General features: G+C 45.5%; 46 protein-coding genes and 1 pseudogene (1 of these 47 running past the window's edge). 6 read left to right on the top strand and 41 right to left on the bottom strand.

Annotated features, from left to right (window positions below):
* The 11 genes from ABNS49_RS08440 to mraZ form a co-directional block, all read right to left on the bottom strand.
* The coding region (locus ABNS49_RS08440; RefSeq protein WP_348688170.1) for a glycosyltransferase at positions 1-1,448 on the bottom strand (1,448 nt) is incomplete at its 3' end.
* Between the two features lie 9 nt (positions 1,449-1,457).
* Positions 1,458-2,246 (bottom strand): ABC transporter permease, encoded by a 789-nt coding sequence (locus ABNS49_RS08435; RefSeq protein ID WP_289183654.1) that lies wholly within the window; start codon positions 2,244-2,246, stop codon positions 1,458-1,460.
* Between the two features lie 11 nt (positions 2,247-2,257).
* Positions 2,258-3,385: an ABC transporter ATP-binding protein gene (locus tag ABNS49_RS08430; RefSeq protein WP_288342505.1), complete on the bottom strand. Its 1,128-nt coding sequence runs from the start codon at positions 3,383-3,385 to the stop codon at positions 2,258-2,260.
* A 71-nt stretch (positions 3,386-3,456) separates the two neighbouring features.
* On the bottom strand, positions 3,457-5,229 hold the full coding sequence (locus ABNS49_RS08425; protein ID WP_348688169.1) for an LCP family protein: 1,773 nt from the start codon (positions 5,227-5,229) through the stop codon (positions 3,457-3,459).
* A gap of 140 nt (positions 5,230-5,369) precedes the next feature.
* A complete protein-coding gene (locus ABNS49_RS08420; protein ID WP_135979432.1) occupies positions 5,370-5,714 on the bottom strand; it encodes a hypothetical protein in 345 nt (114 codons plus the stop codon).
* 5 nt (positions 5,715-5,719) lie between these two features.
* The gene (ftsZ, locus tag ABNS49_RS08415; protein ID WP_135979433.1) at positions 5,720-6,835 is read right to left on the bottom strand and encodes a cell division protein FtsZ; all 1,116 of its coding nucleotides are present in this window, start codon (positions 6,833-6,835) and stop codon (positions 5,720-5,722) included.
* 20 nt (positions 6,836-6,855) lie between these two features.
* Complete coding sequence (locus tag ABNS49_RS08410; RefSeq protein WP_288342699.1) at positions 6,856-8,109, bottom strand: hypothetical protein; 1,254 nt, start codon at positions 8,107-8,109, stop codon at positions 6,856-6,858.
* 120 nt (positions 8,110-8,229) lie between these two features.
* Positions 8,230-10,416 carry a penicillin-binding protein gene (locus ABNS49_RS08405; protein ID WP_135979435.1) on the bottom strand — a complete coding sequence of 729 codons (2,187 nt, stop codon included), beginning with the start codon at positions 10,414-10,416 and terminating at the stop codon, positions 8,230-8,232.
* Between the two features lie 152 nt (positions 10,417-10,568).
* Entirely contained in the window at positions 10,569-10,880 is a 312-nt protein-coding gene (locus ABNS49_RS08400) for a hypothetical protein (protein WP_135979436.1), read from the bottom strand.
* Positions 10,867-11,799: a 16S rRNA (cytosine(1402)-N(4))-methyltransferase RsmH gene (rsmH, locus tag ABNS49_RS08395; RefSeq protein WP_135979437.1), complete on the bottom strand. Its 933-nt coding sequence runs from the start codon at positions 11,797-11,799 to the stop codon at positions 10,867-10,869. The genes ABNS49_RS08400 and rsmH overlap by 14 nt, the downstream gene beginning before the upstream one ends.
* Positions 11,800-11,802: 3 nt before the next feature.
* Positions 11,803-12,237 carry a division/cell wall cluster transcriptional repressor MraZ gene (gene mraZ / locus ABNS49_RS08390; protein WP_135979438.1) on the bottom strand — a complete coding sequence of 145 codons (435 nt, stop codon included), beginning with the start codon at positions 12,235-12,237 and terminating at the stop codon, positions 11,803-11,805.
* Between the two features lie 278 nt (positions 12,238-12,515).
* Here mraZ and ABNS49_RS08385 point away from each other — a divergent pair, with 278 nt between their 5' ends.
* The gene (locus ABNS49_RS08385) at positions 12,516-14,048 is read left to right on the top strand and encodes an L-lactate permease (RefSeq protein WP_277820738.1); all 1,533 of its coding nucleotides are present in this window, start codon (positions 12,516-12,518) and stop codon (positions 14,046-14,048) included.
* Positions 14,049-14,129: 81 nt separating this feature from the next.
* Here the strand turns inward: ABNS49_RS08385 and ABNS49_RS08380 are convergent, their stop codons facing one another.
* Positions 14,130-14,888, bottom strand: coding sequence for a copper homeostasis protein CutC (locus tag ABNS49_RS08380; RefSeq protein WP_277820739.1), 759 nt, complete (start codon positions 14,886-14,888; stop codon positions 14,130-14,132).
* A gap of 113 nt (positions 14,889-15,001) precedes the next feature.
* Here ABNS49_RS08380 and ABNS49_RS08375 point away from each other — a divergent pair, with 113 nt between their 5' ends.
* Positions 15,002-15,553 carry a chromate transporter gene (locus ABNS49_RS08375; protein WP_135979514.1) on the top strand — a complete coding sequence of 184 codons (552 nt, stop codon included), beginning with the start codon at positions 15,002-15,004 and terminating at the stop codon, positions 15,551-15,553.
* Complete coding sequence (locus tag ABNS49_RS08370) at positions 15,550-16,122, top strand: chromate transporter (RefSeq protein WP_288342712.1); 573 nt, start codon at positions 15,550-15,552, stop codon at positions 16,120-16,122. The genes ABNS49_RS08375 and ABNS49_RS08370 overlap by 4 nt, the downstream gene beginning before the upstream one ends.
* Positions 16,123-16,161: 39 nt before the next feature.
* On the opposite strand, the gene ABNS49_RS08365 is transcribed toward ABNS49_RS08370, so the two are convergent.
* Together ABNS49_RS08365 and ABNS49_RS08360 are read right to left on the bottom strand one after the other, a co-directional pair.
* On the bottom strand, positions 16,162-16,440 hold the full coding sequence (locus tag ABNS49_RS08365; RefSeq protein ID WP_135979440.1) for a rhodanese-like domain-containing protein: 279 nt from the start codon (positions 16,438-16,440) through the stop codon (positions 16,162-16,164).
* Between the two features lie 17 nt (positions 16,441-16,457).
* Entirely contained in the window at positions 16,458-16,880 is a 423-nt protein-coding gene (locus ABNS49_RS08360) for a helix-turn-helix transcriptional regulator (protein ID WP_135979441.1), read from the bottom strand.
* Positions 16,881-17,007: 127 nt separating this feature from the next.
* On the opposite strand from ABNS49_RS08360, the gene ABNS49_RS08355 reads away from it, so the two are divergent.
* Complete coding sequence (locus ABNS49_RS08355) at positions 17,008-17,346, top strand: hypothetical protein (RefSeq protein WP_135979442.1); 339 nt, start codon at positions 17,008-17,010, stop codon at positions 17,344-17,346.
* Between the two features lie 31 nt (positions 17,347-17,377).
* Here ABNS49_RS08355 and ABNS49_RS08350 read toward each other — a convergent pair whose 3' ends face one another.
* The 25 genes and pseudogenes from ABNS49_RS08350 to ABNS49_RS08230 all read right to left on the bottom strand — a co-directional run bounded on the left by ABNS49_RS08350 (position 17,378) and on the right by ABNS49_RS08230 (position 41,500).
* On the bottom strand, positions 17,378-17,767 hold the full coding sequence (locus ABNS49_RS08350; protein ID WP_135979443.1) for a (deoxy)nucleoside triphosphate pyrophosphohydrolase: 390 nt from the start codon (positions 17,765-17,767) through the stop codon (positions 17,378-17,380).
* A 4-nt stretch (positions 17,768-17,771) separates the two neighbouring features.
* Positions 17,772-20,672, bottom strand: coding sequence for a DEAD/DEAH box helicase (locus tag ABNS49_RS08345; protein ID WP_135979444.1), 2,901 nt, complete (start codon positions 20,670-20,672; stop codon positions 17,772-17,774).
* A gap of 76 nt (positions 20,673-20,748) precedes the next feature.
* Positions 20,749-20,886, bottom strand: a complete 138-nt coding sequence (locus ABNS49_RS08340) for a hypothetical protein (RefSeq protein WP_338400912.1) — start codon at positions 20,884-20,886, stop codon at positions 20,749-20,751.
* Positions 20,887-20,913: 27 nt separating this feature from the next.
* A complete protein-coding gene (locus ABNS49_RS08335) occupies positions 20,914-21,708 on the bottom strand; it encodes a hypothetical protein (protein WP_135979446.1) in 795 nt (264 codons plus the stop codon).
* Positions 21,709-21,980: 272 nt separating this feature from the next.
* The gene (gene nadA / locus ABNS49_RS08330; RefSeq protein WP_135979447.1) at positions 21,981-22,898 is read right to left on the bottom strand and encodes a quinolinate synthase NadA; all 918 of its coding nucleotides are present in this window, start codon (positions 22,896-22,898) and stop codon (positions 21,981-21,983) included.
* A complete protein-coding gene (locus ABNS49_RS08325; RefSeq protein ID WP_135979448.1) occupies positions 22,895-23,449 on the bottom strand; it encodes a transcription repressor NadR in 555 nt (184 codons plus the stop codon). Before ABNS49_RS08325 ends, nadA begins: the two co-directional genes overlap by 4 nt.
* Positions 23,446-24,312 (bottom strand): carboxylating nicotinate-nucleotide diphosphorylase, encoded by an 867-nt coding sequence (gene nadC / locus ABNS49_RS08320; RefSeq protein ID WP_348688168.1) that lies wholly within the window; start codon positions 24,310-24,312, stop codon positions 23,446-23,448. Before nadC ends, ABNS49_RS08325 begins: the two co-directional genes overlap by 4 nt.
* A complete protein-coding gene (locus ABNS49_RS08315) occupies positions 24,305-25,594 on the bottom strand; it encodes an L-aspartate oxidase (RefSeq protein WP_135979450.1) in 1,290 nt (429 codons plus the stop codon). The genes nadC and ABNS49_RS08315 overlap by 8 nt, the downstream gene beginning before the upstream one ends.
* A gap of 124 nt (positions 25,595-25,718) precedes the next feature.
* On the bottom strand, positions 25,719-26,003 hold the full coding sequence (locus ABNS49_RS08310; protein ID WP_135979451.1) for a DUF1905 domain-containing protein: 285 nt from the start codon (positions 26,001-26,003) through the stop codon (positions 25,719-25,721).
* Complete coding sequence (locus ABNS49_RS08305) at positions 25,984-26,721, bottom strand: HAD hydrolase family protein (protein ID WP_277820740.1); 738 nt, start codon at positions 26,719-26,721, stop codon at positions 25,984-25,986. The genes ABNS49_RS08310 and ABNS49_RS08305 overlap by 20 nt, the downstream gene beginning before the upstream one ends.
* A gap of 90 nt (positions 26,722-26,811) precedes the next feature.
* Entirely contained in the window at positions 26,812-27,024 is a 213-nt protein-coding gene (locus tag ABNS49_RS08300; protein WP_135979452.1) for a hypothetical protein, read from the bottom strand.
* A 22-nt stretch (positions 27,025-27,046) separates the two neighbouring features.
* The gene (locus ABNS49_RS08295) at positions 27,047-27,286 is read right to left on the bottom strand and encodes a hypothetical protein (RefSeq protein WP_135979453.1); all 240 of its coding nucleotides are present in this window, start codon (positions 27,284-27,286) and stop codon (positions 27,047-27,049) included.
* A gap of 506 nt (positions 27,287-27,792) precedes the next feature.
* The gene (locus tag ABNS49_RS08290; protein ID WP_168353516.1) at positions 27,793-28,356 is read right to left on the bottom strand and encodes a DJ-1/PfpI family protein; all 564 of its coding nucleotides are present in this window, start codon (positions 28,354-28,356) and stop codon (positions 27,793-27,795) included.
* 516 nt (positions 28,357-28,872) lie between these two features.
* A pseudogene (locus ABNS49_RS08285) lies at positions 28,873-29,022 on the bottom strand (cell filamentation protein Fic); the annotation flags it as partial.
* A gap of 400 nt (positions 29,023-29,422) precedes the next feature.
* On the bottom strand, positions 29,423-29,713 hold the full coding sequence (locus ABNS49_RS08280; protein WP_168353517.1) for a serine/threonine-protein kinase: 291 nt from the start codon (positions 29,711-29,713) through the stop codon (positions 29,423-29,425).
* Positions 29,700-33,425: a hypothetical protein gene (locus ABNS49_RS08275; protein ID WP_135979456.1), complete on the bottom strand. Its 3,726-nt coding sequence runs from the start codon at positions 33,423-33,425 to the stop codon at positions 29,700-29,702. The genes ABNS49_RS08280 and ABNS49_RS08275 overlap by 14 nt, the downstream gene beginning before the upstream one ends.
* A gap of 118 nt (positions 33,426-33,543) precedes the next feature.
* On the bottom strand, positions 33,544-33,735 hold the full coding sequence (locus ABNS49_RS08270; RefSeq protein ID WP_277820742.1) for a hypothetical protein: 192 nt from the start codon (positions 33,733-33,735) through the stop codon (positions 33,544-33,546).
* Entirely contained in the window at positions 33,732-34,040 is a 309-nt protein-coding gene (locus tag ABNS49_RS08265; RefSeq protein WP_277820743.1) for a hypothetical protein, read from the bottom strand. Before ABNS49_RS08265 ends, ABNS49_RS08270 begins: the two co-directional genes overlap by 4 nt.
* Before the next feature lie 412 nt (positions 34,041-34,452).
* Positions 34,453-34,842 carry a DUF4238 domain-containing protein gene (locus ABNS49_RS08260; protein ID WP_135979457.1) on the bottom strand — a complete coding sequence of 130 codons (390 nt, stop codon included), beginning with the start codon at positions 34,840-34,842 and terminating at the stop codon, positions 34,453-34,455.
* 148 nt (positions 34,843-34,990) lie between these two features.
* On the bottom strand, positions 34,991-36,301 hold the full coding sequence (gene rlmD / locus ABNS49_RS08255) for a 23S rRNA (uracil(1939)-C(5))-methyltransferase RlmD (RefSeq protein WP_135979458.1): 1,311 nt from the start codon (positions 36,299-36,301) through the stop codon (positions 34,991-34,993).
* Positions 36,298-37,065: a methyltransferase domain-containing protein gene (locus ABNS49_RS08250; protein WP_289197461.1), complete on the bottom strand. Its 768-nt coding sequence runs from the start codon at positions 37,063-37,065 to the stop codon at positions 36,298-36,300. The genes rlmD and ABNS49_RS08250 overlap by 4 nt, the downstream gene beginning before the upstream one ends.
* 57 nt (positions 37,066-37,122) lie before the next feature.
* Positions 37,123-37,308, bottom strand: a complete 186-nt coding sequence (locus ABNS49_RS08245) for a chemotaxis protein (protein WP_135979460.1) — start codon at positions 37,306-37,308, stop codon at positions 37,123-37,125.
* Between the two features lie 96 nt (positions 37,309-37,404).
* A complete protein-coding gene (thiI, locus tag ABNS49_RS08240) occupies positions 37,405-38,610 on the bottom strand; it encodes a tRNA uracil 4-sulfurtransferase ThiI (RefSeq protein WP_135979461.1) in 1,206 nt (401 codons plus the stop codon).
* The gene (locus tag ABNS49_RS08235) at positions 38,594-39,724 is read right to left on the bottom strand and encodes a cysteine desulfurase family protein (protein WP_135979462.1); all 1,131 of its coding nucleotides are present in this window, start codon (positions 39,722-39,724) and stop codon (positions 38,594-38,596) included. The genes thiI and ABNS49_RS08235 overlap by 17 nt, the downstream gene beginning before the upstream one ends.
* 3 nt (positions 39,725-39,727) lie before the next feature.
* Entirely contained in the window at positions 39,728-41,500 is a 1,773-nt protein-coding gene (locus ABNS49_RS08230) for a septation ring formation regulator EzrA (RefSeq protein ID WP_135979463.1), read from the bottom strand.
* Positions 41,501-41,809: 309 nt separating this feature from the next.
* On the opposite strand from ABNS49_RS08230, the gene rpsD reads away from it, so the two are divergent.
* Positions 41,810-42,418 (top strand): 30S ribosomal protein S4, encoded by a 609-nt coding sequence (gene rpsD / locus ABNS49_RS08225; RefSeq protein WP_135979464.1) that lies wholly within the window; start codon positions 41,810-41,812, stop codon positions 42,416-42,418.
* 53 nt (positions 42,419-42,471) lie between these two features.
* Complete coding sequence (locus tag ABNS49_RS08220) at positions 42,472-42,828, top strand: hypothetical protein (RefSeq protein WP_135979465.1); 357 nt, start codon at positions 42,472-42,474, stop codon at positions 42,826-42,828.
* A gap of 35 nt (positions 42,829-42,863) precedes the next feature.
* Here ABNS49_RS08220 and ABNS49_RS08215 read toward each other — a convergent pair whose 3' ends face one another.
* Together ABNS49_RS08215 and ABNS49_RS08210 are read right to left on the bottom strand one after the other, a co-directional pair.
* Positions 42,864-43,673 (bottom strand): endonuclease/exonuclease/phosphatase family protein, encoded by an 810-nt coding sequence (locus ABNS49_RS08215; RefSeq protein ID WP_135979466.1) that lies wholly within the window; start codon positions 43,671-43,673, stop codon positions 42,864-42,866.
* Between the two features lies 1 nt (position 43,674).
* Positions 43,675-44,093 carry the 3' end of a PTS transporter subunit IIBC gene (locus ABNS49_RS08210; protein ID WP_135979467.1) on the bottom strand. The gene runs 1,693 nt beyond the window's last position, so 419 of the gene's 2,112 nt are visible here — the last part of the coding sequence; its start codon lies beyond the right edge, outside the window; it ends in the stop codon at positions 43,675-43,677.

Genomic DNA, 44,093 nt, shown 5'->3' with positions numbered 1-44,093 from the left:
AGATGGTAGATTTTATTCGTTTGCTCAAAAACCCGGAACATAAAATCATAATCCTGCGCGCCGTCATACTCTTTTTTCATTCCGCCAATTCGCTTTACAATATCCATATTCACAACAAAAAAGTGAGTAATGTAGTTATGAGAACGAAAAAGGTCGATATTAAAATCCGGTTTAAAATTTGGATCCGCAAAAACGCCTTTCGAATCATCGTATTTGTCTTCGTCTGTGTAAACCACATCATATTTCTGGTTCTGGAGAACATTCACCACTTCGTACAAAGCGTTATACTCCAGAAAGTCATCATGGTCATACAACCCTAAATAATCGCCAGTCGCCATTCCCAAAGCCGCGTTCATATTTCCTGAAATCCCGTAGTTTTTGTCCAATCGTTTTAACTTGATCCGTTTATCGTTTCCATAATGAGAAGCGATATACTTTGCCACCTTTTCATTCGAACTTCCATCCGCGATACAAAGTTCCCAGTTGCTGTAGGATTGATTCAATACGGAATCTATCATTTCCTTTAAATACGATTCTTTTGTGTTATACGTCGCTACAATCAAGCTAATTTTCGGCGTGTAGGAAAACTCGACTCGTTTTTGTTCCTCCAGCTGCTGGGCCGTGATCCGCTGCCGTTCAAACCAAACCGGATAAGGAGAAAAAGAACCTGGCCCAAGCGAAAGACGCTTCATAAACCCACGGACGCCATTGTTTTTTAAATATTCATACGCGTTGTAAATCCGTTGAGGATTTGCCGCCTTCAAATAAGAAATCCAAAGGTTATCTCTTTTTTTCAATTCCCGCTTGATTGGAACCGTACGAGTCGAAGTGTCGCCTACAATTTTTAATTGGTAAACACCGTCTTTTGTCACTGGAAAATTGATTCGAAAGCCACACATGCTCTGGCTTGAATCAATCATCTTTAACTGGACTAAATCTCTGCGCGTCTCGATCCGAACCGTGGAAGGAACTTCCACATTTTTTTCATCCACAATCGAATAGGAAAATTGGGAATTGGCCTCATCCAGCGCCCATCCCACGAGAACAGCCATATTTTCATCTTTCATTTCAGAATAATCGTCAATCGAATATTCGATGACTTCCTTATCAAGAAAACGGCTAATATCCCGTCCATTCAACTTTAAAATGGTTTCCTCACGACCTTCTACGGCCGCTTTGATTTCCAGACTCTCTAAATACGCATTGGAATTCGCTTTTACCATGAATCCAACATGAGGATCTACCTGAAATTTTGGAAAACTGCCCGCTACATCATAGCGGGTAATGGGTAAAATTTCACAAGGTACTTCCTGTCCGTTGATATACAATCGAATGGAACGATCCGCCTCTTTCTCATGAAAGCACCATCCATTGATTTGAATCAATGTTCCCTCTTTTTGTTTCCGAAGCCGCAATCCATCAATGGATGAATGAAATTCTTTTTTCATGAAGTCCTCCTATAACTGTTCCGCAAAACCTTTTTCCAGCTTTTTAAAAATCAAATAGCCAATCCAAGTCGTTACAACACCCAACAAAAAGACAAGCGCCAATGGTTTCCAATCAAACCATTGATGATACATAAACGCGTCCCGGTAAGCATTAATAATCGTAGTCATTGGATTCAAAGAAATTAGCTGATATAAAATGCCTGCCGAACTAAACTGCTTCAACTGATAAATAATTGGCGTTCCATACATCAGCATATTCAAAATAAATTGAACGATATTTTCAATATCCTGAATATAGGCATTCAACGCGCTTAAAATAAAAACAATGCCCAACGCGAGCGTCGCCTCTACGATCGCGATGACGGGTACAAGCACGATTTGGATTGAAACACCCACCCCGGTTCCTAAAAGGAACACAATAATGATAATACAGGAAATAAAGAAATTGACCAATCCGCTTGCCACCGTTGAAATCGGAAGAATCTCCCGAGGAAAATACACTTTTTTTATAATTCCCGCATTCGACTTAATAATAGTAGTTCCCGCGCCAACCGTTGTCATAAAGAAACTCCATGGAATCAATCCGGTAATCAAATAAATCAAGTAATTTTCGCCATCCATGGCCCCTCTTCCCATTAAATAGGGAAAAACGATCCAATATACCACCACTTGTAAAAGCGGATTGATGAAAGACCACAAAATTCCTAAAACAGAACCTTTATAACGCCCGCGGATATCTTTTTTTATATTTGTTTTTAATAACTCGCGATACGCGTACAAATTTTTAAATAGTTTCAAAATAGACCTCCCTACTCAATCGTAAAGACAATTTCTTTTTCCGCTAAAATTGTTTCATTCAACCTGTTGAATACTTTTAATTTATGGGAACCTGGATCATACTGATGCAGCGGGATGCTGACTTGCCATCCCAACGTGTTTTTATCAATGAATCCAAGATACGTTTCCGCATAGGCGTCATAGACATCCTGACGTGGAGTTCGAACGACATCTTTGATCGGCTCGCCATCCAGTGTGATCATCAGCTGCGCATCGTCGCTATTTGACAATTCCCATCCCGCGCAAAACAAAGTTTGCTCATTTTTTGAAAACGTCGAGAAGTCTCTTGGCCGGTCGACAAACACGATTCCTTTCACTTTTTCTTTTCCGGATTCGATAGCTTTCCGCCTCTCGTTGTGATGATCCTTCTCCACCTGCTTCAAATACTCGTCAATCACATACGTCGGATCGCCATCCAGCTTAAACTCGCCCTTGTAAATCCAAATCGCGCGGTCGCACAATTTTTTCACGACATCCAGACTATGCGTAACAATCACGATTGTTTTATCGCTGTTTTTTAACTCCTCCAGCTTGTCAAAACATTTATCTTGAAAATGCTGATCACCAACCGCCAAAATCTCGTCAATCAACAAAATTTCCGCATCTACGTTGATCGCGACCGAAAAAGCGAGCCGCATATACATTCCTGACGAATACGTTCGAATCGGATTGTCGATGTTTTCACCCAATTCGGAAAATTCAATGATCTGGTCGATGCGCTGGTCAATTTCCTGATGCGTGAGTCCGAAAATCGACGCGTTGAAATAAATGTTTTCACGACCTGTAAAATCCGGATGGAAACCCGCTCCCAGTTCCAAAAGCGAGGTTAGTTTTCCATCGGTTTCGATTGTGCCTTGATTTGGATAAATAATTTTTGTCATCAACTTTAATAAAGTCGATTTGCCGCTTCCATTCGTTCCAATCAAAGCGACCGTCTCTCCTTTTTTTATATCCAGGCTAATATCTTTCAATACTTCTTTAATTTCATAATTTCCACTCTTCCAAAATATGAGCCGCTCCTTCAAAGTATTCGCCCGATCGTATTCAACTTTGAAGTGCTTCGACATCTTCCGCACTTCAATCGCGTTTTCCTGGTTCATACATCACCTCGTCATAATTTCTTTCATCTTTCTATTATAAAACAAAAGAGTGCCCTATGGACACTCCCAATTTATTCATCTTCCATTGCCCAGTTCGGATTGTAGTAGTCAGCCATGTTGTCCTCTTCCACATTGTCGTTGACCGGCTGCTCATAAGACGAATCTCCATACACGTCCTCCGGTTCCATTAAATCGTCAGACCGGTAAGGCGTATACGCGTCGGCATCCGGATCCGGCGCGTATGGATCGACATTCAAATCGTTCTCTTCGTCCGTGATTTCCTCTTCGTCGTCATTGGTCTGCATCGAACCGGCCGGCGCCGTTTCGCCCGTGTCCTCCACAGTATCGGCCGAGTCGCCTTTTAGCACCGCTTGCAGCTTCTCGCGGGCCACCTCTAAAGAATACTCGTCCGGAATCGTGACATACGCCGCCGTTCCCAGCTCCGCGCAATACTCCGTCGAACCCTCGCCCCGCAATGAGTAGCTTTCAAATTTCCAGTGCGGATTCATCGTCAGCTGGTAGCGCATCAAATCCTTGATTTGACTCGAAGGCATATCAGTCTCGAAAGCGCCGCCCACCGCATCCACAAACCTGCCGTAGTTCAGCAAAATCGTCGGGCTCGTAATCTTATCCAAAATCGCGCGCAACACGATTTGCTGGTTGCGCACCCGCTGGTTGTCCCCATCCAAATAGGCGTGGCGTTCTCTGGCAAAAGCAAGCGCCCGCTCTCCCTCCAAATGGTTTCTTCCTTCTTTTACGCCTTCCAGCGTTTCATTGGCGTAAAACGTTTTGACAGCCAATCCTTTTTCGACGTCGATATCAATTCCATTGAGCGCGTCAACCAAATTAACCAGTGAAGAAAAATTGACCCGAACCGTGTAATTGATATTGATTCCCAGCGCTTTTTCCAGCGTCGCTTCCGTCGTTTCGATTCCATGAAGCCCCGTATGCGTCAGCTTATCCATTTCGCCTTCCGCGCATCCCATCGCGCTTGGGCAAGCCATCTCCAAATAGTAATCCCGCGAAATACTCGTCATTAAAACGACACCGCTTTTCGGATTCACCGTCACGAGCATGTTCACGTCGCTGCGCGAGTTTTCTCCTAGCGAACCGTACGTGTCGTTTCCGCTAATCAGGACGGTAAACGGCTCTTTCGTCACATTGACCTGATCTTGCGAATCCGCTTTGATTTCCGGCTTCGGCGTATAGTAAACCTCTTGATAAATCGTTTTGGTTTCCGTCGTTACGAAGGTGTACGGCTCCACATCGTGAACGATTCCCAGAAAGCCATCGTTCATAATCATCGCGTCGATCTCTCCGTTGTACAGCGCCGCCGTCATATCGACCATTGAAGGATACTCGCTTTCATTGACCGTTACACCTGCCTTTTGAAGAGCGGTTTCAATCAACCGGGTTCCTTGCGCGTCCTGCGCCGGGCATATGCCCACCGTTTTTCCTTTCAATTCCTGAATATCCTGAATGGAAGAACCGGCCATAACGCGAATCGTCGCCGTGTTGGCTGTCTTGTCCGCCAAATCGTCAATTTTCGCGAACATTTCATCCGTCTTGTAAATGTAGTAGTTTCCCGCGCCATACGCAATCGTGAAAATCAAAACCAGAACGGTGATGAAAAAGCGCATTCCCGTCTTCCAGGCCTTAAAATACGTCAGCAAAAACAACAGGAGCGCAATCACGATCACGACTCCAATCACAGGGAGCAAATACGATACCGGGAGAATATTCAATTTGTAAATCTGGAAAGAAAGCAGCAGCGAAAACACCACCAAAAAAGGCGCCAGTAGTTTCGCAAACAGCCCTTTCCGTAATTTTCGTTTCTTTTTCATAAGTACGGTTCCCTTCAGCTTCAAAATTTTATCATAAGTTTGGAAGTGTTCCCTTTATTTTTTATAATTTCACATATTGTTTTTTGAAAGCACAGAAAAAGAACGAGAGGCACCTCTCGTTCCTCAGATTTTCACTCACTTCATGGATCGCGTTTTCCATACCGCGCATTCATTCGGTCGATGGATTGATTGATATCTTCGGCCAAGACGGAAATCACATCGGTTTCTTCATCTGTAAACAAATTAAAATAGTATCGTTTCCATTTTTTCGTCTTCGTATCGAAGACGACCAGTGTATCGGGAATGGAGGAAAACACGCAGTTCTCGATCGCGAGCTCATTTTGGAACACGAGCCCGGTTCGTTGATTTCTCTGGATTTCCTTTTCCTTTCCGGAAACGATGCCGGATCCGATATTTCGCTCCTGAAAAAAGTCGCGCAGCGCCTTTGTTTCCAGTAGCTCCTCACCGAATAAAGCGATTTTCATTTGGCTTAGCGATTAAAGAAGAAATTCGGGATTTGATCGTCCTGATTCGTTTCCTCGACGGCTGTCGTCACTACCCCCGGATTGACCGGCGTTTGGATGGCAGGCTGTGTAAACAGCGCCTGCGAGGACTGAGCTAGTTGAACTTGCGGATTTTCGCTTCTTTTCTTTCTTGTTTTTTGTGTCTGCTCTTCAAAGCCGGTCGCAATCACCGTCACGATGACCGCGTCGCCCAGCTGCTCGTTAATGGCGATACCGAAAATGCAGTCCACATCGCCGCCAGCGGCATCCTGAATGACCGCCACCGCGTTTTGCGCGTCGTACAGCGAAACTTTGTCGCCGCCTGTAATGTTGATAATCGCGCTCTTCGCTCCGCTGATATTAGCTTCCAGCAAAGGCGACTGAATGGCTTTTTCCGCAGCGACAACCGCTTTGTCTTCGCCTTCAGCCATACCGATTCCAATCAGCGCGCGTCCCTGGTTTTGCATCACGCTGCGAACATCGGCAAAGTCAAGGTTGATTAACGCAGGAACCGCGATCAAATCGGAAATCGTCTGCACGCCTTGACGCAATACATTGTCCGCCGCCTGGAACGCTTCCTCGATCGGCTTTCTTCCAATTACTTCCAGAAGATTGTCGTTGGATACGATAATTAAAGAATCCACATACTTTTTCAGTTCGTCGATTCCTTCCGCCGCGTTGTTGGCCCGGCGGCGTCCCTCGAACGTGAACGGACGGGTAACGACGCCAACCGTCAACGCGCCTTCCTCTTTGGCCACTTTCGCCACGAGAGGCGCCGCGCCGGTTCCGGTTCCGCCGCCCATTCCGGCTGTGATGAACACCATGTCGGCGCCATTCACCGCGTCGCGCAGCTCGCTTTCCGATTCCTCGGCCGCCTTGCGTCCGTATTCAGGATTTCCTCCGGCACCCAAGCCTTTGGTCGTTTCTTTTCCCAAAACGATTTTATTGTCCGTCGGCGAGTTTTTCATCACCTGAACATCCGTATTGCAGATGTAAAATTCCACTCCTTTGACACCGTCCGCGACCATGCGGTTTACCGCATTGCTTCCGCCGCCGCCGACGCCAAATACTTTAATATTCGCTACTTGATTGAATTCTGGCATATTTTCCGGTTCCTCCTGTTTTAATCCTTATCCGCTAATATAACGCTTTTCATCTTCTTCGTGAAGCCCCCATCGCCATCTTTCGATTTCTGATTGATGGAGTCGATACTCGCTTCCAGTTCGTTGTTGTTGACAGAGATCCTTTCGTCATTGCGGATCCTGTTCGTATCCTGCCACACAAAGGCGGCACCCAGATCGGCCACGAACGAGCCGTCTCTTGCGCCAATCGTTGAAGTTTCATAAACGATCGTTTCCGCGCAAAACGAATCCGCCAGCTCTTTCAAAACAGCGATGTTGCTGCCTTTTCCCGTCATGACGAATCGCGTTTTCCCATTGCGCACAATCGGCTCGCAAGCGGTATTGATTTCCGCGATATACTCTTTCAAGCGGGGAAGCGTCACTTTCGCCAATTCCTCGGCGCTGATCTCGACGCGGTCGTCTTCCTTTTGCTCGATATAGACGATGACGTCGCTGTTTTCCTCTTCCCGACTTGAAAATATATTTTGCAGAAGCCGATAGCCAATCTCGTCGGAGAGATTGTACTTTTCCTTTAATGGTTCAATGATCCAGTTGAAGCCTTTGTCGATCTGGGCGACCGACATCAGCTTTTCATTCATAAACAAACCAAGTGAAGTGTGCTGCGCCTCGATCGAAAGCTGAACGATTGCCCGGTCCTCGCTTTGCTGCAAGGCTGCGGTTTCCTGTCCACTCGCGTAGACGTCAAGACACAAGTCGAGAATTTCCAGATTTGCCAGTTCAATGCACTTTGCAAATTCATAAATCGTCTGCTTGTCGCCATACAGCAAGTCGACGTTCATATAAAAATCGGTGCATTCTTCGCCTTTCGGCATCTTTTTCGATTCATTTCCATTTACGATATATGTAATTCGATTCGGATTCACATACTCGACATCGTCGCCCATCCTTTTCTGGATCGCCTTTTGATATCCCTGCTGAATATGAAACTGCCGGATCGTTTTGGTTCCGTCCTCAATCTGCACATGGACTTTTTGAGAATTTCTTTTCACATTGATTGATGGAATGATCAAAATAACCCGTTCGATACGATATCCAAGGGCCGCTTGCGCGCTCTTGGTCGCTTCGCGAACCGCTGTCACGACCATGGATTCATCGAGGATCTTTCCATTCTGAATGCCCGAACAAGCAACGCGCTCGACTCTCAGAACATTCGATCTCGATTCAAAGATCTCCATGACGACGAGCCGGACTTCCTGATCAGCAAGCTCAATCGCTGCATAAACTTTTTTACTCATTCGACATCTCCTTCATGCACTTCGCGTCTATTATAACCTATTCGCTTCCGTTTTTTAAGGCGATTTTTTCAATTCCTTTTATATCGTAACAAATTCTTTGAAAAATAGGTGCCCGCTTGCCTATTCAAGTGTCACCTGCACATCGGAATTCGTGTCGATCTGCGTGCCCGCCGGAATGTTTTGCGCCACCACTTTTCCATAACCCGATGTCTGGATCCCGATTCCGGTCAGCTGCCAAAACGCCGTGATGTCCTTGCGTGTCCATCCCGTCATATCCGGCATCGTGATCGTATTGCCATTCGTCAGCAGGAACACGCGGTCGTACGAGTACACCGTCTGCCCCTCTTTCGCGAACTGGTCGATGACCGTGTTTCCATCGCCAATCATGACGAGTTTCACGTTTTTGTCTTTCATCTTTTCGTTGGCGTACTCAATCGAGTGGTTGATGAGCGCCGGCATCGTATACGTCGCCCACGTGTCCCCTTCCTGCGGGGCCGAAGCCTGCGCCGTCCCGTTGACCGCGTTGGCGATCAGCGCCGCCTGCATAATCGTTTTAAACGGCTCGGCCGAATAGCCTAAATAATTGGTCGACTGCATGCCCCAGTACACCATGATTTTCGGGTCGTTTCCTGGCGCCGCCGCCATGACCGAAGACGTATAGTTGTTTTCGTCGTACTTGTGCGTTTCTTCATTGAAAATCTCGCCCGTTCCGGTTTTGGCGATTATGTCCACCCCGTCGATTTTAAAGCGGTCACCAGTCGCGCCATCCGCCATGACGCCCGCCATCAGCTCCCGGACCTTCGCCGCCGTTTCCGCGGAAATCGGTTCCGAAACCACTTCCGGCTCGAATTTTTCCACGATCTGGTTCGTGTGCGGATTCATGATTTCCTCCACGACGTAAGGCTTCATCATCTTTCCATCGTTGAAAATCGCCGAATAAGCCTGCACGAGCTGCAAAATCGTCAAAGCTGAAGCCTGTCCGAATCCGGTTGATAAATAATCGGAAGCCGACGTAATGTTCTTTACCCCGGTTGTTTCCGGCACGAACGGAATGTCGACATACTGGTAAAATCCAAATTTATCCAGGTAATTGCTGAACTGGTCGTAATTCACGTAATTGGCGAGCAGCTCGCAAATCGCGATGTTGGACGAGAACGCAAGACCTTGCTCGAACGTGATCACGCCAAAGTTTTCTCCCAGCGCGTCGTTGATAACCGGATACCCCGTATCGGTTCCGTTGGCGACCCGGATAATTTTCCCGGCTCCGTCCTGCGTAAACGTAAAGGATCCCGCCGTATACGATTTTCCTGCCGGATACACCCCGGTGTCGATGGCGGTCGCGTACACAAACGGCTTCATGACCGATCCGGGTTCAAGGTTCATCTCGGTCATATCGTTCATATAGTTGGAAATTTCCTTTGGATTGTTTTGGTCAAACGTTGGGTAGTTTCCCCAGGCCAGGATCTTTCCCGTTTCGACTTCCACAACGATGGCCCACGCCTTGGTGGCGTTGTTGGCTTTGATCGTTTCTTGAAGCTGCGCCTCGACGATCGACTGCAAATTGCTGTCAATCGTCAAAATAACGTCGTCGCCGTCAATCGCTTCCTTGTAGACGTTCAACGTGCCCGGAAGCAAGCTTCCGTCCACCATTTGCTGATACTGGATCTTTCCGTCTTCGCCAGACAAGTACTCGTCAAGCGTTTGTTCCAGTCCCATTTTCCCCGCGATTTTCTGCTCATCTTCATCAAACGCGGCAAACCCGACCAAACTGGACGCGATGGGAGAGGACGGATATTCCCGTTTGGTAGCTTCGACGAATCCAATGCCTGGAATATTCGCCTTCCGGATTTTTTCCATGACTTCCTTATCCAATCGTTTCGTGCCTGTTCCAAGCTCAGTTTGATTGAGCTCGTTTTGAATGGCTTTTTTCAAAATCGAACTCACTTGTTTTTCATCAATGTCCGGCAGCAGCTTTTTCAAGGCTTTGGCCGTTTTCGAAGGATTGGACACGTAATCCGGATCGCCGTTTTCATCGACGAGCGAATCGTCCAAATACGCCACGACCGTGTAGGCGGCGATTTCCTGGGCGATGATGTTTCCGTTTCGATCATAAATCTTTCCTCGCCCGGCTTCGACGGTCGTGTTGACAATCGAGCTTCGGATTTGAGAATTCAGAACATCCTGCTGGGACCAAATATGGCGATGCGTCGCCATTGTGTATATAATATTCGCGATCATGACGGTCGAGACGAGCAGCATCACGACCAGAAACGCGCGGATTTTTTGATTGGTTTGTTTGACGCTCATATCTTTCTTTCTCCTTCTCTATCGTCGCTGGCGCAGCCTTTCCGTTTGAAAGGCCTTATTTTCGTTTTCCAGTATAGCATACAAGCCCGCGATTTCGCTTCCTCCGATTGGAATTCCCGGACTCAAAATAAAAACCGCGCATGGCGGTCTTATTACTCATTGTCCCCAATGATATAAATGTTGTTCTGGTTATCCTGCACTTGATTTTCCAGCATACCCAGCATTTGTTTTTTGTCCTGCATTGTCCGAACCGTCGCCTGCAGTTCTTCGACTTCGTTTTGTTTTGCGATATTCTCAGCCGCGATTTGCTGCTCCGTGTTCGACAGCGTGATATTATAAGCGCTGACGCAGACCTTTGTGACAAAATAGAAAGCCAGCGACACAACGAAGACGATGATTGAAACTCGCTCGAATGTCCAGCGGATCCTTCTCTTTTTCCTATTCTTTTTTTTACTCGTCTTCATTGCGTTCGATTCCCCTTAGCTTTGCGCTATGAGAGCGCGGATTGATTGTAAGTTCTTCAACAGAAGCCGTGACCGGCTTGCGATTCAATAAACGATATTCTAATTTTTCTACCCCGATTTGTGGAATCCTTTTATCCACTTTTTTTGCGACGGCTACCGAACGAAAAGCGTTTTTCACGATTCGATCCTCCAGGGAGTGAAACGTGATCACAACCATTCTGCCGCGCGGTGCCAACCGTTTCAACCCCTCAATCAAAACGGTTTTTAATTGCGCGAGCTCGTGATTGACCTCGATTCGAATAGCCTGAAATACACGTTTGGCCGGATGCCCTTTTTTTCGAAGCACGGCGTTGGGAAGCGCTCGTTTGATCACTTCCACCAGTTGAAATGTCGTTTCAATCGGCGCCTTTTCCCGTTCCATGACGATCTGTTTCGCTATTTTATAGGAAAACGGCTCTTCGCCATAGGTTGAAAACACTTCGGTCAACGCCTCCAATGGGTATGTATTCACGACTTCGTAAGCGGTGAGCGGCGCTTCCTGATCCATTCGCATGTCCAGTCTGGCGTCTTCACGATAACTGAATCCTCGTTTTCCATCGTCGAATTGCGGCGACGAGACACCAAGATCCATTAAAATTCCATCTACTTGTTTTATATGGTACGCATCCAAAACCGATCCGAGTTTTTCAAACGGCGCGTGCACGCACGTGAAGTTCGTTCCGATTTTTTCCAGACGCGGCCGGCTTTCCTCGATTGCCTGCCTGTCCATGTCGAAGCAATACAAATGTCCTTCGGGACACCGTTTCAGGATCTCGCTGCTGTGACCGCCGCGCCCCAACGTGCAATCGACATAAATACCATTTTTTTTCACATCGAGCATCTCGATGGCTTCATTCAACAATACGCTTACATGTTCCATAAATTACAATTCCATAAAATCCGAAAGGCTCTCAGCGATTTCCTCGAAGCTTCCTTCCTCTTCTTCTTCCATGCGTTCCCATTTGTGCTTCGCCCAAATCTCGATGTGATTGGCGACGCCGACGATCATACATTCCTTTTCCAGCTCAGCAAGCGAAACCAAATTGGCCGGGATCAAGATCCGTCCCTGTCCATCCAGGTCGCATTCCGACGCTTTCGAAAGCATCAGGCGCTGATATTTCCGGGCATCTTTTTTTGTTGTGGGTAACATTGAAAGTTTTTCGTACACGATTTGCCATTGGTCCAGCGTGTACACATACAAGCAGCCATCCAGTCCACGGTTCACGACAACCCGCTCGCCAAGCTCCTCGCGAAACTTAGCTGGCATGATCAATCGCCCCTTACGATCGATGTTGTGCGCAAATTCTCCCATGAACACGTGCCATCACCCCACTCTCTGACACTTTTTACCACTTTGTACCACTATAATACATCAATAAGAATCTTTCATCAAACTATTTTGAAAAAACTTTACACGATGAAAGAAAATGTAATCTTGCCCCATAAAAAAAGCCAAAATCGAGTCATATGGCTTGAATTTCACAAGGGATTCTGTTTCGGTTTGCTTCGAAAAAAAACGCGAAAGCCGATAGAAAAACAACGCCTCGCGTATCAATTTCATGTATAATATTTTCGGACAGAAAGGAAACCAAATTCATGATGAATGCTCTACTTTTTTTATTGGGCCTATGTCCGATCCTGTGGCTGATCGTGGCATTGACCTTGCTGAAGTGGCCGACCTGGAAAGCGGCTTGCGGCTCGATGATTGTCGCGTTCGCGCTCGCCATGCTCGTCTGGAAACTGCCGCTTATGGAAACGTTGACCGCAGGACTTGAAGGAATTCTCATGGCCTTGTGGCCTATCGTCGTTGTCATCATCGCCGCCGTATTCACCTATAATTTAACGGTACGAACCGGCGCGATGGAAACCATCAAGCAAATGATGACTTCCGTCACCAGCGACAAGCGTCTTCTCGTTTTGCTCGTCGCGTGGTGCTTCGGCGGTTTTATGGAAGGAATGGCGGGGTTTGGAACCGCGATCGCGATTCCGGCCAGTATGCTCGTCGGACTTGGCTTCCCGGCTTTATTTTCCTGCCTGGTGTGCCTGCTTGCCAACGGGGTGCCGACACCATTTGGAAGTATCGGGATTCCAACCGTCACCTTGGCCAATCTGGTTGGGTTGGAAAACGCTCCGCTCTCGTTTACGGAAACGCTCCAGCTCACCCCATTCATGATTCTCGTTCCGTTTCTCATCGTTATCGTCACTGGAAAAGGACTTAAGGCGCTAAAAGGGATTTGGCCCATCGTTTTGATGTCGGGCTTGTCCTTTGTCCTTCCGCAAATGGCCGTCGCCTACTTTGTCGGCGCGGAACTTGCCGTCGTCGTAGGCTCCGTCTGCTCGATTGCCGTCACCGTTTTGCTTTCGATCAAGGTAAAACCGGCGCCGGAATACAAAATGGAGCTGGAAAAAGGAAAACCGCTGACTTTGAAGAAGGCGCTGCAAGCCTGGTCGCCGTTTATTTGCATTTTTGTGCTTTTGCTGGCGACAAGCAAACTGCTCCCGCCAATCAACAACTATTTGGAACAGTTTTCTTCGACCGTCTACGTGTATAGCGGCGAAAATCCAAACGCTTTAAAATTCACCTGGGTCAACACGGCGGGCGTCTGGATCTTCTTATCCGGCATCATTGGCGGTTTGATTCAAAAAGCGAACTGGAACACCTTCCGTTCCGTCTTTGTCGACACCCTCAAGCAAATGATGCCAACGATTCTAACAATGTGTTTTGTGCTCGCGTGCGCGAAAATCATGGGCTACGCGGGAATGATCACGTCCATTTCCGCCTTCGCGATCATGGTCACCGGATCGTTCTATCCGTTTTTCGCGCCATGGCTTGGCGCGCTGGGAACCTTCGTCACAGGTTCGGGAACGAGTTCGGGCGTGCTCTTTGGCGCGGTGCAAATGAACGCGTCCGAGGCGCTCCATCTGGATCCGTATTGGATCGTTTCGCTCAACTCGCTTGGTGTCGCGGCCGGCAAAATGCTTTCCCCGCAAAGCATCGCGATCGCGCTGGGCGCCGTGGATGGAAACGGACAGGACTCGAAACTTCTTTCTATGATCCTGCCGTATGGAGCCGCTTTCCTGCTGCTCATGTCCATGTTCGCTTATATCGGCACGATGTTTCTCGCTTAACTTTTCCCATCGCGCCCAAGGCTCGTTTCGACGGGCCTTTTTTCTTTTTGAAGCTGAAAAAAACCGCTTTCGCGGCTCTTTTCACAAATAAATATTATGAATGCGGTCAATCAGCTTTTGTAGCTTGCGGGTGCTGACGATTTCGTAATCCATGGAGTGCTCCTGCGGATATATGGAAAAATCGACCCGGCCAAGCTTTGTCGTTGGATCAAACCGGTACGACCGGCAGGAAGAATGGATTTGCCGCACCCCTGTGTAGCGTAAAAAAGGCTCAATGTTTTGATCGTTGATTCCCCCGCCCGGCAAAATCTCGATTTTTGTTCCGTAGCGTTTTTGAAGCTGGCGAATCAGCTCCATGCCTTGAATGGCGGTTTCTTCCATTCCCGAGGTGAGCAAGCGGTCCACGCCGCACTCGATCAACGTTTCGATGGATTGATAGGGATCAATGCTGACATCATACGCCCTATGGAAAACAGCGGTTTTTCCATAGGCGTGAATCAGGTCGACCATCTTTTTCACTTCCTCTTTTTGAATGGTTCCATTGGCTTCCAGCATGCCAAAAGCGATGCCGTCGGCGCCGGCTTCCAGCAGCGCCCTGGCCTCCTCAAACATGATTTCGAGTTCTGGTGTGTCGTAGCAAAATCCGCTTCCACGCGGACGCACCATGCAGATTACTTCTAGTTTTGTGTGGGTTTTTACTTTTCTGAGCGTGGCGGCCGTACATGTCAATCCTCCCAGCGCCATCGCGGAATTCAACTCCACGCGTTTGATTCCTGCCGCATCCGCTGTCAGACAATCTTCAAATCCCCCAGCACAAACTTCGATCAATGTGGATTTCATACTTTAATTATACCATCGTCAAAAGCAATCCGCCACGTAAATTTGAAAGCGCTTTCCTTGCTGAAAATTCAGTCTTTATTTTGTATAATGGGAAAAAGGAAAGGATGAAAATCATGAATGTGTATTTGGATATGTTTGTGACGTTCGCCAAAATCGGCGCGTTCACATTTGGCGGCGGCTACGCCATGCTGCCCATGCTACAAAGCGAAGTCGTCGAGAAAAAAAGATGGGCCACCGATGACGAGCTGTTGGATTATTTCGCGGTCGGGCAATGTACGCCTGGCGTCATCGCCGTCAACACGGCCAGCTTTATCGGCTACTATAAAAAAGGAATTCCGGGAGCGATCGTGGCGACGGCCGGCGTCATCGCGCCAAGCCTCGTCATCATTTTGCTCATCGCCTCTTTGCTGACAAATTTTGCGGAGTACCCGATCGTTCAGCACGCGTTATCGGGCATCCGGATCGCGGTTTGCGTTTTGATTTTCCAGGCCGTCATCAAAATGTTTCGTTCCGGCGTGAAAGACGGGTTTGGGATCCTCGTGTTTGGCGCGGCGCTCGTATGCTCTTATTTTTCCGTGCTGCCAACGATTGTGATCGTTTTGATGGCTGGCGTTTGCGGGGTGCTCATGCAGCTTTGGAATATGCGGAAGGCGGTGAAAAAATGAATTTTTCTTTGCTTTGGACATTGTTCATCGAGTTTTTCAAAACCGGTTTGTTCGCGTTGGGCGGCGGGCTTGCCACGATTCCGTTTTTATACGAAATGATGGATACGTATCATTGGTTCACGACAAACGATTTAATGAATATGATTGCCGTTTCCGAATCAACACCGGGCGCGATGGGCGTCAACATGGCGACGTATGTCGGCTATCAGGCGATGGGAAACAGCTTGATTGGCGGTATTGTCACGACGATTGGTCTGGTGACGCCGAGCGTGATCGTCATTTGCGTGGTGGCCAAATTTTTAAAGGCGTTTAAGGAAAGCCACTGGGTGCAGGATATTTTTTATGGCTTGCGTCCTGCGGTGACCGCGATGATCGCGACGGCGGGTCTTGGCGTGTTCGTGGCGATGGTTTTCCCGAATCAAGATTTGTCTTTTGGGTCGCTTTCGATTTCATGGATCCACCTTGGGTTCTTCGCGCTCCTTTTTCTTGGTACGACGTTTTATAAAAAGATGCACCCCATTGTCATGATTGTTTTGTGCGCGTGCATCGGCATTCTCTTTTCCCTTTAAAAAAGAAGCCAGCTTGGCTTCTTTTGCTTTTATGTTCTCTCAGCGCGCGAGTTTTCCATTCCAGTCTTCGATACCACCGATATTTTCAACGTGATAGCCGCGCTCCTTCAAAATCGTCTGCGCCAGCTGCGCCCGGCGTCCGCTCAAACAATACAATTCGTATTGTCGATCGGGATCCAGCCGAACTTTTGAACACTCGTTCAGCGGAATGTTGATCGCGCCGGGAATGTGGCCGCTATCGTACTCTTCCGGCGTCCGTACGTCAATGATCGTGTCGTCTCTTAATTTTGCTTCTTCGACGAGATGGTCGATATCCATGTCGGTTCCTTCTTTCCTTACAGGGTCATGTTCTGTTTTTCAAACAATTCGTACGCCTCTTCTAGCGTAATATGGAATTTTGATAAGCGAGCCACTTGTTCGTTGGCTCCATGCTCGCTTTCGCCAGGAAGCTGATAATCGGTAAAAATCAAATCCTGGCTGTTGACTCCATAATATACAGCACATTCCGCTTCCGGTCCTAAACGATTCATATCGTTTTCCAGATCGCCTAAAATAGATTCTGACGGATAGTCAATCGTTGGTTCGGCGTTTAGCTGCCCTAGGACGATATTCCAAACTTCTTTCGTCGCTTCCCCGTCTTTCAGCAGCCGTTCCACTGTTTCTTTGGATAGTCCGGTTTGCTCACAAAGATCGGATTTTGTCATTCCGTTTTCTTTCAAGATTTGTTCAACCCACTTGCCTGTTCTTTGTTGTGCCATACACAATCCTCCCTAGCAAATCATAGCAAAAAATCCCCTCGACCCGCTATTTTGATGCTTGAATCCCTCTCAAAATCAGGTACAATTAAATAGAAGGAAAACAAGATTAGAAAGAAGGTATTTGAATATGGTTATTGTATTATCGACACCCCTTGTCAAGATGTTGAAGAAGACAGCTCTCTCCGTTCCAAACGTGTACGAGATCAAAACAGTGAAACAAAACTGCTTCCTCTACGTAAACAACGACGAGAGCCAGGCGGACAACATCGCGCTCATTAAAGGTGCCATCAAGAAAAAACACGGCGATGGATTCGTCTACAAAGTGTATGGCGTGTTCAACGGTAAAGTGGATCTCTCCCAAAACAAAACGGACGAGGAAAAAATGAAGGACGACTACTTCACAAAAGGTAAAAAAGACATTACCGACGAGGAAGTGGCGGAGTTCAAAGCGAAAAACAATTTGTAAAAAATGAGGGCGACGAACATCGCCCTTCATTTTATAAAATTTCTTTCAAATCATTTACGATTTCTATATCCGCGGGAAGCCAGTCTACCGTATCCAGTTCGTTTTTTAAAAGCCATCGAGCCCCCTCATGTTCCACAAGTACGATCTTTCCAGATTGGATCGTGCATAAAAAACAATCCATATGCAAAATAAATGCAGGATATTCATAATCGACTCGCTGAAAAAAGCGATCAATAGAAATCTCAATTTTTAATTCCTCTTGAATTTCTCGGATAAGGGCTTGTTCCTTTGTTTCGCCGGATTCAACCTTTCCTCCTGGAAATTCCCAACCACCTTCAAATTCTCCATACCCGCGTTGCGTCGCTAAGATTCGATTGTCTTTTACGATGATTGCCGCAACGACTTCGATTTCTTTTTTCATTTTCTTACCTCGTCAAATAATCGTATATATCTTGGCGTACCGGCGTTTCCAATTCGTACTCGATTTCCACCGCGTTTTCTTTACCTACTTGGATTTCTTCCGTTTGCCCAGTCGCAAAGATTTTCCCCAAATAATAAAACTCTTTGGATTGCTTGTCATCTTTATTTTTACGAACAAACAAATACATTTCAATACCTAGCTCTTTGGCTTGAAGCGCTTTCTGTACATCTTCACTTTCAAGTGTCCGTTTCGATTTTGAAATCGCCCGAAGAATCGTTGGAGAGAGGAAGCGATCCTCATATTTGATGGTATCCGCAATGGATTCATCTTTTTGATAGTTAATAAAAACAGGATATGTTTTTGTCTTAGAATCATATTTATAGCCACCAATGTTTAAAGCAACTTCGCCTTTTTCCCAGTCCAATAAACGACATACATCTTCATACGTATACTTCTCATACAGCACAAATGGAGAATGGTCCACATGACTTGAAAATTGATCTTTATATCGCTGAATGCCAAACTTTACGACTTCTTTTAAGCTGGATACAAAATACTCATTTTGTAAAAAATCAGAAAATCTTTCACTGATTTCATAGTCTCCATTTTTTTCTTGAATCAAAATACAATTTGCATACGTCGCCTTCCCGGTTCCAGACGCAAACTGATTCGTGAATAAATTGATCAAGTTTGTTTTTGTATACGGTCCAACCTGGATCGCGTATTCCTTTTCCAAACGTTCCTCCAGTTTTGAAAAGATTCGCTTTTCCTTGTTCAACAAGATTTCTATCAACAACAATTCATGGATCCGCTTTCCAGACGCAAATTTTTTAGAAACATATTCCAAATTTTTCAATTCTAGTTTGGATAGCCTGGGAAGATGCGTTTTTTCATACTTCATTAAAAAAGCTGGATAAGATCCACTATAATCAATGATTTTCAATGGATCAATGGATCCAAATTCATCAAATTCAATAAGCGTTGGTGTGCGTCCTAACTTCCATCGAAGCTGCTGATAACTTTCTTTCAATAATTTGAGCGTCTGCAAATTTGCTTGATCAATAGAACGAAAGATTTTTTCTCGCGCCACTTCATCAAAATGGATCGTCGAACAGCCTGGAATCATTCGTTCGCCTTCCATCACAAAGCGGCGCAGCGTATCTTTATTGTATGTGCGATCCGAAGAAAGAGCGACAGGTATCATATAGTTTGTCTGGTAATTGCCGATAAAGTCTAAAATAACGACAAATTCTTTTTCAAGATCTTTCCGCAATCCCCGGCCAATTTGTTGGACATAAATAATGGGACTTTGTGTTGGACGCAGCAAGATCACTTGGTTGACACTCGGAATGTCGATCCCCTCATTAAAAATTTCCACCGTGAAGATATAATCTAACCGGCCTTCGGATCCTGGCTGACTCAATCGCGCAATACATTTTTCTCGATATTCTTGCGAATCTCCCCCAGTCAAGCACACCGTATGAAACCCTCTTTTATTAAACTCATGGGAAAGTAATCGCGCTTCTTCAATACGGCTGACGAATACCAATCCTTTGACACGCTCGCCACTGTAACCATAAAATTTTGCCTGTTCAATGATGTGCGCTACGCGCTGGTTTAAATTGATTCTGCGAAATTCTTCAAAATCGTATTGCTCCTCTTCAACCGAAAGATCCTGAATGCCAAAATAATGAAAAGGACAAAGCAAATCAGCTTCTAATGCTTGGTTAAGACGAATTTCATAGGCTATGTTATGATCAAACAACGCATAAATATCAAAATTATCACTTCTTTCTGGCGTTGCACTCATACCTAACCAAAGTTTCGGTTGAAAATATGAAAATATTTTTTGATAACTCATGGCTCCAGCGCGATGCACTTCATCAATAATGATCGCATCAAACTGCTCAGGATCAAATTGGGTGCGATTCTCCTCTTTTGCCATCATTTGCATGGTTGTAAAAAGATAATCCGCATTTTCCTTTTCTTTCGATGTATAAAGGCCCATTGTCCTTTTGTTGCCAAACACGAGTCGAAAACTACGCTGGGCTTGTTTCGCAATCAACTCGCGATGCACAATAAAAAGAACTTTTTTATAGCCGAGTGCTCTCATCGCAAATGCGGAAGCATATGTTTTTCCAGTTCCTGTAGCAGAAATCAGCAATGCTCGCTTCTTTCCTTTATTTACTAAATGATGAAGATGAGAAATAAATTTTTTTTGCATCGCATTGGGATTCAATTCCTGCGTGATTTCAATGGCTTCTTGATCTGCCTTCCACACTTTTTGAATTGCTTTTGTTTCTTTATATCGTTTTTCGTAACCTACTTTGATTTCGGAATAGGGGCGCGTTCTCGGATCATTCCAAAGTGTGTCGAAAGTCTGGATCATCTGCACTGAAAGCTCGCCTTCCGGCTTAGAAACGACGCGGACATTCCATTCTTGATTGGTCGTCAGTGCCATCTGCGTCATATTCGAAGAGCCAATAATGATTCGTATCGTATCTTTATGAAAAAATAAATAGCCTTTTGTATGGAATCCTGGCTTTCCCGGTTCAACTTGAGCCATTTTTACTTGAATATTTTTAAATTGGCTAAGTTTTTCCAACGCCTTTGGTTCAGAAAACGTCAAATAGTCCGTCGTTAAAATCTTTCCTGGAATATTGTTTTGTTCAAGCATCTTTAACACTGGAAGCAAAGGAACGATGCCACTCATCGTAATAAACGCGATACTCCATAAAAAAGCGTCGCAGCCACGCAACTCCTCCTCAATGGAAGAAAGCACCTTTTTTCCTTCCAAATAATCGTTTTTTAAGAATTGTGGCCGATCTCTCGGGTCGGACGGGTTGGTCCTGTCTAAAAGCGCAGTTTCCACTCCTGCGTGAAGCCGGGATGTCAAATCTTCCATGATTTTCCCCTCTTTCTCTTAAGAGCAGCCTACCATACTTTATCGAATAGATCAAAAAAACGCGCATCGCTGCGCGCTATTCTCCAAGCCGGATCATTTCATCCAGGCTGTGTTTTGCTTTTTTGATCGTGTCCTCGTCCAAAACGATTTCCTCACCCGCTTTGCCAAGCAACGTGTTGTAAATATCCATCAATGTTGTCGCTTTCATATCCAAGCATATTAAATGGCAAATATATTGATTTTATTTCTGGAAATTCTTTTTTATCGCCCCTTCTATTTCTTCTCGCGAGCGGAAATCTAACGGGAATATACTATTCACTTCATATTTTAGTGGCGGTATTTGAATTCCCCCTACCGCATCATACTCATAAAAAGACAAATTAGTTATCTCTATTCCTTTTCCTACCTGATCTGCCGGCAAATCCTGATACAAAATGAAGCCTACAGGAAAAAAACTAATTTCAGAACAGAAAATTGGATTACCAGGGTTATCTATAGAAACATTTATACTCAAAGGGCATAATCTGGAATAATTTCCATCTCTAAAGTACATAAATAATCTATACTTTTTCCAATCAAAACTTCCATTCTCCCTCTCTAAAATATAATTCCGAATTTGCTCATCTTCTGTTAAATGTTCATTTAATACGCAAAACATAGTAATAATTTGCTTAAATACAGCTAAATAATGTACATTTTCAATAGTAAAGGAACCAACCTCCGGCCATTCATCTCTGTATTCACTTACAATTCCGCCAAGAGCTTTTACAAAATCTCCAAAGTATTTTGCGTACCATGATCCGGTCAAATTGTTACATTCTTTACATAAATAATAACCCCCCATCCCTCTCTGTTTTATCTTTCCTTTCATTTTATCGATTTCCCAGGGCATATAATTTACATTATTATCTTTATGCATTTCAAATAAATTCAAAGTTTTAACCGGATATCCATTATACGCATTCTTAGGTGGTATGTGCTCATAAGTTAATTTTCCCTCTTTCTGGCATAAACGACATTTTCCTGTTTTTTTCATTTGTTACCTCTTTGTCTTTATATTTTACTATATTCTGTCTCAAAATGACCTTTTATAATCATATTTTCACTAAACTTTTCGATATAAACAACCAAATAATACTGAATTTTTAGGGGTGCTCGTTTACATTTATCTCAGCAGGATATCATAGACACTCACCTCTTCGTTGCTATGATGTACTCTAATTTCCTGTTTTCCCTTTCAAACAGTTATTACAACCGCTTACGAGTTCTTTCTACCAAATAGATCAAAAAAACGCGCATCGCTGCGCGCTATTCTCCAAGCCGGATCATCTCGTCCAGGCTATGTTTCGCTTTTTTGATCGTGTCCTCGTCCAAAACGATTTCCTCACCCGCTTTACCAAGCAACGTGTTGTAAATGTCCATCAACGTCGTCGCTTTCATGTCCGTGCACATTAAGCGGTTGGACAAAGCGTAAAACTTTTTGTCCGGGCATTCAAACTGCAAATGCTCCACGATACTCGTTTCCGTTCCGATAATAAACGACTCGTTTTTAGAATTCCTGGCAAACGCCATGATGCCCGTCGTCGAGCCAACATAATCCGCTTGTTCTACGACTTCTTTTGGACACTCCGGATGCACCAGCAACAACGCGTCCGGATGAAGCGCTTTCGCTTTTTCCACATCCGCTTTCGTCATGGAAAAATGGTGAGGGCATCCGCCTTGAATGCATTTAAACGTCTTGTCGGGAATTTGGGCGGCGACAAACGAGCCCAGATTGGGATCCGGAATAAAAAGAATTTTGTCATTCTTTATTTTTCGGCACACTTCCACCGCGCAAGACGATGTGACACACGCGTCAGCGAGCGTTTTTAACTCCGCGGTCGTATTTACATACGCCACGACGCTGTAATCTGGATTTTCCGCTTTGATTTTTTCCAGCTCCGCGCTTGTCAGCTGCTCCGCCATCGGGCATCCAGCTGTCGGATTGGGCAAATACACATGTTTATCCGGGCAAAGGATCTTACACGTTTCCGCCATAAATCGAACGCCGCACATGAGGATGTTTTCATTCGAGTCGGTTTGCGCCTTTTGCGCCAAGCCAAATGAATCTCCCACATAATTCGCGATTTCTAAAACATCCTGCCCTTGATAGGCGTGGACTAAAATCGTCGTGCCCGTTTCCTTTTTCAATCGTTGGATTTCTTCTTTGATTTCCTGTACTGTCATGCTTCCTCCATCCCGCTTTCTTCTTTTTCCCATGGGCTTAACGGCGCCAGCAGGCCGGCCTCCATGAGTTTTTGCTCAATCAGTTTGAGTCGCTGTTCGTTGTCCGCCTCGACCAAATGATAGTGGTAGCCGCTTGTCACCTCGCCAAGATACTTGGATTTGCTGCCCTGGAACGCCTCCATAAAGTCCCGCGCGTCCTGCCGGCTGCGAATGTCGAGATCCACGCTGATTCGTCCATACACCCGATGCGAAATGCTAACGTTTTTTACCTTTCCGCCATGGTCGACGATCAAAAACAGCTCCTGCTCGGTTTGATCCGATTCATGATACATTTTAAATTCCTTTTGAAAGGCGTGTCCCTGATCCTTGATCATAACATAACCTTTCGGCGTCGAGGCGATGCCGGACGTATACGCGCGAATGACGGTCAGGTCCTGCACGATGGCTTGCCTCGATACGTTGAATCGGGACGCTAGCGACTTCGCGGGCACCGGCACCTCGCTTTTTTTCAAGATCTCAATGATCGCGTCCCGCCTTTCTTTCGTCTTCATCCTTCCGCCCCTTCGATTGGATGCAGATTTTTCAATGAAAGATCCAGGATGCCGGCGCTATACACGATGGCTCCGCTCGAAATGAAATCCACGCCCAAATCTTTTAAGGCGCCAATCCGCTCCCTGGTGACGTTGCCGGAAATTTCCGTCTGCGCCCGTCCCGCAATGCGTTCCACCGCTTTTTTCATCGTCGCGTGGTCCATATTGTCGAGCATAATGATATCGGCGCGGGCGTCGAGGGCTTCCTGGACTTGTTCGAGCGTCTCGCATTCGATTTCGATTTTTCGGACGAAGGGCGCGTAATTTCTAGCCATTTCAATGGCTTTCGTAATCGAGCCCGCCGCGGAAATATGATTGTCTTTCAGCAGGACGCCATCGGAAAGGTTGTAGCGATGATTTGTGCCGCCACCGACCTTCACCGCGTATTTTTCAAACAAACGATTGTTTGGCGTTGTTTTCCGCGTATCCAAAAGGGTGATCGCCGTGTCTTGAAGCTGCTCGACCACTTCGTGAGTGGCGGTCGCGACACCACTCATTCGTTGTAAATAATTGAGCGCGGTTCGCTCACCCGTCAAAATCGTGCGAATATCGCCGATGACCTTTCCTAAAAGCTGGCCATTGTGCACCTTTTGTCCTTCCTCGCAAAAAAAGATGACATCGCTTTGCTCGTCCAAAAGAGTGAAAACCCGTTTAAACACGTCGAGCCCGCAAATCATTCCATCCTGCTTGCAGATCAGTTCCGCCTCGCCAAGTCTTTTTTCCGGCATGATCGCGTTCGTACTCATATCCTCGCTCGTCACATCTTCTTGCAGGGCCGATAAAATATAAGGATCGGCATTGAGTTTCATTACTACGTCATTCATGGTTTTTTCTCTCCTTTTCAATTTCTCGCAAAACATGACGACGATACTGCGCCATCGTTTTCTCTACATCACGATACCCGCTCATGTCCACATCATAGTCTTTGGCTTGTGGGACTTCATGCTGGCTAAACGTGATGTCATCAGCCGCCCGGCGCGCGAAGACAAGCGATTCCAGCAAAGAGTTGCTGGCCAGACGATTGGCGCCATGCACCTTGTTGCAGCTCGTTTCCCCGCACGCGTAAAGCCTTGGCATGCTGGTCCGGCCGGCCAGGTCGATTTTGATGCCACCCATAAAATAGTGCTGCGCCGGAACGACCGGAACCGGTTCTTCGAACACGTTGTATCCTTCTTCCAAGCATTTGGAGCAAATGTGGGGGAAATGGCTTTGGAGCGTCTCTTTTCCGATTGGCCGCAAATCTTCATACACATACGCGGAGCCGTCTTTTTTCATTTGTTCCTGAATGGCTCTGGATACGATGTCCCGCGGCTGGAGCTCGTTGGTGAAACGCCGGCCGTGGATGTCATACAGCAGGGCGCCTTCCCCGCGCAGCGACTCCGAAAGCAAAAACCGTCTTCCCTTTTGTTTCGAATAAAGCGTCGTGGGATGGATTTGAATGTAGTCGATGTTTTCCAGCTCGATGCCGTGCTTTAGACAAATGCCCAACGCGTCGCCGGTCAAACTGGCGAAATTAGTTGAATTTTCATACAGCCCGCCGATGCCCCCGCAAGCGAACACGATATCGTCGCCAAAGATCGGAATGATCGTTTTCGCTTGATCTTGCGCGACGATTCCAACGGCTTTCTCGTTTTGGATAAGAAGATCGACCATCATCGTATGGTCAAAGAGTTCGATGTTGGGCCGGCGCAAAACCGCTTCGAGCAGTTTGGATGTAATTTCCCTTCCGGTTTCATCTTCATGAAAGAGAATGCGTGGCTTGGAGTGCGCGCCTTCCTTGGTGAAGCGCAAATTTCCATCCGCATCTTTTTCAAACTCGACGCCATACCCGATCAGATCTTTGATGATCGTGTTGCTGGAGCGAATCATCAAATCCACGCTTTTGGGGTCGTTTTCATAGTGGCCGGCTTTGAGGGTGTCCTCAAAATAGGACTCGTAGTCCTCTTCGCCGCGCAGCATGCAAATGCCTCCCTGCGCCAAGTAGGAATCGGATTGTTCCAACCCTTCTTTGCAGAGCATCCCTATTTTTTTCGATTGTGGAAGATGAAGCGCGCAATACAATCCGGCCGCGCCGCATCCTACAATGACTACATCGTACCGTTTCATTCTTTTTTCCTCTGTCGTTGTGAGACTTCCTTTTCCCGCCTATTATAGCACGGTGATAGCGATTGTCAATCATCGACAATTTAGGTGTCATGACACTTAGGAGGGCGTAAAAAAAGGGAGAGACTTACTCTCTCGATTCAACGACGACGTGGATTGTGTCACCTTCTCCCTTTTCCAGACGGGTCCGTATCGACTTTAAAAGTCCAATGATGTAGACAATGTCGCCTTTCTCGTCTTTGATTCCCATATTGACGAGGCTGCCATCGTAGGGAACGCCGTCAAAGGTCGCGTGCACTTTGACACGGCCTTTACCAAATTCCTCCCGAATATTCCACGGAAACGCGACGTAGGCGCCGCCGCGCTCGTTTTCATGGATAGTTGTATCGTATTCATATCGTTTCGTGTTCATGATTCCAGTTCCTTTCCAGCCACATGGCGACGCCATCTTCCTCGTTGGATGGCACGATGCCCGTGGCGATTTGTTTTAGGGGCGCGACGGCGTTTTGCACGGCGTAGCTTTCATCGGCTTTTTCAAATAAATCGAGATCGTTCATTCCATCGCCGAAGACGACAAGTCGATCGCACCCTAGTTTCTCTTTGAGCTTTGTTGCCGCGTTGGATTTGGACGCTGCTTGAGGCATGATTTCCAGCCACGGATCGTTGGTGTAAAGATCGGTTTGAAATACACAATGAAACCGGTCGCGGTAACGGGCGTACATGGGCTTGAGTTTTTCCTCCTGACCAATGCAGGTCAAATAGAAAATCTTGCCTTGCTTGAGTTGTTCAAGACTGGAGACGGCGCGTGAGCGAACATCCCCTTTCCGGGTGGCGAGAAACCGGTTCATTTCGGGCGTGCATCGTAGGGGAAGAAAGGAAAATTTTTCCTGTCCGTCGATGAGCGCGTAGACAATGGGCACGATGTCGTGCGCAATCAAATCTTCGAGAATCTCGGCGCCTTCCTTGCCAAAGGTGTTGGCCAGCAAAATTTTCCCGGTCGCGTTGTCGACGATGAACGCGCCGTTGTAGACGATGAGCGGGATGGGCGCATCGAGTCCGCGGTTGCTTTTTTGGCCGTATGCCATGACCTGGCGGTAGCGTAGGAAAAAAGCATGCCGTCCTGGACGCATTGGTTGATGATGGCGTTCGTGTGGTCGGATGTGCGCTCGTTTTGGCGCAGCAATGTGCCATCCAAATCGGAAACGTACAAAGTTTTCAATTTACTTTGCCTCCTCTTTTTTGAACGCCACCGTCTTATTTTTCATGGAAATCTTTTGGACTTGGAATCCATATGCCGGCAATTCCTTTTTGAAGGTTAGAAACGAATGGTCCAGGGGAAACCCGAGGATTTTCCCGATTTCATCAAATTCCAGTACAAAATCGGGTGTTTCACGTTCCTGGATCCAGTGCCACAATGGATCGTATTTGCTCATGTTGATTCCTTCTTTCTTTGTTCTACTTTTTCAACTTATACTGTCGATTTCTATATGTGCCGACAATTTCTATTTTTTCAAAGTCGACCAGTTCTTTTAATATCTTTCTCGTTCGGCTTATTTTCACATGCAATACATCGCAAAAGAATACGGCTGGATATTCTTTTCCTGGAACCATGGAGGCAAGAACGGCGTCATATTGGCCCAGTTTTTTCTCACTGGGTTTTACCGCCACTTTTTTACCACCACATTTTACCGCCACTTTTCGATCATACCTACTTTTTCCGATTTTCCTTCCCGGGTTTTAATGGTATAACGGTTGCCCAATTACACCATAACAATCATCTAAAGATTATAATGCTTCGTATCCCGAGTCACCTGACGTGAACTTTCGGTTTGAACTATCCGGAATTTCCGAATAGCTGGATTTTTCAATTTTTCTTTCGAAGAATTGATATTCATCCTCTACGATTAAGACTTTGAAGGGGGGAATTCTTTATGATTGGATTCTCCGTTTTCTAAACCGTACTCTAATCGCAATGATTATTCCAATAAATATTGGGTAGCGCTATCGCTCCCACGATCAGCGGCCGTTATTCAGAATTTTCAGATTACTGAATCCTCCTGTAATCCGCTATCTATAGAATATCTTGTTCAAATTATTCGTCTCCTTTTTTCATTTTATCAAAATCTTATAGTCTTTAAGTTGAAAATCTGTTTTTCGTTGCAAAAAACATCTCACATGGCTGCAAGATGTTGAATAAATGTTTATTTTTGTTTTGGAAGAATCCAGCACGTGTTCTCCTGCACCTTCTTCATTTCCGCTTCGCCTTTTAAAACCTTGATCAAGTTGAAGGCGAAATCAAACGCGCCGCCAACAGAAATTCCCGTCACGAGGTTTCCGTCAATTACCGAATGGACATTTTCATACGTCCCGCCAAAATCACCATTTAAACCCGGCACACAAGTATACTTTTTGCCTTGATAAAGTCCAAGCATTCCCGGAATGGAAGCGGACGCGCAAATCGCGCCAAGAACTTTTTGTGGATTTTGCGCAAACGCTTTCACCTGCTCTAAAACTTCTGGCGTATTTAAGAAGACTTGATACGCCGCACCGCCTGGCAAAACCAGCGTATCATTCGCCGAAAAATCGTATCCCTTTAAATTTTTTAAATTCGCGAAGACCATGCCATTCGCTCCAATCGCGGTGGATTTGTTTTGGGCGCTGACAAGATCCACATTCAAACCGGCTTCCCACATTAAATCAAATGGAACCGTCGCTTCGATTTCCTCTACACCATCGGCCATCATCATAACTACTTTATTATTCATATCGTTCACCTCTGGAATCATTGTAGTTTATAGTGAACGCTTTGGATATGCAGACGCTACTCGAATCTCAAAAAAAAATTAGAAGTGGAACCGAATTTAAATTTAGATTTATATTAAAACAGAATTTTTGGATTACTTTCTTTTCTTAAAGAGGTTTATTTTGTCATTATTCTAATTCTTTTTCTATTTCTTCAATAGAAGGCAAACTGCTCTGCCTATGACATCCGGTCAATGACTTTTGTATCCCAACATTCGATTTAAAGTTTGAAAAGCAGCACAACCGTCTCCACATGGAACGATACATCCTGATTGATGCCACAATATCGTAACATTTCTCCCGATTTTGAGTCGATTTTCGATAGTTTGCGGAAACATATCAATAATTCCATGTTGCTACTATAATATAGGAGCAGACGGAATCTCTACTGTCTCAACCTTTGATGGGTCATTTAGGAAATAGGTCATCATAGAAATGTTTCCGCTTTGAAGCCATCGTCTCAACTCGAAGTCAGCACATCATTTCTTTGCGTTTTCTTCCAGTTCCAGCATATACCTATCGAAATCAGACATGAACAGCCTGTCTTGAATGATACGATACTTTTCAAATTCTGTTTCAGCATGAAGCTTTGCGATTTCAGCTGACACCTTACCTGCATCCTGTAAAATGCCATAATCAGCTTTTTGTCCTATGTTTGAATATAGTGCGATTTCATTCCCTCTTCGTGCATGATGGAATACACATATTTTTTGAGAAGTATTGATTCCTTGATGGTTGAGCAAACCGGACCGAGACGACCTTTTGACCTTGATCTAAGGGTGAATGGATACTGCGATGTTTTGCAGCATAAAAAGTTTTGCAAGAAGTGTGTCATGAAGCACAAAACTCTTTGACACTCATGCCACTGTTGCTTTGCTCGTCGAAAATAACGCTCCATTCTTCATTGGAGCAATGATTAAGCATAAAATAAAGCCTCCTTGTAATCAATAAACAGTTAACTGAGCTATTCGTATTAATTATCAGAGAAAACTTTTTATTTTGGAATATGAGTAGAATTTGGTGCTTACCTTAGTATACAGGAATTATTCCGCTAACTTTATCTTGAAAGAAAAGAGCTGTTTCGATTTCTTTTCTAAATTGCATCCTTCTCTTTTCTAGTTTTTTCTCGTCATTTAGTGCTACTTTCAAAAATTTGATAGCGTAATCTCTTGTTTTTGGTAATGAATCTCCTCCCTCGATAATATCTGCAACAAAAACAATGCCATTTCCACCGTTTCCAATTTTTTTCTTAATGAGATATATCCCATATTTTCTTATTACCTTCGAACCTATTCTGGAAGAAATACTAGTACCAGCCATTTTCAGCATCCTTCCTTTCTCTTTCAGAATCTTTCTTATAGGTTTCATACAATCCATAAAAAATCTTTGCTGTTTTAGGATAAGATGATTCTAAATACTGAGCATTCTCTTTAAACTCCTTCGCCATCCTAAGTTCTTCTTTTCCTGCTGAAGGACTGAATACGCCACGACGATTATATACGGCTACCTGATACGCTCTGTTCATTTTTTCATCGCCATATTTCTCAATCATTTTTCTGACCGCTTCACATGGTTCATGACCGTCAGTACCGACCGGCGAAAAAGAAAACAAACGTCCAAGCGTTGTCTCAAACAAGCTTTCTTGATGATTCTCAAGCAATAATTGTCTATATTTTTCTATCCATTGTTCTAGCTGTTCTTCTGACACTTCTCCATTACTTTCTGTCGGACAAAATCGAGCCTTCTCATAGATTGTATACATATTGTGAATGTATGCCTGATCTTTTGAATGATTTTCCACTGTGCTATGATCCTTTTTAAATACCACTTCTACCAGTTGTGCAAATAATTCCGAAGACTGCTTGATTATATGACAAAAGCATTTCATATTCTTCCAATCCAAAAAATTCATAAATATAATCTCAAGATGAGCGATTCTGATACATTTTTGCGGATCATTGATATACGCCTCTTGAATTACACCTATAAGCTGTTTAACATGATAGCTTGTCAACTGATTTCCTTCTGAATGTGGCATACTCTCAATATCTTCAAAACACTCAAAGATCTGTTCCGCTGACAAAGGATTTCGATAGTGAATTAAATGAACTTGATCCAGATAAACAGCAAGAGTAGCATACTTTTTACATTCTGCTAATGCCCAAAACTTACTGTGGTCATCACAATAAAAGCATTTTTTCCAAAACTCTTTTTTTATCTCTTCAGAGGCGAATGTAACAAGCGGAATTTCTTTGGTTATTTGCCCTTCTATCTTATATACTTCCGCCAAAATTTCCGTCGAACAACTATTATTTGACAAATCCTCAATAATTGTATCACAGAGTTTAACATCACTGCTTCCTATATTTCTTAAATAATCAATTGCGATTGTGCCTGATACTTGAACTGCTAATAGTTTTTTAAACGTTGCAAAATCCCATTTACCATCATTCCAATATTTAGCTAAATAATATCCTAAAGTAGAAAATGATTCTTGGGCGCAAACCTTTGCCAATACGGTTAAATCATAGCCATATGATTGGAATTCTACTAATTTATCTCGAATCAACTCTTGTGTGGCTGATTCGTTATCATCGCTTTCCCCTCTTTGTTTATAAGGAATAGGATGAAGAAGTGGATAATCATGATTGTTTATGAATAAATAGCTATATTCATATTCTATAGTTTTAATATTAATTTTATCGAGAAGTTTTTCGTATTCAGCAATTATTTCTTCTGGCATTGACCAATCCGAAGATGAAAAATATCTATCTTTATAGATGAGATGTCTAATCTTATTTTTAATCCGCATTACTTCTTCATCAGACATTTGGCTGAGTTCATACAAAAGTTGCTCAAAAACATTCTTTCTTAATTCTTGAGGCAATTCGTCTGTTAAATCAATCATTTTCTTCCAACGATCTACCGAAAAATTCATGTGCTTTATAAGAAGCTCAAAATAGCCTAAATGTGCCTTTCTCATTTCGGCTATAGTAGCTGGCTGTGCTTTTTCATACTCCCGATATTTTGGTGGTGATAACTCACCAACCATACTTCTTCTACTATTATTGATTACCGAATACAAGTATTCCCATATATTGTTATAATCAATGTCAAAAGCAATTTCGGCCGCTGCTAATTTTTCCTTTGCAGTCCGAAGAGAAGAAAAATTCATCCATATACAAAATATTTTTGAGAAAATGTCTTTAGGAGAATTTGATTTGTATTCAAAATAGCAAGCATCTAATTTCAAAAGCCATCTAAACGCCCGCCAAAAATACTCTCTTTGACAAAGAAACTGTTCAATTCCCCATAGAACATCAATATACGCATTTCTTCCGAAAAAGAAATCACTTGATTGATTTTGAAACAGGCATAGAAGTCCTGTATCTTCATTCAATTCGTTTTCAAGCCTTTCCAATGTGGCTTCTGGAGATATTTCACAGAGTTCTCTCCAAAATTTAGAGATATAAATCCACTGTTTTTCTGTTTTTACACAATCTAATACTTTTGAGGTCCATCTGTTTAAAGTTAATTGCGTTTCTTCATCATTCTGATATGCGCTTTTGATGAGCAATGTTTTCAACATACCTTTTCGCATTGTTTCAGACCAGAATAACTTTTCGTCTTTAAACTGTGCTATCAATCTTTCATGGCTATCATAAGTAAAAAGATTCTCTGATTCATTAATCACTTCATATGCAGCCGTGACAAATGATTGCCAAATCTTTTCGTTAGTCAGAACATTAAGATAACTCCATATATTTTCCGCGCTTGCCAAATAGTATGAAATAGATCCATTACGCTTTATCATGTATAGGAGAGGATCTTCTCCTTTCGCATATGGAAGAACCTCTTCTAGGAATCTATCATATGAATTACCATACAAAGATTCAATGATTAATTTATCACCTTCGATTTCTTCCCAACTTCCAATGAGGAGACATGTCTTTTTCGCTCTATCACTAACACGTTTCATCCAAGAAGGTATTTTTAAATATTCCCCTCTAAACAGTTGTTTTTTCATCTGTGCATATAGGCCATGCGTATCTGCTAAAAGAGCATAGGCTTTATCATACTCCATTCCCGCTTCTTTTAAACATCTTGATAACGTGTCCCGCGTTCTTGGGCGTAACTCTAAAACTTTCTTGTTAAATACTGGAGTATTCTCATCTATCACAAAAATATTAGTGTTATTCTCAATCGCTACAATTTCTTCTGCATAGAACCAAGGAATGTACACATTCCCTTCATTTTCCAATACATGAAGTTTATTCCATGACTCTATATTTTTAACAATGTAAATAGGGCGTTTGTCATTAAATCTCCACAATTCATTAAGGACACAGTAAATAGTTTCTTCTCTGCTACGCCCCCTCACAAAGACTAATTCTTCATATCTCTGATCTTCAAATTCATCTTGAAAACGCTCATCATCAACTATAAAAAATTCTATTCCAATGGATGGATTTTGAGTTTTTCTTCTAAGTTCGATATCCATTTTTCCAGAAGATGCTATTGCTACTTGCTCACGATTGTAAATTGCGAGCTCATTCGACATCTTATCGATCCGATTTTGTAATTCCAGAAAACTTCTTTCCTGCTCTTCTTTCCATTCCTGTAGGAAATAATGTTCATATTTATCAGGAGCGATTGTTTTTAGCTGTTCAAGTACTGCATAAATTATTCTTATTGTGTAAGTTTCAGCAACTTCATAAGGAATTTCATAATTATTCATCAGTTTCATAAGAGAATTATACAGTTTATGTTTCAATTCATATCCTTCGTCAGATTTTAATTCCTTCGCTATCTGAGTTAAATTTTCTCTCGACAATACAAGTTCTAAATCCTCGAAAAACGAATTCTCTTCCTGTTCATTTTTAATAAAGAATTCCCCTGTACCAACAATTAATTTCTTCCATGCATGTGATTCTCTAAATTTTTTTACCGCACTCTCTCCAACTGAAGTCAGAACATTCTGCACCTCGGTAGAGCCAAGCGATACAATAGCATCTAGTAGTAGTTCAATCATATTCAAATCACTCCTTAACCGGCGCAAAAAAACTATGCCACCACTCTATAAATCATGTACACCTACTCATAAGAAGATCCAAAAGTAATTTCTATTTTTTTTCTTTATCTATTTACTTCTATTTTTCTTTTTCTATTTTCGGCAAATTATTTAAACTCACATTTTCCAATGTCTGCAACTGTTGTACCGCCAACTGTCGAAGTAATTCCATTCTTTCTTTCTGTTTCTTCCCCTGATTAATCAAAACAGCATTATAACTTTCCAAATTTGCAAGTACCAGTAATTGATTCAGAGTTGCCATATCTCTCATATTTCCCTTATCTCCAGAGAGTAATGATTTGTGCTATAGCTTTTTCCATCAGCGGCAGTTATCCGAAATTTTCGGATAACTGGATCTTCCTGCAATTCACTATCACTAAATATTTTTTTGACATGATAGTTTATAGTCCGAACATTCACATCATATAGTGCAGCCATCATCTTCTGTGTCAGCCATATATTCTCATTTTCATAACGCATTTCAAGGCTGTCCTGTTGGTCGCCAACAGAGGCAACATAGGTTAAATATTCCGCTGCACTAGAACGGATGGTTACTTCGTTTTTTTTCTTTTTCAAACAAGAGACCTCCTTTTTGTTACTTCTCTTCTAAAAAAAACTGAAAGAACTAGATCCTCTATAAAACACTGTATTTGCTGAACAGACGTAAAAAGAATTGTTTTAAATCATTCAACACCTCTTCTGGTACGCTAACTCACCAAGTGATTCTGTATAGATGTTGTCGTTAGAGCAATGCTCCATCAGCTTATAATCATGTTTTTCATCATTTAAGATGGCATTGATGCTCTAACGAAGAAGCAATAAGGCCCTGCCCGATGCTATTTCACCAATGTTTAAAATCATCTTGGTCAGAATACTCTTCAGTAAACCATTCATAATGGTCTGTAATACATAGTGTTTTCCCGGTTTTTTTCTAAGAAATCATTAAATGATTCTTCTAAAGTATAACAATTAAGCGCATCTATCTGTTTTAGAACAGCATCTTTCTTTGCAGCATTACCATCATCATAATAAAATTCCCAATCATATATTTCAAAAAATGCTTCTTTATGCTCTTCTTGGTTTTGATAAAGCTATATCCTAGTTTTCCAAATTTATTTCTTAGCAACGCGTAAATCATGTCAACAAACTGCAGTCTTACTTTAGCACATGAATCGCAAATAGAAGAATACTTAAAATTGATGGTATACAGATGTGGTTTCCAAAATACGGAATTTCTGTTTTCTCCATCACCAGTACTTCCGTTTTTACTTACATAAATTCCATTGAATTTTTTATCAGACTCTTTAAGTGTTTCTACTTGCGTTTCCCAAGCTTTCATATAAACACGTGGTACAAAATACTGCTTTTTAGTTGGCATACAAAACTCCGCCTTCTATAACATCTAATCCACTGCTTAAACCCTACGACCGTTTTTACAGTAGATATGTTTCAATATAAGAAATACGGACTCTCCTGAGCTACCTACTAATCTCAAAAAAGCCCGTAAACACGCTACTTTTCGCTATTTATTTCTCTTTCCTAGACATCAAAACTACCGTCTCCACATGCGGCGTCTGGGAAAACATATCCACCGGCTGCACCTTCACGATGCGATACGCCTTCAAATCCGCGATATCCTTCGCCAGCGTGCTCGGATTGCACGATACATACAAGATCGTTTCGATCTTCGACTCCCGGATTGCTTCCCGCATTTGCGCATTCAAACCCGAACGCGGCGGATCCACGATCAACGTATCCACCGGCATCGTCTGCCCGATCTTCTTCAATTCAACGCCCGCGTCGCCGCACACAAACCGTACATTTTCGATTCCGTTTTGCTTTGCGTTTTCCTGCGCGTTGACGACCGCGTCCGCAATCGACTCGATCCCGACGACTTCCTTCGCCTTGCCACTCACGAGCAGTGCCATCGCGCCAATGCCACAATACGCCTCCACGATCCCCTTCGATTTCGGCGTCCATTCCCTCACCACTTCATAAAGCCGTTGCGCCTGCTTCGTATTCAACTGAAAAAAAGAACGCGGCAACAAATGCAGCTTCAAGCCGCAAACCTGCACCTCGATTTTTTCCTCGCCAGCCAAATGGATCATCGTTTTACCGAAAACATCCACCTCGTTTTCATCCCGCGACTTCACGCTTTGCCACAAAGAAACGACCCCTTCGATGGCCATGATGCCTTGTACGACTTCCGGTTCGATTTCCTGCGCACCCGTCACCAAAACGACCTGGATCTTGCCATCAAACGATTTCATAACCAGCGTGCGATACCCCGCATCGTCCCGCTTCGAAAACGCTTTGGCATGATGTTCGTTCAGCACCTTCAAAATGTCGACACGCACCCGCTCCAGTTCCTTTTCATGAACGAGACACCGCTCCATCTTCACGACATGCGTCGAATCCTTCTCGTACAAGCCGATCCCCAGTTTTCCATCGTCATTGAAAAACCGCAGCTTGCACGCGTTCCGGTACGCCAGCACGTCCGGATTTTTCAAAACCGGTAAAATCGGTCCCGTATACCCCGCATATTTCTTCAGCGCCTCCTTCAGGCTCGCCTCTTTCATCCGCACCTGTCCCTTATAGTCGACATGCATCAACGGACAGCCGCCGCATTCCTTCCAAATGCCGCACATCGGCTTGCGACGCCGCGGCGAAGCCTCCAGCACCTTTTTTGTTTCCGCCAAAAGATACCGATCCCGGTCTTCCACGACTTCGGCATCCACCACTTCATCCGGAAGGGCACCCATCACAAATACCGGCTTCTTTTTATAGTACGCGATACCTTCCCCGTTGATTCCCCACTTTTTAATTTTTAATTTCATAGGCTCTTCTTTCTAAATGTCTTCATCAAAAACGAAAAGGTGACTTCCAGTTCCTTGAGCGCCCGCACGCGCTCCATCCCTTCCTTCGGGCTCTTGTACCGGTACGGCGTCATCTCGAACAAATCCCACACGTCGTCCACCCGTTTTTTATCACTCACCACACTCGCGTCCACGAGAACAAGGTTTCCCACATCCTCGCGCTCTTCCTTGTTTTCATACACCTTCTCGTACAGCTGTTCCTTCAGCTCGATCAAGTGCTTCTTCGCCGGACTGACCGTAATCAAAAAGCCACCCGGTTTGAGCACCCGCTCAATTTCCTTCCACGGCAGCGGTGTGAAAATACTTACGACGCCGTCCAGCGAGCCATCCGCAAACGGCAAGTCGTAAATCGTGTCCACGATATATTGCGTTGATTTGTCGTGAGCCGCCGCGTACACGATCGCCTCCTTCGACAAGTCGATGCCATATTTTTCCGGCGCAGCGAACGCCATCGTGTAATATCCCTGCCCGCAGCCGATATCGACAAGCGAATGCGGATGGAGCGATTCGATTTGCGCCGCCACCTGTTTTCTTAAAAAGTCGTAATACCCTTTTTCAAGAAAGTTTGTTCGCGCCTGCACCATCGCCTTGTTGTCACCCGTCTCCTTTTGCTTTCTCGACAAATTCACATAGCCTTGCTTCGCGATATCAAACCGGTGTCCGTTTTCACAACAAAAACTCTTTCCTTCTTTGTTTAGTTTTTTCCCACATACACTACAATTCATGTTCCCATTTTACACGTTTCCGTGCCATAAAAAAAGAATGAGAACCGAATCCCATTCCTATTCTTGATGAGCCGTGATAAATTGCTCCATAAATGTCTTAAAAGCCTGAGCCTGGCTGATTCCGGCACGTTCACAAGCCTGAATAAACTGTTCATTCAACTCTCTGGAAATCTTGATCGACTTGGTGATAATGCCTTTTTTCGCTCGATATTTCTCGGTGGCTTTCGTCTGTGCTTTTGCCATAACCTTCTCCTTCGGTATCAATTATACAAAAGAAGATTAAAAACGAAACACCTTCCGTGTCACTTTTCAAGAAAAAAAGTGTCCTCGCAGACACTTTTAAAACAAATCCTCGTCCTGTTCCTCTTCGTTGGAAACACCCGGATGGATCCAGTAGGACTTCACATCGTCCACGCACCAGTCCACCATTTTTTCCCAGTCAAACCGGGATTCATAGCGTTCGCACTTTTCAATCCGCGGTTTCGTCACCGGGTTTTTCGGCGTGAAGATCGTACAGCAATCCTCAAACGGCAAAATCGACGTCTCGTACGTGTTGATCTTTTTGGAAATGTCGATGATCTCGACTTTATCCATACAAACGACCGGACGAATCAGCGGCATCGTCGTCACCGCGTTGATCGCCTGCATTGACTCGAGCGTCTGCGAAGCCACCTGGCCAATCGACTCGCCCGTCGCAATCGCCTGGCAATGGCGTTTTTGGGCCAGCTTCGTCGCGATGCGCATCATCATGCGGCGCATCAGCGTAATCGCGTAGCTCTCGTCGGCGTTTTGGTAAATCGCCAGCTGCAAATCCGTAAACGGCACGACATGCACGAGAATCTCGCCCTGATACGGACTGATCAGCTCCGCCAGCGCCATCACTTTGTCCTGCGCGTTTTGTGACGTGTACGGCGGCGCCGCGAAGTGGACGCATTCAATATGCACGCCACGCTTCATCATCAAGTAGCTGGCCACCGGCGAGTCGATCCCGCCCGAAAGCAGCACCATTGCCTTGCCGCCTACGCCCACCGGATAGCCACCCGCGCCCGGAATCTTATCCGTCATGATGTACGCCGCGTCGCTATGGACCTCGACCACGATCTTGACATCCGGCGTTCGGACATCGACTTTCCAGTCGCTGTTTTTCAAAATGGCCGTCGCGACGATCCGGTTGATTTGATCGGAAATGACCGGAAAGTTTTTGTCGCTGCGGCGGGCCGCCACTTTAAACGTCTTTTTCTCGGACAAATCCAAAGATTCCATGCACGCCTGGACGATCGCGTCCATATCCGGCTCGGTCTTGACCGCCAGGGAAAACGACGAGATTCCAAACACTTTCGCCAAGGTTTCGCTGACCGCTTCCGGATTTTCGTCATGCAAATAAATATACATCCGGTCATGCTGCTTCTCAAACTCCAATCCAGGATAGGCTTTCAAAGCGAGCTTCACGTTTGCTAAAAGCTGTTTAATAAAACTGTTACGGTTTTTTCCCTTTAACGACAATTCGCCGTAACGAATCAAAATGTGGTCATAACGATAAGCCATAATTTTCCACGATCTCCTTCATTGCCTGCATAAACTGCTTCGCCTCCTCCAGCGTGTTGTCTTTTGAAAAAGACAGTCGAATCGCGTGGGAAGCGTCTTTTTTCGAATGATTCAAAGCCAAAATCACTTCGCTGGCTTGAGACGAGCGCGAATCGCACGTGCTCTTCGCCGAAACGCAAATTCCTTTTTCATCCAGCGCGTTCAATAAAACCTCGCTGGTGATTTGATCAAAGCTGACATTTAAAATGTACGGCAGCGCGTCTTCTGGCGACAAAACATGGCCGCCCGGAAACGACTCGACCCACGTCTTGAGCGTGTCTCGAATCGTCTTCACATGGTCGTACGTCTTTTCTTGTTCCTCCAGCGCCAAGCGGATCGTTTTCGCCAGCGCGATGTTGGCCGGCGCGTTTTCCGTGCCGCCCCGCAGTCCCTGCTCCTGCTGGCCGCCAAACACAAGCGGCTGCAGCTGGATCCGATTTTTCTTCATCAGCAGCGCCGATCCTTTGACCCCATGAATTTTATGCGCCGAAATCGTCGCCATGTCCAGCTTTTGAAACGGAATGTCGATTTTGCCAAAACTCTGCACGCAATCGCTATGGAAAACGCACGTCGGATGCGTATGGACGACATCCGCGATTGCTTCGATCGGATTGATCGAGCCAATTTCGTTGTTGACATGCATCAGCGAAACAAGCAGCGTGTCCTTGCGCAAATGGTCTTTGACCGCCTGCGCGCTCACGATTCCTCGCTCGTTGATTGGAAGCCGCTCGACATCAAAGCCAATCGACTCCAAAAAGTCCATCGCGTGCCGGGTGCTTGAATGCTCCACGTTGCTCGTTAAAATATGGTTGCCGCGCTGCCGGTTCGCCAAAGCGTAGCCGACGATGGCCAGCGAGTTGGATTCGCTGGCGCAGCTCGTAAACACGATTTCCGAATCGTCAACGCCCAGAGAACGGGCAATGTGCGCCCTCGCCTGTTCTAGCTGCCGCTTCGTTTTGCGTCCGGGTGAATGCATTGAGTCGGCATTCGCAAAACTTTCCTCGACAAGCTTCTTATAAACACGAGCAACCTCCGGGCGAACGGAGGTTGTCGATGCGTTATCAAAATAAATCATACGCTACACTTGATTCATGACCGCCGGATCTTTTTTCGCGATCAGCTTCTCATAAATGCCCGGATGCATATTCTCGATCGCCTGGATCGCGATCTTCAGCGCGTGGGTATACTCCCCGTTCTGGAAGCATACTTCCGCATGCGTCAGCTCGGAATCCATTGCCGGATACGTGGAGCGGAACCGATTGCCAAAAACAATCGCGTTTTCCACCATAATCGCCACGCCAACCAGATTGTTGGCGTTGTTGTAAAGCTTATACACAAAATCAATAGCGTCCTGCAAATCCGCGTTTAGCGTCTGCACATCCAATGGCGAATGATCCAAAACGACACGAACCCGCTGAATCAGCCGCTCGCCTTCCTTGAGGTCGTCCGCGAACTGCGTCGACATGCTCGGCAAATTGCGTGAAATCGTATTGAGGCGGACCTCATTCAAAATAAGCTGCAATTTGACAAGCTGCTTCTTGGCCCGCGACTCATCCGAGCTGGCGCCAACCAGCATTCGCTTCATGTCGTTGACTTGCAGGTGGAACGTGTCCACGTCTTGCGCGAATTCCCGATACACCTGCACGACCTCGACGCTTGGCGTCGCGTCGCGCGACAAGGCTTCCTCCACGATTTTGCGGCGATCCTGCAAATCGGCCAGCTGGGATTTAGCCAAAGTGAAGCGGTGCGTCCAGTCTTCCAGGCCGAACCGGTCTTTGATGTTGGCGTACAGCGTCACGATTTCATCGAGCGCTTCTTCCTCCTCGTCCACTTTTTCAAATGTGGCGAGCAAGTCTCCGTGAATCTCGTCGTACGCTTTTTTCTCCTTCATGACGTCGTCCTGCAATTCCAAAATCGCGTCGCCGATATCCGTCAGCATCGTGTCCGCTTTTTCCAGATTGCCGACATCGAGCGCGTTGGTCGCCTCGACCAGCGCCTTTTCGATGGTGTCCGTCTTTTCATCCGTGTTTAAATAACGAATGTCGATCTGGTTGTCTTTCAGCATCTGGATGTTGCTAAGAACCTCGTCCAGAGCCCGCGGCAAAATGTTTTTCGCCTTTTCGTACAAACCGGGATACGCCGCAATTTGCGAAGAAACGACATCCACGCGCGAAGCGATCTTGTCGACTTCCTCTTTCGCCTTGTTGAACTCGGACGCGAACATCCACTCCTCGAAGCTCGAGAACTCGTTTTCGATGTCCCCGATTTCGGAATCAATGTAGTTGCTTGCCGAGTAAAACGAAGCGCGGTTGTCCTGGTACACCTTCTTGACATTGCGGAACCGCTCTTTCAAAGAGTTGGATTTTTCCCGGACTTCCGTTTCGCGGGCCAAAATATGGTCCAGCGACTGGTTGACGATCCGGATCCGCTCTTTCGTGTCGTCCAGCATCGTTTCCAGCTCGTCCATGGAACGGGTCGCTTTGCGAATGCGATGCGCCGCGATAAAATCGTCGGCATCGGTGAACAATTCGTCACAAGAAGCAACACTTTTCTGGCAGATCTCGTATTTTGGCGTCAGATTTTTGATCCGTTCCATAATATCGTCATTGGCTTTCGCGAACGCGTTGGCCTTGTTGAATTTGTATGCGAGTGCGTTGTTCCGAATTTCATTGACCTCGATTTCCAGCTCAGCAAGCCGTTTCGCCGCTTTACGGCGCTTCATCATCCGCATAATGATCCAAATGAGGATCAGCAGCAGCACCGCGATTGCGACATAGATCATCAATTCCGTGGAAAGATGGGCGCTGATATAAGAATAGGCCGATCGAAAGAAATTCATGACAGTCTCCATGTTGTTACCTCCTTGCATACTGCTCATATTGTAACACAACGAACCTTTTCTACGCCATACCCAACCGTGGTCAACTTCGGCTTGTACAAAAGAAACGGAAAGCGAAATAAGAAACTTCGCTTGATTTCATCTGGAAGGTTTGCTATAGTGAGATAGCATGACTAAGCAGCATACAAAGTCGAAGGACCGGCGTTGCGGGCGCATAGCGATACGAGTAAGCTAAAAGCTGATAGTAGAAAGTATCTTCCGCAACACCCCTTTCGAAGATTTGTATCTTGTTGTTTTATGCAAACAATAGGAGGAAAAAACATGTCAAGAAACACAGGAAGCACTTGGAAAAAGTCCCGTCGTCTCGGTTTCTCCATCCTGGGAACAGGACAGGAACTGGCACGTCGTAATTACGCCCCAGGACAGCACGGAAAAAGCCGTCGTCCGAAACTGACGAACTACGGTATTCAGTTGCAGGAAAAACAAAGAATCCGCAACACGTACCAGTTGACAGAAAAACAATTCTTCAACACATACCAGAAGGCAAGCCGTAAAGCCGGCGCAACAGGCGAAAATTTCCTGATCATGCTTGAGTCCCGTCTTGACAACCTGGTATACCGCCTCGGTTTCGCGAATACGCGCCGTGGTGCCCGCCAGCTTGTTAACCACGGACAAATCATGGTTGACGGCAAAAAAGTCGACATCCCTAGCTACCAGGTAAAACCTGGTCAGGTCATCGAAGTTCGCGAACGCGCGAAAAACCAGAAGAGCATCGTGGAAGCGCTCGAAGCCGCTGTTGCCACAGTGGATTTCGTGGAAGTGGACAAAGACAAAAAAGTCGGAAAATACGTTCGTTACCCAGAACGTAGCGAACTGTTCACGAGCGAGCCAATCAACGAGCTGCTCGTTGTCGAGTTCTACAACCGGTAATGCATGGCCGAAAAGTCCGTTCACGCGGGCTTTTTTTGTGCTATATTGAAAGCATGTTTAGCTCGATTTACCTTGTCGGCAAAGAATGTCTGCACGCCCGCGAACTCCAATACGGCTTTCGCCTCGTCGCCATCAAGCCCAAAACCCCGATTCAGAAAACGGCCTCCACTTCTTTTTTATGGATGGCCGCGCTTTGGTTTGTCTTGTTCGCGCTCTGGATCAGCGGCCTTGTGCTCCCCTTCGTCTTTTTCGACGACGCCTTGCACCGCATCGGGATCCCCATCACGATGACGCTCTCCTACGCCGCGCTCGTCCTTTGCGTCAAGTACACGATTGGCCGGCCCTGGAAAGCGTACTTGCGCGCCAACGATCCTCTTCTGCCAGCAAAAAACCGAAAGCCGCGGACATGAATCCGATTGCTTTCGGTTTTTTTTGTTTTTCTATTTTATTCGACCGGATTCACAATCGCCATCAAGCCAAAGTGATCCGAAATAACCGGCTCGTTGATGCCGTTGAACACGGTCCGGCAAGAAGCCACCGCGACAGGCCGGCTGGAAAAGAGGTGGTCGATCCGCATTTTTTTCGGATGATCCCCTTCGCGCCAGCCGTCGATTTCCTGGACGACCGTCATTCCGTCGTCCTTCGCTTGCGCCTCTTCATACAAGTCGAAGAATCCCGACGCCCGGACAAGGTCATACCCCTCGCCGCGCACTTGCGCGTCCGCGTTGAAATCGCCTAGAACATATACCGGCTCATTTTGCGGCAGCGCCTTTGCGAGCTTTTTCCACTGGCCCGCGAACGGTTCCAGCGCGTCGTTCCACCAACCCATATGAACATTGACAAACCAGCCATCCTCGGTTTTCACTTCCAGAGAGCGGCGCGTCCTAAAATCGTCGTAGTCGTCTTGTTGCGAAAGCAACGTCGAGCGAACTTCCAAAATTTTCTTCTTCGTAAAGAACGCCAGCCCCTCGTCATAGCGCGAATACCCTGTTTTGACCGGCAGCCAAACCATCTCGTAGCGAAGGCCTTGCTGCTTCATCAGCTGATGCAGCATGTACGCGTGGTTGTCTTCCCGAAAGGGAACGCCCGGACGGGCGCTTGGCTCTTGCATATCGTCCGCCGCGAACGTTTGATTGACTTCCTGCAACGCGATCACATCCGGATCCAGGGCCGCGATCGCTTTCACGAACTCCACTTGCTTGACGCGCATCGCCTTCTCTTCGAGCGAATGCGTATTCAACGTGAGCAGTTTCATATTATCCCTCCAAAAGCAAATCGTTGATATCCGACTTCAGAACATCGGCTTTTGGTCCGTATACGGCCTGGATCCCGTTTCCTTTTTTCACAAGACCCATCGCGCCTTCTTTTTTCCACTCGCTTACATCCGCGACTTTTTCCGGATCCTTCACCGTGACCCGCAGACGCGTCATGCAGGCGTCCACCAGCTCGATGTTGTCAAAGCCGCCCAGCAACTCGATAATACGCACTGGCTGCGAAGCCGGATCGAGCGCCGTCGTCGATTTCGAAGCCGTCTGCTCGCCGCCTTCTTCCGCGCTCTGGTAGTTGCCGTTGCGTCCTGGCGTCGCGTAGTTGAATTTTTTGATCATCCAGTTCGAAACAAGATAACCGATTCCCAGGAACGCCACGCAGGCGATCAGGAAGTTGATGATGTCCG

This window comes from uncultured Dubosiella sp. (assembly GCF_964018005.1).
Lineage (GTDB): Bacteria > Bacillota_I > Bacilli_A > Erysipelotrichales > Erysipelotrichaceae > Dubosiella > Dubosiella muris.
This window is presented reverse-complemented; position numbering and strand designations above follow the sequence as displayed.

Bases quoted from the DNA above. Each gene is read 5' to 3' on its own strand.
- ABNS49_RS08430 (WP_288342505.1), bottom strand. From the start codon at position 3,385: ATGAACCAGGAAAACGCGATTGAAGTGCGGAAGATGTCGAAGCACTTC.
- ABNS49_RS08425 (WP_348688169.1), bottom strand. From the start codon at position 5,229: ATGAAAAAGAAACGAAAATTACGGAAAGGGCTGTTTGCGAAACTACTG.
- ABNS49_RS08420 (WP_135979432.1), bottom strand. From the start codon at position 5,714: ATGAAAATCGCTTTATTCGGTGAGGAGCTACTGGAAACAAAGGCGCTG.
- ftsZ (WP_135979433.1), bottom strand. From the start codon at position 6,835: ATGCCAGAATTCAATCAAGTAGCGAATATTAAAGTATTTGGCGTCGGC.
- ABNS49_RS08410 (WP_288342699.1), bottom strand. From the start codon at position 8,109: ATGAGTAAAAAAGTTTATGCAGCGATTGAGCTTGCTGATCAGGAAGTC.
- ABNS49_RS08405 (WP_135979435.1), bottom strand. From the start codon at position 10,416: ATGAGCGTCAAACAAACCAATCAAAAAATCCGCGCGTTTCTGGTCGTG.
- ABNS49_RS08400 (WP_135979436.1), bottom strand. From the start codon at position 10,880: ATGAAGACGAGTAAAAAAAAGAATAGGAAAAAGAGAAGGATCCGCTGG.
- rsmH (WP_135979437.1), bottom strand. From the start codon at position 11,799: ATGGAACATGTAAGCGTATTGTTGAATGAAGCCATCGAGATGCTCGAT.
- ABNS49_RS08385 (WP_277820738.1), top strand. From the start codon at position 12,516: ATGATGAATGCTCTACTTTTTTTATTGGGCCTATGTCCGATCCTGTGG.
- ABNS49_RS08380 (WP_277820739.1), bottom strand. From the start codon at position 14,888: ATGAAATCCACATTGATCGAAGTTTGTGCTGGGGGATTTGAAGATTGT.
- ABNS49_RS08375 (WP_135979514.1), top strand. From the start codon at position 15,002: ATGAATGTGTATTTGGATATGTTTGTGACGTTCGCCAAAATCGGCGCG.
- ABNS49_RS08370 (WP_288342712.1), top strand. From the start codon at position 15,550: ATGAATTTTTCTTTGCTTTGGACATTGTTCATCGAGTTTTTCAAAACC.
- ABNS49_RS08365 (WP_135979440.1), bottom strand. From the start codon at position 16,440: ATGGATATCGACCATCTCGTCGAAGAAGCAAAATTAAGAGACGACACG.
- ABNS49_RS08360 (WP_135979441.1), bottom strand. From the start codon at position 16,880: ATGGCACAACAAAGAACAGGCAAGTGGGTTGAACAAATCTTGAAAGAA.
- ABNS49_RS08355 (WP_135979442.1), top strand. From the start codon at position 17,008: ATGGTTATTGTATTATCGACACCCCTTGTCAAGATGTTGAAGAAGACA.
- ABNS49_RS08350 (WP_135979443.1), bottom strand. From the start codon at position 17,767: ATGAAAAAAGAAATCGAAGTCGTTGCGGCAATCATCGTAAAAGACAAT.
- ABNS49_RS08345 (WP_135979444.1), bottom strand. From the start codon at position 20,672: ATGGAAGATTTGACATCCCGGCTTCACGCAGGAGTGGAAACTGCGCTT.
- ABNS49_RS08335 (WP_135979446.1), bottom strand. From the start codon at position 21,708: ATGAAAAAAACAGGAAAATGTCGTTTATGCCAGAAAGAGGGAAAATTA.
- nadA (WP_135979447.1), bottom strand. From the start codon at position 22,898: ATGACAGTACAGGAAATCAAAGAAGAAATCCAACGATTGAAAAAGGAA.
- ABNS49_RS08325 (WP_135979448.1), bottom strand. From the start codon at position 23,449: ATGAAGACGAAAGAAAGGCGGGACGCGATCATTGAGATCTTGAAAAAA.
- nadC (WP_348688168.1), bottom strand. From the start codon at position 24,312: ATGAATGACGTAGTAATGAAACTCAATGCCGATCCTTATATTTTATCG.
- ABNS49_RS08315 (WP_135979450.1), bottom strand. From the start codon at position 25,594: ATGAAACGGTACGATGTAGTCATTGTAGGATGCGGCGCGGCCGGATTG.
- ABNS49_RS08310 (WP_135979451.1), bottom strand. From the start codon at position 26,003: ATGAACACGAAACGATATGAATACGATACAACTATCCATGAAAACGAG.
- ABNS49_RS08305 (WP_277820740.1), bottom strand. From the start codon at position 26,721: ATGCGTCCAGGACGGCATGCTTTTTTCCTACGCTACCGCCAGGTCATG.
- ABNS49_RS08300 (WP_135979452.1), bottom strand. From the start codon at position 27,024: ATGAGCAAATACGATCCATTGTGGCACTGGATCCAGGAACGTGAAACA.
- ABNS49_RS08290 (WP_168353516.1), bottom strand. From the start codon at position 28,356: ATGAATAATAAAGTAGTTATGATGATGGCCGATGGTGTAGAGGAAATC.
- ABNS49_RS08280 (WP_168353517.1), bottom strand. From the start codon at position 29,713: ATGGCTGGTACTAGTATTTCTTCCAGAATAGGTTCGAAGGTAATAAGA.
- ABNS49_RS08275 (WP_135979456.1), bottom strand. From the start codon at position 33,425: ATGATTGAACTACTACTAGATGCTATTGTATCGCTTGGCTCTACCGAG.
- ABNS49_RS08270 (WP_277820742.1), bottom strand. From the start codon at position 33,735: ATGAGAGATATGGCAACTCTGAATCAATTACTGGTACTTGCAAATTTG.
- ABNS49_RS08260 (WP_135979457.1), bottom strand. From the start codon at position 34,842: ATGCCAACTAAAAAGCAGTATTTTGTACCACGTGTTTATATGAAAGCT.
- rlmD (WP_135979458.1), bottom strand. From the start codon at position 36,301: ATGAAATTAAAAATTAAAAAGTGGGGAATCAACGGGGAAGGTATCGCG.
- ABNS49_RS08250 (WP_289197461.1), bottom strand. From the start codon at position 37,065: ATGAATTGTAGTGTATGTGGGAAAAAACTAAACAAAGAAGGAAAGAGT.
- ABNS49_RS08245 (WP_135979460.1), bottom strand. From the start codon at position 37,308: ATGGCAAAAGCACAGACGAAAGCCACCGAGAAATATCGAGCGAAAAAA.
- thiI (WP_135979461.1), bottom strand. From the start codon at position 38,610: ATGGCTTATCGTTATGACCACATTTTGATTCGTTACGGCGAATTGTCG.
- ABNS49_RS08235 (WP_135979462.1), bottom strand. From the start codon at position 39,724: ATGATTTATTTTGATAACGCATCGACAACCTCCGTTCGCCCGGAGGTT.
- ABNS49_RS08230 (WP_135979463.1), bottom strand. From the start codon at position 41,500: ATGGAGACTGTCATGAATTTCTTTCGATCGGCCTATTCTTATATCAGC.
- rpsD (WP_135979464.1), top strand. From the start codon at position 41,810: ATGTCAAGAAACACAGGAAGCACTTGGAAAAAGTCCCGTCGTCTCGGT.
- ABNS49_RS08220 (WP_135979465.1), top strand. From the start codon at position 42,472: ATGTTTAGCTCGATTTACCTTGTCGGCAAAGAATGTCTGCACGCCCGC.
- ABNS49_RS08215 (WP_135979466.1), bottom strand. From the start codon at position 43,673: ATGAAACTGCTCACGTTGAATACGCATTCGCTCGAAGAGAAGGCGATG.